This window comes from Paenibacillus agaridevorans, assembly GCF_003112455.1.
Classification (GTDB): domain Bacteria; phylum Bacillota; class Bacilli; order Paenibacillales; family Paenibacillaceae; genus Pristimantibacillus; species Pristimantibacillus agaridevorans.
On record NZ_BDQX01000007.1, the window covers coordinates 1 to 47,467 of the forward strand.

Genomic DNA, 47,467 nt, shown 5'->3' on the forward strand with positions numbered 1-47,467 from the left:
CGCCGAATGATTGCAGCAAGGCTTGGACTTGTTTGGGCTCGTACGGATGCCCAAGCAATTGGATTAGCTGTTCGGATGCTTCTTTCATGCTTCAGGTCATTTCATGTTCCTCCTCATGTTCTGTAATTGGGATGAGTCAAGATATCCTGCCTTCACGTGGAACGTGACGGCTTCGTGGGGAGGCAATGTTTTCATCTGTCCATTCATTTGGCAGTAGTGCAGCCCTTTGTGTTCCGCTGTTGCAGGCAGCGCCATGCCTAGGGCGTCTTCGCTGCCGGTGCGCGCAATCCAACGGATGCCGTAAGGTGTATCGTCCGGACGGAACGCCACATAATGCCCGTCGCCTTCCGGTGCAAGCTGCATGCAATGCGCCCAGCCTCGCTCGTCCTGGTCATAACGCATCGTAAACACAATTTCCGGTTCATAGATTTGGGTCTCGGCATCGATGCGATACATCCGTCGCGGATTTCGCGCCAGTTCTTCGATATACGCTAGTAAAGCAGCCGCCTTGTCCGGCGGTAACGTACCCGGAACATCCCGGTGCACCACGATGCTATTGCTTGTATCGTAAATTTCAGCGCCTTCAACGGGACGGAAGTTAACATGACACAAGTAAGCGTAAGACAACGGCTCGTTCCGCTTGTTTGTCACCGTCATGCGGATGTCGAACAACGTTTGATCTTCATAAAGACGAATTTGAGGATTGGCGATATAACCAATCTCAAACGCCCTGCGGTAGTAAGCCTCGCCTCCGACTTCGATATAGCGTCCGTTTTCATCCTCACCGACAGCCACATAGGCCGTATCATAAAACAAAGCCGGTAATTCCCCATGCTGGGGATGAGTGTCCACGGCAGAGGGATTGCCCATAGCGGTCATACCGCAGTGGAGCATGAAACACCCATAGGACGCGCCGAAATCCTCCGTTTCAGGCGGCTCGTCGAACATCGACTTCATGGTCAGTTCATGGCCGTCAAAGGTCGCTCGCCATATTTGCTGCCCCTTAAAGGGCAAAATGATCAGTTCTCCCCGGGTATTTTGTATGCGCAGAGCGTGAACGCCGCTTGGGTAAAGGAATCCTGATGCGGATAATTCACCGGATTCCATAAAGATGTGCTCTTTGGCGACAAAAAAGTGTTTTTGCAGTTTTAGAGAAGCTCCTTTTACGATGGTCACCTTGTTTTCCAGTCTCATACGTTCTCCTTTCTGGCACCAATTCCTCGGATTTATAGATGCCGCGTGCCGCATGCCAACCTGCCATATTACTATTTGATCCCAAAATCAGAGAGCATCGGCCCACGGCGGCCGTGCTCTCTGTTCGATTTGCGCTATTTAAAGCATCTGATACAAAAGATAGACGACCTTGGCAACCTCTGCACGAGTGGCTTGAGCGGTCGGGTTAAAGCGTTGATCGCCAGTCCCGTTCATCAGCCCTGCGCCCGCCAACTGTTCGACCGCATTAACGGCGTACCCGGCAATCAAATCCTGATCCTTATAGGCTGCAGAAGCTTGCCCCGAAGGTTTAATTCCCGCGTACGCAAGCGCCCGCGCCAGCATAACCGCAAGATCCTGACGAGAAATCTCTGCCGTAGGGTTGAACTTGCCGTTGGAGCCTTGGACAATGCCCGCGTCAGCCAGAGCCAGTACTGCTTCGCCATACCAGCTTGTTGCCGATACGTCCGCGAACGGATGCTGCCCGGACGATTTCAGATCGAGGATGCGCGCAAGCAGTACGGCCATTTGACCGCGCGTGATATTGCTTGCAGGACTGAAGCGCTCGTCGCCCATACCCAGGATAATCCCCTTGGCAGCCATGGACGAGATGTACTTCGCTGCCCAATAGTTCTGCCCAACGTCCCGAAACTCTACTTTATTGCTAACCACCATGTATGAACCGATGGTTTGCGCAGTAAAGCTGATTTGGCCGCTATTGTAACGTCCGCCGAGGTTAACCGTCGTGCCGTCTTCCAGCAGTTGGAACACCGTGACATAGATCTCTTCAAAATCCGCTTCGTTAATCGGCAGCGTTATACGCACGGACGAATCGATGGAAGAGATCGGTTTACCGTCTGCTTCGAGTTGAATATGAATGATTTGACCGTTTATCATTTGTTGGCGTTGCGCTTCGGTCAAGCTTGAACCGTCGGCCGCGGACACTATAAGGGTCACCTCTTGCGCCTGATCCCCGATTGCCGAGCGCAATGCAGATAGCGGAAGATGCAAACCAGCCATCGCAGTCTCAAATTGAACACCGTTTACTCCCTGAGCGGACGCAAGCGCCAGCAGGTCGGAAGGGAACGTTAATGTCGCCTGAGAAGCTCCGCTGCCGCCAATCTCCATCGTAAGATTGGATTGGCCGTCCGTATTCGTCACATGCTTGCCCAAGTAGTCAGCCGCATTCGTGATTGTCAGCTTGGCAGGATCCGGTGTCACTACGGGCGTCACGGGTCCGTTGCTGCCCGTAGTGCCCGGGTCCGGAGTGTCCGGCAGTTTAATGTTGCTGTACGGATACAGGGTAATCTCTTGCGTCATCCCGTAGACACTGAAGAACCCGTCCTCCATAATCGGATTATCGTTATCGATCACATCGAATACTTTAACCCCATCCACATAGAGGAATATCCTCACGCCTTGATCCACATTAATGGCGCCGGTTCGAATGCTATGGCGTTGATTTGGTTTGTACTGCACATTTTCTACGTTTCCAAACCTCGGCGTATAACCGGGTATTGTGCCGATGAGCATTTCTCTAACGCCATTCGTCCACTTCTGTAATTCCCAGGTATCGTGATTGACCAGGATTGCATAGCTTTTGGTGGAAGCGTCCAGAAACATCGTATACGGATCCTGATCCCGCAGCGTAAATCCAAGCCAGTCAGGCCCATCCATCGTCAAGTTCGATTCCATGTCGAATGTAAGCACAACATCGCCATACTTTGCCCCGGTGTACCCGCTGTTCTCCGAAACGGTAATGCCGGTTTCAGGCGGAGTCAGCGCTGTCACAGGTTTGCTCCAATACGATGTAGCCCGAATCGCATCATCCAACGAAACTTCCGGAGCTGTAATCGGCCCCGTCGCACTGTTCATACGCTTCACTGTTATTGTCCATAAGTAAGACTTGCTGCCATTTGAAATGGTGAAAGTAATCGGACCTTGAGAAAAATCTAGCGAATCGCCGTTGTAACCGGTGACGGAGTAGCCTTCCTTAAGCGTAAATACAGGCGTAAGCGCCGTCAGATCCACATCTTCCGATACAAAGACTTTTGCGGTTTGATCGAGCGGCTGAATCGATATGGTGCTCTCTTCGTTCAAGATCGATAAATTCAGCAGCGCAGAATCTTTTTTCAAATAAAGTGCCGGCGAGTCCGTATACATTTCCAATTGTATTTGGTGTATGGCCACTGTTCTTTGCGGAACGTCATCGGCAATATTCGCATAGTTCGACTGCAACCCCGCATTGGATATAATCGCTTCCGCTCCCGGAACGGACGCAAAGTCTCCCCCTGGAACGTACGTATTATCAACTACCGAGTTGTTGAAGCCATAATCTCTGCTCCGATTGACGCTGTAATAATTATTATGGATATGGTTATCGTGAATGTTAGAGGCCCATATGGAATTCCACCAATAGACGGGACCGCCGACCACATTATTTTTCACATCAATGTAGGCGGATCCTGAGTCCAGGTAAATGCCGACGTCATGGGTATTGGGATCGTCATGATAACCGTAGACATAGTTTCCGGAGATCACTGTGCCTGGCTGAGCGCCAAGATTATAGATTAATCCTCCGTCGTGCAGTATTTTGCCTACATCATAGATTAAATTATTCTCGATCCGATTATTCTTGGCGCTTGTCGGAGTCGTGTATCCTTCCTCTCCCCCTGGATCCTGACGACCCCATCCCCAGCCGATAGAAATCCCAGAGTAGGGGACGGCATGAATCTCGTTTTGAGCAACAACCGTGTTCTCCGTAAAGCCTACTAAGATTGCCACGGAATCCAAATAATCTACGCCTGTTCTCGTAATGTAGTTATTGCTGACAGTATTGTTTTTCACAATATCTCTTGCATCGTCAACATAGGCATGATGATCATCGTTGCTGCCGACGAAGATTCCGCCCGAGGAAATATCGTGAAATGCGTTGCCGACGACCTGGTTGTCCTGGCTTGCCTGCCATAAACGCAATCCGCCGGCACCCAGATTTCTAAAGGTGTTGTTCTCCACAATGATATGATGGCTATAACTGATTTCTACCGCAGAAGGCACGAAAACAACCGCATGCGTTTCGACATAAGTGCCGCCTTGCGCATCTGCATAACTATGGGTATTCGGTCCGCTCCAACCCGCATATTCGAACGTCAGACCGCTGAATGTTAAATTTTGTACGGGCGAATCCAGCGTTCCTTGCACAACCAGCAACTTCTCTGCAGCCGGCAAAACCGCAGACAGGCTCGAGATATTCTGTCCTGCTTTGGGCTTGTAATACAAAGTGGCAACGCCGCTTTGATCAACTGTCCCTTGGCGATCTAAATACCATTCCCCTGCTTGATTCAGAAGTTCATAGGCATTCTCAATCCAGGTTGGCCGATCGTTCGCTACTGGCGAGCGCGACCAATAAACCGGATCCAATACGAGATTGGTACCATCTGCGCTCACACGTTCGCCCCTGATAATGTTATGGTGCCACTCACGTAAAATATGCACCTCAAGGTTATCCACATTGTGCCAATTATGAAGATTATAACTTGCCGGCACTATGAACCCGGACCTGTCCGCCTTGTTAAAGAGGATATTATCCGTCAGTTTGTTCGGCCCGTTGCTTGTATTTCCGGTCGAAGAAGACGAGGTGACGGCTTGATTGAAGGAATAGGTTGCACCTGTTAATTGAGCCCCTGCTGCAGAAACGATGCCTGCTGGAGCCGGTAAAGTTGTTGATGTTGCCGCCGGCAACACTTCCGCCTCCACAAGCTGGAAACCGTAGTATATATTCCCTTCGTACAATTCTCCATTTCTCGTTTTCTGTGGAATGATCCGAATGTAGCGGCCTTCAACCGGTTGCTCAAAGATAAACTCCTGCGCAGCGCCATGACTATCCGGAATTTGACTTAATCTCAACGCATCCTGATAATCGACGCCGTTCAGCGAGGTTTGGATAATCATTTCTTCCGGATAGTGAAGATTTTTTAATTCCGGGGTATAAACGGGATATAGTCTTACTCCTCCTACTTCTTGCGGAGTGCCAAGGTCAATTGTAACTTTGGCGTCAGCTCTATTCGGTGTAACGTCTAAATGGGAAGTAAACTGTCCTTGCGAGCCATTTAGGATGCCATCGGTAATTTTATCTTTCGAAAATTTCAAATCCGGATATTCCCATGAGCCTGGTGCATCAACGGGAGCATTTCTGGCAAGATTGGCAGTGCGATATACGGCAAAGTCAGCCAATTGAAGCATGTAAATGGTTACACCTTCATACTCTTCTCCTTTGCCTAGTTTACTAGTTCTTAGACGAATATACTTAGCCTCAGTTGGCGCAAAGTTTACCGTTAGCGATGGTTCCGTCCACTGGGCGTCGGTAACTTGCGTTATTAATGTCCAGTTAGCGTTATCGTTGCTTTTTTCGATAACGAAATCTACCGGCACATTCAGCGCCACGCCACCTTCCATTCGCGCCCATAGTCGGATCGCAGAGATTGGCTCGGCCCGCTCGCTGCTCAACTCAATCGACGCGATTCTTTCTATGGCAGGATCGGGGTTGCTTACCGTCGTGATGTTGGTAGTCGGATCTCCGTCTGTCATGTAGCTTGCCGGCCAGATGTCCGGAATCAACTGCCCCTGAACAGTGGCGAGCTTGTTTAATGCCACATTCGTGCTGAAATCTGTCCGTTCAACCAAATTCAGGTCGGAGGTATATTCATTTCCCTTGCTGCCGACAATCACCTCGGACAGGATGAGACGATGCTTGCCCGGTTCCAGCCGGTTGGATTCTCCCAGCTTCGTTACGTTAATCTTCACATAACGAGCTGCCTGATTGTCGAAGTCATACACATGCTCGGTTTGCAGATCCGGCGTCGCTTCTCCGACAACCGACTTGGCAACCGTGAAGTTAACGCCGTCCTGCGACACTTCAATCGTGAAGTCGACAGGAAATCCCGCAGCTTTCTCAGCGACCGTCTTTAGGGAAGACGGATACAGCCTGACCCTGGACACGTCATTCCTGACTTCGCCCAGGTCGATCGTAACCCACTCGTTCGCATCCGCAGTCGCATGCACCTCGCTCAGGAATCCGTCCGATCCCGACCATTGCCAATCGGTAGGGCTTTCTTCGCTCTTCGCGCGCGTTGCCCGCTCGCCGTTGACATAGAACTGCCTTGCGCCTTCGGCTCCCGCAGGTACAGTCGCTTTATAGATACCGAGGCTCGGATCGAACAGCGTCCACCCCTCTACCTTCTTGCCTCCGGACAGGACAGGCTTGGCGCCTGGCGCTGCTGTGTATATGACACGATAATTGCCCTTGCCCGAATCTTCCGGTCCGAATTGCAATGTGTCGTCTATCGCATATGTCCCATTTTTCAGATAGACTACAATGTCCCCCGTCATCCCGCTGATCTGGTCTCTTACCACGTCTCTTGCCCATTTGATCGTCTTGAACGGGTTTGACTCGCTGCCCGTATTCTGGTCGTCCCCGTCCGGGGACACCCAGTACTCCAGATAGGGCTGATCCGTGCTGGCCGCCGCCATGCTCGGGAACGAACTCAGCATCATCATGATCGCAATCGCGATTATTTGTAAACGCTTACTCATTCCTTTCATCTTCGCACCTCCAGTTATATTTACAACCTCTCAGAATCTGGACACTTCACAATGACGGTCGCTCCGTCCATTAGACCGTAATCCTCCAGTTGATAATAGATAACCTGGTTCCACTCTCCCTCGAAAGCCTCCGGACCGCACCATACCGGATTAAAAAACGCGTGATGCAGCGGGCCGAACGTGTTTCGCAGCGAACTGACGACTTCGATCTCGATCGTATTGTCGCCCGTGATGCAGAACGGTGTAATATCGATTTCCCAGGGGCGCGAGATCAGCAACTGCTCTGACCCCTGGTTCACTTTTACCTTAAACAAGGTGCCTTTCGGATCGTTCAGCCGCAAGATCGCCCTGCGGTCTTTAAGCTCGGGCAGCAAGACCGTGTTTCGATAGACGATGTTGCCTGAGTAAAAGGGATACCCCTGACCGACCCAGCTTCCGTTCGTCAGCCCGCAGGGCTCATCGGACAACGCGTACGAGCGGCCGCCCGTGGGTACGACGCCGAAATCGCCGACTATATAGATGTCCTCAATTTCGATGCCATACCGATAATCGCACGCCAGCAGAATGTCGTTCGTCCCCTGTCTGATGTAAGCGGAGATGTCGATCAAGCCAAACTGCTTGTCCCAGTAATACTCATCCGTAACGGTGTCGACCGTGTGACCGTTAATCGCAAGACGCCAGTTATGCGCCTGCTCGATCACGATGTGCACCGCCTGTCCCTCCGATTTGCAGCGGAATTGAAAGCTCAGCTGCAAAGCGCGCGGCTCGCCTTGTTGAACGCCGTTGCGCTCGACGACCCATGGCTGTACGCCGTCATATTCGCCGAATCCGGATTCCTGCCGCATTTTACGCCTGATCTTCCATACCGGTACTTCTTCGCTCCATGCCTCGCGATCGACGGAATAACGGCAATAGTCCAGCGTTAATACGTTTTTGTGCGTTCGCTTGAACGTCCAATTCGGGCTTAAGTCAATGCTATATTCCGCGATCCAGTTCACCGGCTCCGCCGGAACAAAACTCGCGGACGCGTCGACGTAATAGACGATACTTCCGCAAGTCGCGAGAAACGTATCGATTTCCAGCCCGTACGGGCACGCAGCGGCGCAGACGTCCGTCATGTCCCCCGTGAACAAATCAAGCCGCTTCAGCTTGCCTGCCGTCGGCAGCAAAATGCGGATTTGAGCCGCCGTCTCCTTGCTCGTATTGGCCACAAAATAGTAATATTCATGCCGATCCCGTCTGCCATGCACATAAACGTCTTTCGTTTCGCTGCCGTCCAGCCCTTCCACTTTGACTTCCCGATGGAGGAGACCGGATAATATCCGTTTCAGTTCGCCGCTGCAACCGGCATCCACCGAATAAACATTCTGCAACCGTTCGAGGTTCTTCCACCTGCCAGCGTTCTCTCTGCCGTCGATATGCGTCGGTTTATCACCGACAAAAACAACTTTCCCGCCTTTATCTGCAAAACGTTCCAGCAGGTTGACCGTGTTCTCTGACCAGGTCAACGACGGGGGGACGACTACCACCTTATATTTCCCGGCACTGGCGACCGCCATCATCGCCGTTCCATCCACCTCTTCCTTAATAGCAGCATTATGTTCCATAATAATCTCGTCGCCGAAATCGAATGCCACTTGGCAGGACAGCAGATGCACCGTCAGCTCGATCAGTAGGCGATCGTAATGCCCGATGTGAAAACGATGCTTCTTCTCGAATGTCGCCCACAGCGACCCGATCGGATGCAGCACCAACGTATCTGCCATATATTCACCCTGAGCGCATACCCACGACGCCCGGGCAAAATAATCGTTCATGATCCGATAGCTGTCCCAGTAAGGCTGATGGTAGCTGATCGTCGGCGGATAATCCCTCTTGCGATCGCCTGTCATGGCGTACAGAACGAGATGCTGGCACAAAAAAGTGATGCCGAGGACAAAGTTGTAATCCGCCAGCCACTTCTGGTCTTCGAAGGTCATACTGTGCCCGCTGACGCCGAAAATTTCGCTCAGCACCCGTTTGCGGCCATACTGATGCGCCACGCTGGACACCTGTTTCATCGTGAGCGGCGTTGGCGTCTGGACGGAAGTTCGATCATCGGCATTGTCCGTCGGAATCGTAAGCTGGCGGCACAGGTGATCAATGCCGGGGATATGCATGTACGCATAATGGGGCATCGCCGCGCCTATGCTCGTGGCCTGCCTGTACATCGAGTCTTCCTCGAAATAATGGCCTGTGTACTGGAGTCCGTTCCGTTCGCAAAATTCGAAGACGGGCTGCGAAAACGCCGCGATAAATCGCTTCGTCAACGCTTTAAAGTACGCGTATTTAATCGCATGATGGTCGCCGCAAGGATAGAACAGACTCGGCAGCACATCGGCAAGCTCGTAACCTTCCAACTCGCAGAAATAATGGTCGAACCCGGTTGTCCACGGCATAGCGTTCGGTTCCGAGCCGATAAACTGCGGTTCGTCTGTAAAAATACCCGGCAGATGCGCACCGAACTCGGCGCCGAAGCGGCTTTCGTATCGTTCGTGCGTGATCGCCAGAAATTGCCGCACGGCTTCCGGATTAAGCAAGTCGGCATACGTCGCATGGTTGTACCAGGCGCTAGGCGCCTGGCTCATCATCTTGAAGGCGACCAAGCGCGCATCGCACACACCCCGCACATCCGCCGCTTCGGCTCCCGCAACGCGCTCGTAACGTTCCGGCTTCCCGTCTTGCATGAACATTTTGAATACGCCGACGACATCCCGATCCGCCAAGTATCGCCCGACCTCTTCAACTTTAATATCGATTTTCAACAAATATTTCGCCCTGAACGCCTCGTTCTCGGCCGTTACAAGACCGCCCGCCGCGCCGCTCGGCCATTTATCCTCGTCATACAGCCAAGTCTCCATGCCCAGCTTCTTGCCTTCTTCGAGCGTCGCCGCTACCCGATCCATCCATTCCTCGGAAAGGTATGGCGTTAGCAAGCCGACCCTGGAATGCATGAAGTATCCACCGAAGCCTTGCTTCTTCATCTCGCGAACTTGCCGTCTCAACTCCTCGTCGGCAAGCATGTCGTTCCACGCCCAGAATGGAGACGGCCTGAACGAATTTTGGGGTTCTCTGAACGCATCTGTATCCATGACTATTTGGATGCCTTCCAGTCGTCGATCTGTTTCTGCATTTCTTCGATTACCTTGTCGGAGCCGGCCTTCTTCAGCTTTTCTACGAATACCGGATAGTCCTTATCCACCTTTAATACGCCATACGTCAAGCCTTCCACATATTCCTTGATCACCGCGGACGTATTGGCCACCTCCGTCTTGACCGGGGTCGGATCAAACGTAAATCCGATCGCAGGCGACGTCTGGGCTTCTGCGTTGATTTGCTTGTGCTGGGCCCATACATCCTCAGGCTGTCCTTCAATGAGATAACTGTTGAAGATAGTAGCCATCTCCCAGTTGGGGATACCGATATATTGGGAATCTTTATTCTGCTCGATGAATTTACCCGTTTTCTTCGTGTAGTCTTTTCCTTCAATACCGAAGGTCAGCAGATTAAACAGCTGTTCGTCCGAATTCAGCAACTCCAGCACCATCATAGCCCGCTCCGGATTTTTGGATGTCCGGCTAATGGCGGTCAGCGTCGCTAGAATTCCGCTATTGTTCAACACTGGATTGGAAACCGCCGTATTCTGCATCGGTACGCCGTAAGTTTGCGACGCCAAAGCTTCGCCGCCAGGCTGCCAAGCGCCGGCAAACCATGCGCCCATCACTTCCCCGGGCTTTAGATTTTGATCCTTCTTGGACAACAGCTCGATCGATTTGAAATAGCCCTTCTCTACCCACTTGTTGACTAGCGCAAGATGCGCTTGGAATTCTTCCGACTCGAACTGATTAAATACTTTCAACGAATCGTCATTCATGTAGACAGCGCCGGGCACATCATCTCCGCTGATCAGTTCCATGCCGTAGTAACCCGAAAGCTCTTTCCACCTGATTTCGATCGGGTATTTGTCAGGCTCTCCGTTCTTGAACTTTTCCAAATACGGCTCCAGATCCTCCAGCTTAAAAGTATTTCTGTCGATTCCGTATACATCGAGGCCGTATTTATCCGCAGAAGCCTGTGGAACGTTTAAAGTGGTGCTTCTTGCCGAGAATTGCTGATTGGGCACCGCGTATACTTTGCCGTTTAATTTCACCGCATTCCAGAATCCGTCCGGTATTGAGCTTTGGAGCTTGGGCCCATTTTTGCCAAGCAATTCATCCAGCGGAAGCAAGTTTCCTTTCGACGCGGCAATCTGGAAGTTGTTGAACCAGTTCGAGTAGAAGGCCAGGTCGAACTCTTCCGACGCCGCCATCATCACCTTCATTTTCTCTTCGTACTCGCCCGTATTGATCATTTTGAAATCAACTGTCGTATTGATCTTTTCCTTCAGAATTTTATTGACTTCGTCGAACACGGCGGTTTCTTCTCCCTTGGCATCTCCGTTAAAGGAAGGAAAATACCAGGTCAGCTTCACTTCAGGAAGCGCCGACGATGTTGCCGAATCTTCGTTAGCCGCCGGCGAGCTATTTGAAGCTTGCTGCTCTTCGTTTTTTGTTGCGCATCCGACTAGCGTGAAACTGAAGACCAGGCAAAGTACGATGGCCATCCCTAACGTCTTTTTTACTTTTGACACGTTGAACCCTCCATATGTTTTATATTGTTATTTTAAACCGGAATGGTGTCCGGAAATAACCCGTCATCCTTTTACTGATCCTACCGTTAATCCCTTGACGAAATACTTCTGAAAGAAGGGGAACACAAACAGCATTGGAAGCGAAGTCAATATGCTCAGCGCCAGTCTGGAAGACAGCTTCGGGAGTGAATCCTGGCTGATTCCCGGTGGCAAATAGCTCGCATTGTTAATGTAGAAATCAAGATTAGCCATAATTTTATAAAACAAATATTGCAGACTAATCAGTTTGTCGTCCGTGATGAACAATAAGCCGAGCCAGTAATCGTTCCAATATTGGAAGATAATCAGCAGGCCGACCGTTGCCAGCACAGGCTTGGACAAGGGCAGTATCATTCTGAAAAATATCCCGAATTCGTTTGAGCCGTCGATCTTCGCCGATTCAATAATTTCCACGGGAACCGTCTGAAAAAAAGTCCGGAGCAGCAGAATATACCATGCCGCGACCAAATACGGAACGACCAGCACCCAAAATGTATTTTGCAGCTTCATGCTCGTGATCATCATATACCAGGGAACGAGGCCTCCCGTAAACATCATCGTGAAAAAGACATAGAATGATATTTTCTCTCTCCACTTGAAGTCCTTGCGTGCGAGCGGGTAAGCGATCATGGCGTTGACTAGCAAGCCGACGACGGTGCCTACGGCGGTAACGGAAAAAGATACCCAATAGGCATGCAGCAATTTTTGAGCATTGAGAAATATATACTCGTAAGCGACAAACGTAATCTCCCTCGGGAACAGCCGATAACCGTGATTAATAACATCCTTTTCCGGGGAAAGCGACGTGCTTATCACAATAATGATCGGTAGGATGCATAATATACTGAACAAAATAAGTATTCCATGCGAGAAAACAAGCAGTAGCCGATTATCCGATTTTTCCTTTGTATCCATGCTATTCTCCCCTAGAAAACCGCATTGTCTTCGTTCGTTCTTTTGATCAAGTAATTGGAAACGAGCACCAAAACAAATCCTACAACAGATTGATAGAATCCCGCCGCGATCGCCATCCCCGTATCTCCCATCACCCTAAGCGACCGGTATACGTAAGTGTCGATAACGTCCGTTGTGCTGTACAATATGCCGTTATCCTTCGGCAAATTGTAGAACATATCGAAGTTGCCGCTGAAAATTCTGCCAATGCTGATCAAGGTGAGCAGTGAAATAAGCGGCATCAGGAACGGCAGAGTGATTTTTAACATCATCGTCAGCTTGGAGGCGCCGTCGATCGAGGCCGCCTCATAATATTCCCGGTCGATTCCGAGAAGAGCGGCAAAATAGATCAGCGAAGTGTATCCAAGGGATTTCCAGATTGCCATAACAACGATAATGTAGGGCCAATATTCCGGCGCGAAATACCAGTTCGGCGGCTGAATGCCCAGACCGACCAATATTCTGTTCAGGAAACCGAGACTCGGCTCCAGAAACGCGAACAGCATGCTCGATACGATGACCCAGGACAAGAAATAAGGGATAAACATCAGCGTTTGATAAATTTTGGCGAAAAGTTTTCTAGTAATTTCATTCAACAGGATCGCAAACCCGACGGCAAGCGTTGTACTTAACACGATGATAACGGCGTTGTAGCCGACCGTATTTCGCGTAATTCGCCAGGCCGTGTCCGATTGAAAAAAAAACTCAAAGTTCTTCAGTCCGATCCATTCGCTGCCGAGCAGCCCTTTATCTACTCTGTAATCTTGAAAAGCGACGATCAGCCCTCCCATCGGAATGTAGTTAAAGAGCAGCAGCAAAATGAGAGCCGGCGTACAGAGCAGGAACAACTGCGCGGTACTGTTGATCTTAAAGAAACGAAGGCCTCCGGTGCGATTGTTCATGAATAAGTCCTTTCTCCACTGATCGTATTTTTGTTTCGTCCACACCCTGAGATTAGCAGGCTGCCGGCGCCGAAAACACTCCAAATCGCATACAAAGCTTAGAATTATAGATTATTCCGCCTTATGAATGCATACATTTATCCGTTTTGCCTCCGTCTGCCTCCGTTCGGCACGCCTACACATAAAAAAACTCCCGTGGCATCAGCCTACGGGAGGTAAAGACTTGCGGTATTGATTCGGCGTTAAGCCCGTCGCTTTCTTAAAGAGCGTGTAGAAATATCCGCTGCTTAGGAAGCCGACCCGCTCTGAGATTTCGTTGATCGGATATTCAGTGTTCGCCAGCAACTCCTTCGCTTGCTCCAGACGAACTTCGGTTATATATTCCGCTACGGATTTGCCGTTTATTTTTTTAAACAGCCGGCCCAGGTACATCGAGGACATCTTAAATTGATAGGCGATTGTATCGATGGATAAATTCATGTCCGAGTGCCGATGATGGATCATTTCCACTACGTCCTGGATTAACTCGTCATGCTTGGCGCTCGTTTTTTCCTTCAGCTTCGCGGTAATGCTGCCGAACAAGGCGAAGAAATGCTCGTTGATTTCCTCCAGTGTCTCCAACTTGTCCAATTCCGAGATAAAGGCGTTCAAATTGTACGGCATCGGCTTTCCAGAATTCCTCTGGATCGTATCAAGCACCATGTTCATATCGACGGCCAGACGCAGCAGGCCGGATCTGACAATATTGTAGGAATAACTGACGGTATGATTCACGATATGAATATAAATATTTTGCGCATCGGCTACTTTCCCGAGCAGCAACGCGTCGATCAGCATCTTTTCTTTATCCGATGGATACGTATACGGCTTGTCGGACAGCGCTTTAATATGGTCGGGGGTGATGATACAGCCGTGTCCATAGGTCAATCGGTAGTTGGAAGCGTCGACTGTCTCGTCATAGAGGTCTCCCGCCTCGCTTAACGTGTTCGCGATCGGACTTATGGCTACAGACAGCGAGACCTTGTACGCGGTCTGAACATAATTTTGAATGTTCTTAATGAGACTTTCCAAGGCTGCGTAGACTTCATGGGCGCTGCCGCTGTCGACATTGCTCAAGACGACAATGTGATCGGTGTCGACATCGACCGCTTCGCATTCGTACAGCGCCGATAAGATTTCGCTTGCGATGTTCATGATCGAGAATTTAATCAAGCTTCTACCGTTCGCACTGTTATTTTGCACGAATGATTTGAACCCATCTATTTTAAACAGCATCAGCACCAGCGGGGAACCGGGATTCAACTTTGTGTGAAACGTATGGAATTTCTTCAAAATGACTTCGTCCGCTAGCCGGGTATCATTTCGCAATATGTTTCTTAGAAAGATATACTTCTCCTCATTGCCTTTTTCCTTCTGCATAATCGACAAGCTGGACGCGATATTGTGGATCGGGCGGTACAGCTTGCGTGAGAGGACCAAGGACAACAGCAGGCCGCTAACCAAAATCAATATCCCGAATAGGAACGTCTTGGATTTCATTTCATTGATCTTATGCATAATCGAGCTGTAGGGCGTGACCCGGATAAATTTCCAAGCATGAGCATCGGAAGAAACGTACGAAACAAGCGACTTAATGTCGTTTACTACGTCGACAAAATAACCCGAGCCTCTATTGGAAGCCAATATCTTGTGAATGTAAGGCAAGCCGGAGAGGTCCGTGAGGATGCCGTTCTCCTGATCGCTGATCACCATTTTACCGTCGTTATCGATGATGAACGTATTGCTCTGGGGTTCGGTATTCAACAGATCGATCATATTTCGCAGCCAGTTCTCGGAAATGTTGAGAATGATAATATGATCGTCAAGCGGAATCTTCTCCGCATAGGAATCGTAAAACAGAAACGTGTACACGTTTTTGCTCGGAGTGCTAACGATGCCGGGATAGGCATTATCGATATTGCGGGGAATCGGCGTGATCCGCTTGTAATCTTTCATATTTTTTAAAATTTGCAGAATGCCCTGATCGAAGAAGGTTCCCTTTTGATCCGGCTCGATTTTTTCAATATTGACAAGACTCGTATACAAAGTATCCCGTTTCGAATTGTATACGTAGATCGAATCGACGAACGGCGAAGTAGCCCGGTACGAACGCAGTTGATCGAGCGCCAAATACTCCTCCCGCACGTCAGGCAGCGAGGCGTAGGAGAGCTTGGAGATAGTGTCGTTAAAATAAACCTGAAGAGACAAGCTTTTCGCGAGGTCGTTCATTAAAGTCGCGCTGTAGCTGATTTGCGAGAGGCCGTCTTTATTGGAATTATGGGCGATGTTCAGCCCGATCCGCTCGAATGTGAAATACAAAATGGATGAGACCACGAATATCGTGATCGTAATTGACAAAGTCAAGGAAAGTAATATTTTCGTATAAAATTTAGGCAAACTGGCTTCCCCCTTTGTTTTCTACTTCAATTTATAAAACAATGGGGGGAGCCAGTCAACACTCTTATTGACGATCTATCAATCTCTGATAAATGTATGAATTTCGCACTCGGGCAAAAGGAGGTTGACCGCTGTTGTCGTTTTGCCGACGCTTCTTTTCTGATTGGCTAGGGCAACTACTTTGCTCTTCGAACATTTCTCCTTTCACTTTCACGCAAAAAAGCCGACTGTGCTGAACAATAAAGAAAAAGGATCACGCCACCCGACGTCCAAATCCAAGTCCAAGACGACCGAAACCTCGATTTTGTCCTTGAGCAGCTTATTTTGAAGTCGTCGCCGTCCGCCATGAACGTCATAAATCGCGTAAAGTGTTGAAAACAATGGATTTCTACGTATCTATTCGTTGTATTCCTACCATGCACTACACATGCACGGTATGCGGAAACAGACTGGCATGGAATTAGTTCTGTTACAATCCAATATTTTTCTAAAAATCGATCACCTTAAATGTAAAAAATAAACATCCAGATTGGACCGAGCTAAAACTCATTTACGTACGCTTTGGGACAAGTTTGACTTTCGTTGCTTTTGTCAAAATCAGAGTTGTCTAAAAAAACGAGTGAAGATGAAGACTACACCACGGCGAAATAGTTCGTGGCTCTTCCACACTCGTTGTCAGGTTCGCAGCAGAAGCCACGGGGGGGCTTATAATCTACGTTTGATATTCTATTAACAACATATGAGAAAGCGAAATTGTTGTATGAAATGAAGGAACTTGATGGGATTCTGAACTTTACGGTGGAACTGATCATTTTGGCTGCTTGTTCCGTCAAAAAAACGAAAAGCCATCCCAAGCAGCTAACAAACAGCTGCTTTTGAGAGACGACTTTAAGCTTAAACCCAACTATTTTTTCCCGCTTTTGTTGCCTTTTTTGTCCGACGTTCGAGTTGTTGTATTTTGGACACCATGCCCTTGCTGTTTAGACAATTCAGTTCCCCCCTTTGCAGGTGATTGGTCATAGTATACACACTTTACACCTCAATAATGTTCGGTAGGAGCAGGTAACGCTGACTTATATGGTGAAAGTAGTTACACCGCCCCGTACGAACAATGATTTAGAGCAATTCTTTCGCTGGAAGGGGCCACCTGTTACGATCATTACTATGTTCCGCTCACGAATAAACATCTACCATGAGAAATAGCCAAGCCCCCAGCTCAATTGCCGGGGGCCTGGCTTTACTGATCGACTTCAGCTTTATTCACTTGCGAACTCTAGCGCTCTAAGCAGAACGACCACCGACTCGGCTCTTGTTGCCGTTTGATTCGGAGCGAACTTGTTGCCGCCGACGCCTTGAACGAGCCCGTTCTCAACAGCCGTTGCAACTACCGCTCTAGCCCATGCCGGGATCTCGGCGTCATCCGCAAATCCAGTTGTCGCCTTGGAGTTGTCGGCGAAACCAAGCGCATTTACGATCATCGTCACCATCTCGACGCGGCTGATCTTCGCGTTCGGTCTGAAGCTGCCATCGGAGTAGCCTTTCACGATTCCAGCTTGCACAGCTTGAGCGATGCCTTGTTTCGCCCACGAGCCGATGGCTGCCATATCGTTAAACTCCAGCTCGGCTCCGTTTCCTTGCAAGTTCAGCATGCGAGCCAGCATGACTGCAAACTCGGCACGGGTAACCTCGCTCTTCGGCTTGAATGTGCCGTCAGCATAGCCGCTGATAATGCCCTTTGCTGCTGCAAGTTTAATACTTGCTTCCGCCCAGTGGCCTAGAATGTCGCTAAATTTGACTTCAAAGTTCTCTTCAGGCTTAGGTTCCTCTTCTTCCGTTACCGGAGCATTTACATTTACAACGCAAGTTGCGGTCATATTTCCATCTGTGGTTGTTACTGTGATGATTGCCGTGCCGCTGCCTTTAGCTACAACTCTACCTGCACGATCAACAATCGCAACATTTTCGTTGCTGGATTTCCAGGTCACAAGCTTAAGGTCGGCATTACTTGGCCTAATAGTTGCTGTCAGCTGAGATTCATCGCCAATATTCAGTTCCAATGTCTGTTTATCCAGACTTACACCTGTAACATGTATCGGAACGTATATCACTTCATGTACTGGTATTTTTGCGGCAATAAATCTTGCTACAGCGCTTTTTAAGTTTACAGTTGCGCTATCGATGTCTTCCTGGGTCTTTGCATCCGCTTTGGCCGTTAATGCAGCTGTTATTGCAGCTTCCAAGGCATCTTTTGCACTTTGCGGATACTGCCCAGGATTTGTACCGATTCCTGCCGTGTCTCTTAAATCTGCAGCTATTTTTATTTGATTATCCAATTCGGTTGTATCGATTGTCTCTGATGGCATGCTTACAGTTACAACAGAGGTTGCGGTTTTATTTCCATCCTCGGTTGTCACTGTGATAACCGCTATCCCCTCTGCTATTGCTGTAACCTTGCCGGTGTTATCAACTGCTGCAATTCCATCATCGCTTGATGTCCATGTTACATTCTTATTAGCTGCTCCCGATGGAGTGATAGTCGCCTTTAATTGATAAACACCGCCAACGTTTAATTGAAGCGTTTCTTTATCAAGGCTCACTTCCTCGACTTTAATATTCGGATCAACTATTTGTGCAGCCTTAAAGCTTTCTACTGCGGCTTTCAAGCCTTCCGCTGCACGATCAATCTCTTCCTGGGTCTTTGCATTAACCTTTATAGCCGATGCAATGGTTACTGCAGCAGTTAAGGCATCTATTGCCTCTTGCGGATACTGCCCGGCTTCTGTACCAACCTCAGCATTGTCCACTAGTTCCACAGCTGCTACTATTTCGCTGTCCAATGCGGATGTGTCGATCATTGGTAATTGAGTGCTTTCATTTGACGGAATGCTTTCATCGCTAAGCCTGTTTAATGCAGTCACAACATAATTACTAGTTGGTTGACCTGTCTGATCCGTATAGCTTTGCGGACCTGTCTCACTCTTACGAACTTTAGCAATCAGTTTAACAGGATTGTTAATGTCTACAGCCTCATTATCTTCAAAACGATAAACGGCATAGTATGCTGTATTTTCATCATTATCCTGCCAGCTAATTGTATGGCTCCCGTCTTCAAATGTTCCACTTACTAATACCGGAGCTTCAGGTGCAACTCCACCCTTCCACGGCATTGCCGGCATAAGGGCTTTGGTAGCCCATAAGTCGTTCTTAATAAGTGATGCAGCGGAAGCAGCGTTAGGAGAATTTACTTTAAACGAGTTATACGTAAAAATCATAGTACCGTCTATATGGGGGTTTGCAGCATTAAACTTAAGCTGGCGTGCAATTTCCTGATCCCCAACACCCGGGGTATTCCAATACTTATCAGTAGTTCCTTCAACAGGATTTAGCCAGTACAAACCTACACCCATATATAGCTGTGTGTGTACATCAGGGTTGTTTTCAAGCAAATCAGACCACCATGATGAAACAACTCCATACCCTGCAGCCGAATTTGCAAATGTCCAGTACACCTGCGGGGTTATATAGTCGATTATTTCTTCTAATACCCACTTCTTAGTATCTGCATAAGCACGGTCATAGTTTGGTATTCCGGCCGAAGTTTCAGAACCATCCGGATGTCCGTCTTTCTTGTTGCCCCATACGCCTGCCGGGCTAATCCCGAATTTAACCCACGGCTTTGCTGCGTTTATTCTATTATGCAGATTTTTAACCAGTGTATATGTGTTATTTCTGCGCCAATCCTCAATCTTCGGAAACTCGGTTTTGTCGGCATAGGTATCATATGTGCTCTGATCACTATACCCGGCATCAAAACCGCCATTGCTGCCAACATAGAAATAATCGTCAAAGTGTATGCCGTCTATATCGTAATTCTCGACTATTTCCATAACGGAGTCTTCAACATATTTCGCAGCTTCCGGAATGCCTGGGTCAAGGACAAAGCGGCTTGTGCCGACCTTTATCCATTCCGGATGCTTGGCATAGATACTATCAGGCACCTGGCTCAACATATTTCCTACTGCATTTAAGTCCGATAAAGGCTTTCCTGATTCGTCCTTATACATGGCCGCCGGCATGGAAACGCGGTATGGGTTAGCCCACGCATGCAGTTCGAGATTTCTTTTATGCGCTTCTTCAATTGCGAACTGCAGCGGGTCGAATCCCGGATCAACATCCTGTTTTCCTGTCAGCCAGTATGACCATGGTGCAAGCTCTGATTTATAAAATGCATCTGATGTCGGCCTTACTTGGAACATCACTGCATTGGCGCCTGTTTCCGCAAGATCATCAAGAATTTTTATAAGGTCTGCTTTTTGCACCGCCGCACGAGCTTGCGTGTCTTCAATCTTCCATGAATCTGTTGATGGCCAGTCAATATTAACAACAGTGCTTATCCAGGCGGCACGCATCTCACGTTTGTTTACCGGTGTTTCCTCTGGAACATTATACTTATCCCATGGAGCTGCTATTCGTGCTGCAAGATATTTTGCTACCTCTGTATTTAATGCGGCTACAGCCGCATCAATAGCATCCTGGTCAGCATGAATATCGCCTACAACTACTTGTGCTGCTGCAATTGCGGTTGTAACAGCAGTATTTGCATGTTGCGGATACTGTCCGCCAAGTGTCCCTACTACGGTTGAATTAACCTTAGCCTGTGCATCAGCAATAGCCTCAATCAGTTCAGTTTTATCAACATCTAATGGAACCATTGCATCCTCAAAAGCCTTAATTGCAGCATTTAGATCGTTAAATATACGATCAATATCTGTCTGGGTTTGTGCATCAGCTTTAGCAGTTGTTGCAGCCGTTATTGCCGATAACAAATCATCCATTGATTGTTGCGGATATTGTCCGGGTTCAGTTCCTGCAACTGCTCCATCATGCAGAGCTATAGCCTTTGCTATCGCAGCATCTAAATCAATTGTCACTAAAGGCGAAACCACCATTCCGTCAAAATCAGCAACAGCTTGTGCTAATGCCGTTTTTGCCGCCTCAACATCTCCTTGTGTCGCGCCTGCATGGTTATATACTGTGTTTGCTGCATCTATCGCAGCTTGCAGTGCTACCTTGGCTCCGCTTTGATATTGTCCTGGCAGTGCTCCTTCAACTGCGAGATCATGTTTTGCCTTTGCGGCATCTATCGCAGCTTTTAAACCCTGAATATCAATTAGCGGAATTTGTGAAGTTTTAAAGGTGTTAACTGCAGCATTTAATGTTTCTGCTGCACGATCAATATCCGACTGTACGGTGCTGCTTACCAAAGATTGTGCAGCAATGAGAGCATCATTCAAAATGGCTGTGGAGCCTATAGGGTATTGACCTCCCTGTGTCCCTTCCACTGCGCCAAGAAGCAGGGATTTTGCAGTTGCAATAGCTCCTATCAGTCCTGTTTTATTTAATGTAGCAGCCGGAGTTACATTATATATTGCAGTAAGGTCGTCCATGTAGATCGTACTGTTTACTCTGCCAGCAGATGAGGTTTCAACTAATCCAGGCATAATGTTTAGCAAAAGGCCCGTCGATGCATTAAAAGTTGCTTGCGGTACATCATAGGTTACAAAATTCCAGCCTGATTTCATCACGGAATTGGCTGGCAAGAAATTGGCGGTTGTGGCTGAAGTACCGTCTGCCTTTCTTATTTCTGCACGTAAGCTGAAAATCGTCTCATCATTGCCATAAAGCCAAAAACCAATTTTGTTCGGTGTATTCTCTCCGGTAAATTTCAATTTTTGGTTAGGGTAGGATGCACCTTTTACATAAGCACTTGCTGTTCCGCTTGTTCCCGCAAAATAATAATCAATCTTAAATGATCGATTTCCGTTTTTCACGTAATGGGGATCATTGTTATATGAAATAGCGGGCTTAGTGCTTCCTCCATCATTAATCCAGTCAACAATGCTCTTGCCGCTGCCATGGTCTTCATAGTCCTCTATGATCTGATGCCGCTCGCTTACAATCTGTGCAGCCATATAGGCCTCAACTGCTGAGTTAAGCAAATCGGTAGCACTATAAAGATCTGCCATAACGGCTGCAGGATTGTTCATAACGCTAGCTGCAGCATCAATAGCGGCATTAAGCCCCATGCGCTCTGATAAAGGATACTGCCCGTGGCCTGTACCGGCAGTCGTGATGTCATAAAGGCTTTGCGCAGCTGCAATTGCCCCGCTTATTTCTGTCGTATCCTTTGTTTCGCTTCCATAAACAGCCACAAGATCATCGATATAAATGGTGCTGTCCACCTTATCATTGGATGATGTGGCAACGATACCAGGCATAAGTGTTATAGTGAGACCCGTAGATTGATAGGACGGAGCCACCGTGTACTCCAGATACTTCCATCCAGTAAAATTCAGCGTATTAGAAATGTTTTGATTTGTATTAGTGGAACCAGTCGTAATTCCTGCACGGAACTCTGCCCTCAGAGCAAAAGTTGTAACATTATTTCCGTATACCCAGAAACCTATCTTTTGCGGGACTTCCCCGGGTTTAAACACAATGCCCGTACCTTGGTTCGGACGAACATAGGCGCTTGCAGTACCTGCAACTTTGGATAACTTATAGTCAACCTTCAAGGAACTATTTCCACTATGCTTTATAGCGGTATCATAGGACAAAGTTGGCGGTGTGCTGCTGGCGCTGTCGCCTGTCCACTTCATCAAGCTTTGGGCAGCTCCACCGTTAACAACCCCATTTTCAAAGTCGTCCAGCACTATTACTGCAGCAACTTCAACCGTAGCTGTAACATTAGTGGATGTACCGTTTATTGTCCCTGTAACCGTAAATCTGTGTGTTGTTAAGCAGTCAACAGCCGGATCCACACTTGGCCAGGTTACTAAAACAGTGTCCATCGTGCCATCATCATAGGTGACCTTAACCGTATTTGGAAGCTTCGGTGCTACGCCGATACCTGTCTTCACATATACCGGATCAATGCTTGCTATGTTTACAGCGCTTTCAACAGTTACCGCAGCTTCTACCTTCATTGCGGCACCTTCAACTGTTCCCTTTACGGTAAAGTCATTAATTCTAGCGTAGTTTTCTGCCGGAATATCATCCCAGACTACTGCTACACTTGAGCTTGTGCCGTCAGAGTATGTGGCATTAACGCTCGGGGGAAGTATTGGAGGTATTCCCACCCGAGTTGTAACAGCTATGGGCGCATATAAGTTAACTGCCGGATATACGATATAGTTGCCTTCTGCTTTTAGATTTGTTCCATCAACTATTCCCTGTATGCCTTTCACACTTGGATTTCTGTATTCATCGAAAGGTGCGGCGTTTTTATAATCTTCAGGATCCGGAGTTTCCCATATAACGGGAAGTGACGAAACTGTATGGTCTGTATAAATTACATCTACGGTAGCTGGAAATACCGGAGCCGTATTTTGTTCTGTTCTTACAATTACAGGATTAATATATTTGATAGCCGGTGCAACAACTGAAACATGTGCTTTAACAGTCATTCCTGTTAGTGTTCCGTTCGTATGAATAACTGTCCCGGTTACATCAAAGCTAGTTCCGGCAGCGGAATAAAGATTAGGGTCCGTTATCTTCTCCCACTTTACCATCATATTAGCCGGAGAACCTGATGTCATATTAACCCTTACGGATACAGGAAGAACCGGGGCTGTACCGACTGCAGTAGTAAGGTCTGCATCGATTGCACGAACCGGTGTCGGCGCATTTGGCGAGCTCTCGTTTTGGAGGCGGTCAAGTGCAGTGACAACATACTGTACCTTGCTTGGATCTGATACAGCTGTATCGGTATAACTTGTTATATCTTTACCGCCACTATCAACAGTCTTGCCAACAACTGCAATTATTTTTGTTGAATCTGATGTATCAAGATTTTCATTCTCTGCAAATCTATAAATCGCATAATATGCGGTGCTGCCTGTTTCATCATTAGATATCCATGTAACTTCTGTAACGCCACCTACAGCCTCGGCAGTAACATTTGTGGGCATCGCTGGAGCAACGCTGCTCTTCCAGGTTGCTTTTGGAGCTATAGCCTTATTCGCCCAGGCGGTTCTTACTCCATTTTCTACAGCTTCCTTTTTATAAATTCCTGCACCTGGAACAATATTGCTGCTCTGGTATAGGAATGAACCATCGATCCCGCGGCCTGTCATTTCACTTCTATAATTTGTATTGAGTTGTATTTCCCTGATAATCTCATCTTTGGCGTAAGGATCCAAAAATCCCGTTTCCGTTGGATTGGTTGTAGCATTTACCCTATACAATCCCATACCCATATAAAGCTTTGTATTGGGATTTGTAAGGTGATCCGCCCACCATGTTGCTATTACACCGTAGGGAGCCACATCGCGGCCAAAGGGCCAGTAAACCTGTGGAGTCAGGTAGTCAATCAGCCCCTCGTTCCCCCATCTTAATGTATCTGCAAAGCTCCTATCATAGTTTGGTCCACCTCCGGCAGTTGGAGAACCGTTAACATGCCCGTCTTTCATATTGGCCCACATACCGGCAGGGCTGATTCCAAACTGTACCCAAGGTTTTGCTGAACGAATTTTTTGGGAAAGATCGCTGATAAGCTTGTATGTATTATTTCTTCGCCAATCGCCTATGTCTGTAAAACCGCCCTTATACTTTTCAAATGTGGCTTTGTCATCATAATCAAAGGCTTTACCCTCATGGTAGAAATAGTCATCGAAATGAACGCCGTCAATATCATACTTATCAACAACTTCCATAACGCTATCCGCTATCCATGCTTGTGCTTCAGGTATACCTGGATCTACTACATACACGCCATCATAGGCTTTTTTAATCCAATCAAAATGAGTGTTGAAAATACTCTTTGGCAGTGCCTTGAGTTGAGCAACCATGGCATCATTGATCGCAGTTGCGGCACGATATGGATTAAACCATGCGTGCAGCTCTAATCCACGCTTGTGCGCTTCGTCTATTGCATATTCAAGCGGGTCAAAGCCTGGATCGCCGCCTGGTGTCCCTGTCATAACGATAGACCAGGGAACGAGATCAGATTTATAGAGCGCATCGGAAGAGGAGCGAACCTGAAACATAACCGCATTCAGATTGCTGGCAACTGCCGCATCCAAGATATGGCTTAGTTCTTGCTTTTGCTTTTCCACCCTCGCTGCAGGATCAGAAATAGCTAACGATGCCGAGGATGGCCAATCTGAATTGTATACGGTTACAATCCAAGTCGCACGCATATCTTCCTTCTTGGAAACATCCGAGTTTAAGTACTGTTGATAGGGTGTCCATGCATCTGAATCTGGAGGAGTAACCCCCGCCGCTGAAACGTGAATAGCAGGTAACATGGATGTTAGCATGACTACTATAAGCATCCAGCTGCATATTGCTTTGCAACGCGCAAATAAACGATTCATTTTCACTGCTCCTTTTATAAATTTTGATATTTCGCTTCAAGCCACTGAACAGATTCGCCTTATTTCTTTTCCCCATCCCTCCTATAAAGTAACTTCGACAGCTTAAAATCGCTTTGCGGATCCTATCTGAATATTATACAAATTCGAATGTTTCGTCAATAAATTTCACAAACATATTTTATTATGAAATTTTATTTCGACTTATAAAATTATAAGACGACTCGCTCTACTCTGTAGAACGCGGCATCTGTTGCATAAGAAAAGCCCAAGCGCTAACACGCTTGGGCTCAAATATAATGCGGCTCAGTTATATAACTCTGCACGGGTGATGACGCGATCCGGTTGGACGCTGCCATCCGAGTAACCCTGAACAATTGCTTGGAAACTCACTTCGATGCGGACAACTTGGAACGCCCATATCGGCGTACGCGCAGAAGCGCCTGCTCCCTATGCCCCATGAATCGTTCGATCTCGCACAATCTGGCGGCATACTCGCCGACCAGTGCGCTTGCTTCCGATGTGCACGACTGATAGGTACACGTTTTGAGGAACTTGCCTACCCATAGCCCTCCGGTATACCTTGCCGCTCCTCTGGTCGGCAGCGTATGATTGGTGCCGATCACTTTGTCCCCGTAGGCCACATTCGTTTCCGGCCCCAAGAACAATGCGCCGTAGTTCGTCAGGCGCTCCAGGAAATATCGAGGATTCTCGGTCAGCACCTCCACATGCTCGTAGGCCAGCTTATCTGCTTCAATTACAGCCTCTTCCAAGCTGTCTACCACTATGATAATCCCATTATTGTTCCAGGCCACGCTTGCAATGTCCGCAGTCGGCAAAGTCATAAGTTGTCTATCGATCTCGAGCAACGTTTCATGCGCAAGTTGCTCCGAAGTCGTAATTAGTACCCCGGGCGAAGTCGGCCCGTGCTCGGATTGACCGAGAATGTCGCAGGCTACCATTTCCGCGTCCGCCGTATGATCGGCAATGATCATTACCTCCGTCGGGCCCGCGAACAGGTCAATGCCAACTTGGCCGTATAGCTGCCGCTTGGCCTCGGCCACGTAGGCGTTCCCCGGACCGACAACCATATCCACCGGCTCGATCGTTTCCGTGCCCAGCGCCATAGCCGCCATCGCTTGCACTCCGCCGACAATATAAATCTCATCCGCTCCCGCAAAATCCATAGCGCAAACCGTGGCTTCTGGAATTTCGCCATTTATCGGCGGCGTGCAGCAAATGACCCGTTTCACACCGGCTACCTTGGCGGTAAGGATGCTCATATGGGCGGACGCCAGCATCGGATATCGTCCGCCCGGAATGTAACAACCCACGCTATTGACAGGGATATTGCGATGCCCCAGAACGACTCCGGGCAACGTCTCTACCTCCAGATCGCGGATTGTAGCTCGTTGTTTTTCTGCAAAATTGCGTACTTGATCCTGAGCAAAACGAATGTCCGTCTTGGTTTGCTCGGGTACTTTGGCGATGATTTCGTCAATTTGCCGTCGGCTCAGTCTGAACTGCTCTGGAGACCAATTGTCGTAATGCCGGGAGAACCCGCGCACCGCTTGATCTCCGTTCTTTTTCACCTGTTTAAGAATGTCGCGCACCGTTTCGTAAACCCTCTGATCTTGCTCTTCCGCTTCCGCTGGGCTTTTTCCCGTCTTCAGATACTTTGCCATTTGCAATGATCCTCCTTCATTCTGACCTGTATCAACGCTCGCTTACCGAAGAAGCTCGAGAGCCAGTTCGAAGCTTAAAATCCACAAACTTCACGGGAATGCTGCCGTTAGCTGCGGATTGAACGGATAGTGGAAATACCGAGCTCCAGGTAACCGCGTCGTAGACATCGATAGCCGGCTTTCTTTGTTCCTGAATGGATGACACAAACTCCTGCATGACGAAGAAATCTCCGCCCCCATGTCCCGTTCGCAGCGCTTCCGCCGACCATTTCACCCAGTCAGGATGCTCCCATCGTTTCTCGTGCTGCCATAGGGACTGCCACTGGGGATCATGAGCGTTCTCATGTCATAACGCTATAAATTCAGCGAGAGGTTAAGCTGTGCGGTCCCTTCACCCAGTCGTTCCGATCGGGCGTAAGAAAGTAACGATCAAGAAATTCGTCCAAATCTTCCTCCAGCATCCCCAGAACGGTTTGAATCGGTTCTGCCGAACGTTGGTTTTGTTGATCCTCTTTCAACAACGCCGTCAGTTCGGCAAGAAGCCGCTCCGGCACCTCCCGATGGTCTTCGCGATAAGAGCGAATGATGCGAACCAGATTCGTTTCCCGTAAATGATACGCATAGGACATAGCCCGTCTTTGGAAACCGTCTAACTCGTCCAAGTTTTTCTTTAATACGTCTCGAAGCGACGCGGAAACCCTTTCAAGAGCATTCCGTCCTGTTTGAATGGCCGCTTCCGCCCGCTCAGCGCTCAATTTGCATCGAAGCTGAATATCCTCGATCATCCAAGGGTCCGGCTCAAGATCGTCGGTTTTCATGAAGATCGACCTACGCGTGGATTCCCATGAGGGGGTATGGCATTGCTGCCCCCGGATAAACGCGGCAGTCATGGAATGCGACACGTCGCAAAGACCGATTTTGCGGACAAACCAGGAGACATCCCACGGAAACAGCTCGAACGATTCCGAGCTCAGACGCCAGAAAGCCTTCATTTCTTCGGCTGCCATCCCGTAGGGTTCGGCAAGCTTCTCCAGCGCTTCGTCGTCCCCGATGCAGGGATTCCGAAAGAACAGCTCCGTAACCCGTAAATTCGGATCGGGCTTGATCATATCTATGCCGAAGTATTCCTTAATCCCCACTGCGCCGGGAGTACCGGCTATCGCCCTGAGCTGGCGCAAGGTGACAAGCGGGTAAGCGATATGTTCGTAAGGCTCGACTTCCTCCGTTGCGGAAGTAAAGAACCCTTCCACGACAAACGGGATATTCCGTTTGACCGCAAGATTGGCGGCATTTTTCAAAAAACGGTCTACCGGAAGCGTAACGGTAACTTCGGCAATATTCGAATGCAGCGCCAGACTGACGCAATCCGCGTCTAGCTTCTCGATCGACTTAAGCACCTGTCCCGCCGACAATTCCCATGGCTCCCACCAAAGACGTCCTCCGGTCAGCCGCTTCCATGTTCGGGCGAGCAGATTAACGAAAGGGACGACGCGCTCATCCAGAGGAATTCCCCTGCACGACTCGCAGTTTCCGAACTCGTTGCACAGCCAAGCGTCCTGATCGTAGGTGTAGAGCAACAGATCGTCAACCCCGGGAAACTCCTCGTTAAACCGTTCTAGCAGTGCTACATACCTGTCGGGCGTTACGCCGTCCAGCAAGCAATTTTCGAGGGGCAGATCTCGATAACCATCCTGTCCGTTGTAAGGGGCGCCAAAATGGAAAATGGAGCGCATTCCCGCCTGCTTGCATAACTGTATACGCTCTCTGAGATCGTTTCTTCGCCGCTCCCATGCGCCCGAAGAGGAATCGCCGCCTATCGGTATCTTCTGCTCGTATTTAAGCGATGCTTCGCCGGATAACGCTACGACGTCCTCCAAATTTAACGGTTCGTCGTGCGGACGCCCTCCCCAGGCGATATTCAGCTGCAGAGCGTTAAATCCGATTTGTTTCATGGACATTACCGTCTCCTCCGTCCATGAGACAAACTTGACGGGACTTCCGATCAATCCGATTTTGAACTTCAAATTTGCCATTGAGTAGCGTTCTCCTCTCTTCTCTGCAGCGGGTTCAAGATTTAAGCGCTCCCGACGTAATTCCTTGCACGAAATATTTCATACCGAACATAATGACCAGTATCATCGGCAAGCTGCCGATGATATAGGCGGCGAAGGATAATCCGAGATCCGGCCTGCCATTGGTCGTCATATTAACCGCTTGGATCGTAAAAGTAAGATGAGGCTCTTTCAATATAATCAGCGGCCATAGGTAATCGCTGTAAACGCTAATAAAGGTAATGATCCCCAGGGTCGCAATAACCGGCATACTCAAGGGAAGCGCGATGCGCAAGTACAAATAAGCTTCTCCGGCGCCGTCCATACGCGCAGCTTCGAACAGCTCTTCCGGAATTCCTTGAAAGAATGTCCGGCAAAGAATGATTCCGACCAATTGCGTTCCCGATATATAGGGTAAAATCAAGCCCCAGAAAGAGTCCGTCAAATTTAACTGTGAAATAATCGCGTATAGCGGAACGATATTCAACATGGACGGAATCAGCATCACGCTGATAATAAGCATAAAGAGGATTTCTTTGCCCGGGAAACGGTTGCGGGCGAAAGAGTAACCGGCCATCGAACTAATGAGGACTGCCCCGGCTACCGTAACGCAGCAAATGAACAGAGAGTTGCCGATGCTCCCGGACACGGCGCTCCAGGCCGTAGAATAGTTCTCCCATTTGATCTCTCCCGGAATTCCCCAGAAGTCGATCACAATATCGAGATGATCTTTGAACGAAAGGAACAATAGCATGGCAAACGGAACAAGGGTAAGTAGCAGTAGAACCGAAAGGCTGAGAACGACGCCGACTTCCGCAACTCTGTAATTTCTCATAGCCCGGATTCACTCTCTTTCAGACTTGAAAATTTTTGATACCAACAGCGTTAGGAGGAGAATGCTCACGAACAGGAAAATGCCGACCGCGCTGCCGTATCCATAATTGGAGTTTTTGAAGGCCGAGTTGTACATGATGAGCGACGGCACCGTGGTCGATACTCCCGGTCCTCCTCCGGTCAGTACGATAATTCGCACAAAGTCCTGCAAGCTGCCGATGATCGTCAGCAGAAGCACGACTTTGAACTGCGGCGCGAGCAACGGCAGATGCATTTTAAGAAAAATATTCCGAAACTTGGCGCCGTCCATTCTGGCCGATTCGATAATTTCCTTGTTGAAGCCCCCGATCGCTGCGAGAAAGATAAGAAACGGCAAACCTGTGATATAAGGAAATCCCATGAGAATAACGGCCCATATCGCGGTGTCGCTCTCCCCGAGCCACGGCCTTGCCAGAGAATTCAGACCTGCGAACGACAAGAAATGATTCAGCAATCCGTTGGAAGGGTTGTAAACGGAAAGCCAGATCAGAACGAAAACAATTCCGGGGATAAGCATCGGAATCACGAAACCCGTACGATACAGATATTGAAGCTTCGTTTCGCGCAAGGACAAAATCAACTCCGCCGCCAATAAGGGGAATACGATGCTTTTGACAATATCCGTGACGGTAAAAAGAAGTTGATTGGATAGCGCGATTCGAAACGTATTGTCGTTAAACATGCGAATATAGTTGTCCAAACCGATCCATTCCGCTTGAGCTAAATTCCAGTCCGTAAAGGAATGATAGATGGAAGTCAGCATCGGATAATAGAGAAAGATCAAGACGAACAGGAGCGAAGGAACGATAAAAAAATAAGCTTTTAACCAATATCGGATTCTGTCGGGACGAAAGGGCTTGTCGATCATAATCTCACTCCATGTAAGCAAGCCGTCGAGGGAGAACACCTCGTTCTCCCTCGGCCTGTATGATGAATTCCGTTTGCAGCTTATGGATTGGTCTTCGGATCCAGATCGTATTGTTGAGCCTTGATATAGATATCCATATCCCGGTTCAAAATTTTGTCCTGCTCGGCCAAAAATTCTTCCAGCGATAGTTTGCCTTCATAGTATTTCAATTGAGCGGATTGCTTGGCTTGATTCGTGTCCGAGGAAGGAACGGCATTGGCGATCGCGTAGCCCATGCTGCCATCGACTTTGAAGCCCGTAAGATATGCGTTGACTTCGTCCGGCAGCTTCACCCCAAGCACCAGGCTAGGACCTTGAACGAACTGTCCTGCCTCAAGCGTCGTCTCGAACACTCTCTGAGCGACTTCCGGCGAATAAAGATACATCATGAAATCCTTCGTCCGGCTCTCTTGCTCCGGGTCCTTCTTATCCGCGATTCCGAGCAGATGACCCGGCACCAGAATGCCTCGCGGTTTTCCCGGAAACAGCGGGTCGGCCTCGGCGAACTCGGGGAATTTAAACGTTCCCCATCCGAAGGATTTGTCGCCCAGCTTCTTCATATCGTCGAGCAGCGTTCCCACTTGCCAACTGCCGTTCCAATAAATCGCCGCTTTCTGCGCAATGAACAGTTGGTAGACGTCCGGATCCTGCATCGTTGCGTAGCCGGGCTGGTAATACGCGGACAATTCCTTCATGACCGTCCAGATTTTGCGTTGGGCAGCCCCTTGCATATCGTATTGCTTGTTTTTGAGAGCAAGCAATTGCTTTTCCGGATCGTAACTCGCGCCGAAATCGAAGTTTCCATTGTCGGCAGAGTAGGCAATGCTCGTATTCAGTTTATGGATTTTCTCGTCGTAGCGAGCATCTCCCGGCTGAATTAACAACTCCGGGTAAAGACTTTTGGCGCTCCAGTCGAGAAACGCCTGCGTGATCGTCGACTCGAAGCCGAAAGGCATCGTAATCGGAATATAGCCGGCATCTTGCAATTGCTTGCACGCAGCGAGCAATTCCTCCCACGTTTCCGGTTCGGAAATTCCCAGCTTTGCGAAAATATCCTTGTTGTAGTAGAATCCTGTGCCTACCAGATCGAATGGGAGATAGGCAACGTCCCCGTCCCGGCTATACGTGTTCTGATGGTATTCGGGATCGATTCCCTCGAATACGGTTTTGTCGCCGCTGTAGGGATTCGGTTGGTTCACGTAATCGTTCAGCTTCAGCAGCCAGCCTTTATCGATCGCATCGGCCGAGCTCGTTTCCCCGATCAAATTAATGTGAACGATATCGGGAGCATCCTTCCCTCCCGCCGCCATCTTGGCTTTGAAGTTCGCTTGATACGTATCGTTATCCTTAATGACATCGATGACGACTTCGGTTTCCGGATTCAGCTTCGTGTACTCTTGGGCTGCCTCCTTCAATCCATCCGTGTAATAACCGGCGATCGTGGCGAATGTGACCGTACGCTTTTCTTTGCTTGCAGCGGAGCTTTGCGGTTCATTCGATTGCGACGCATTCGTGCCGGAATTCGAACCTGAACAGCCTGCCGCCATCACCAGGACGAGCGAGAGTAGAATGAACCCGATCAGCTTCTTCCTCATTTCTGTGTTGCCCCCTATATTCGTATTGAGTTAACCTACTTCAATCTTAATTTTGAATCGCTTTCATTTATATACAGAAAATCATCGTTTTCTTTAACAGAATCACTTTCCTTATACTTCGGTATGTTTGAACTCGCCCGGCGTAAGACCTTCTATTTTTTTGAACACCCTGCTGAAATACGACACGCTTTCGAATCCGGCCATATCGGAAATTTCGGAGACGGTTTTAATGCCCTCCCGAATTAATTTTTTCGCATATTGAATACGAACTCTGGCGACATATTCTCCGGGCGTAAAGCCCGTGCATTTCTTGAAATTCGAGATAAAATAGTTCAAGCTCAGGTTGGCTTTCAAGGCAAGTCCCTCTACTGTCAGCTTGGAGGCAAACGAGCTATGAATATGTTCAATAATGACCGCGATATGGGGATCGGCAATTCCGGTACCTGTCCGTTCTTCCTCTACCGTCACTTCTCTGTACAGGTGCGTGATCATCGATTGAAAATAAGACCGCGAAGCCAGCAGCCAGCCGGTTTTCTCGGCCCACACTTCCTCCAAGATCGACTTCATCAGACTTTTGATCGTGTAGTAATTGCGGGGCTTCATCAGAATCGGCAGCTCGGGAAGCGCCTCTTTGAACGATACCGCGCCTTTGAAAACGGAGATTTCGTCTCCGGGCGACAGAGGCATGATCGGGATCGACTGCTCCGGCACCAGCAGCTGATAATGAATCCAAATATATCTAAGCGGCACGCCGGTCGCGGAGATATGATGGGGCGTATGCGCAGGAATATGGATCACCCTGTTTTCTTCCGCGAGATAAGATTCGTCGCCGATATGATACGTTACGCTGCCTTTGAGAACCATCACGATAAGATGAAAGGGAAGCGAACGCACGTAGTGAGTGCGGGAAAAGTCGTATTGCACGTTAAGTACCTTCCCTTGGTGTACGGCCTCCGGGTACTCCCACTCCTCCTCCCGATCCTCGTAACCGACGTGATAGATGATAGGCAACATTAAACTATGATGTTGAACATGCAGCTTCTCCAACTTCATTCATCTCCCGGCCTAACAAAAGCGGCGGTGCAGACGATCATCTGCACCTCCGTTTTGTTTTCGTTCTTCACGGATTACCGCCGACTTTCGGTTTACGGCCGAATCACGACGGGGAACCGGAAATCTTTTTGTCGTCCGCCCAAAGCTCACTCAGTTGAAACACGTAATTGTTATTGTCGTCTTGACCGAGCTGTGTTGCGTAAATACGCACATGCTTAGCCGTCACGGGCGAGCTGAACGCGAACGTCTCCAAGCTGCTGCCCGGGTTCGAATAACCGGTATAGGCTTGACCCGGAACGTCCGTCCAGTTTGCGCCGTCCATGCTCGTTTGAATTTTGAAATCCACCGGAAATCCGCTGCCGCCCGGCCGCGGCTTCAACCGCACTCGCTCGATCGTATGGGCTTTGCCCAGATCAAGCTGAATCCACTCGGTCGCATTCACGGTATGCGCAGTACTGGACCATACCGTTGCTATATCGTCGTCGATCGCTTGACTAGCTTCCCACCCGCTGCTGTAAGCGGAAGACGCCGAGATTCCGACGCGATCGGCCACGTCGAAGTCGCCGTCCAGCGACTTCAGTTCGATCCAATCGATGCTGGTCGTCCCCGTCGCGTTCGTCGCCGGGTCGAACCGCAAAGCCGTAATCGTGCCGCGCCATTCGGGATGGCCGGTCAGATCGACCTCGTACGTCGTATAATTCGGGTCATTGGCAACGATCGTAAAATCGACGCGCTTGCTCTCATCCATGCCGGATAGTACGGTCGCCCAATACAGTTGCGCGGTCGTGCTGGCCGTACCGTTCTTCATGCGCACGACGAACCGCTTCTTTTTGGCCGCATCGACGTTAATCGATTGGGTCATGCTCGGATCGTTGCCGCTAATCTCCGCGTTAAACGTACCTCCGACCACCTTCCGGTCAAGGAGGTGCGTGAATCCCCCCCATTCCTGTTCGTCGCCGTCATAGTTAAAGCTCCAGTATTCATCCCAGTTGAACGTCTTGCGAAGCAGCAGCCATGGCGCTTGTCCGGTGCTATCCCATATCCAGTGGGCATCAGATCCGCCCGGGAAGTTGACGACGGGTCCGCGAGTTGACGAACTATACGCCCCTTGGCTGGTCGCTTGCGTCCAATTGCCGTCCGCCAAGGCCAGGCCGTCGTAACGATCCTCTCGTTCACTCCTGATTTTCCAGCTAGCGTCGGATACAATCTTGCGTCCGTCCGGCAACGTGAAGTCGGCAAGGAATCCGCCGGTCGAGCCGGGAGCGTTCACTGCTTTGACGGTAATGACGTTCTTGCCCTTCAGAAGAGGCCATTTATACCGGACGGAATCGTCGTCACCGTTATGCCCCCCGATACCGCGTCCATTAATGCTGACCGGGTAATAGTCTCCCGAAGCCCAGCCCACCATCGTATCATACTCGATAGTTTCGAGATTAACGCCCAATCCCGCTTCCCGAGTCAATGTCACGTTCTGCCCGGGACTGAGGCTAACGGTGATGTCGAACAGCCCGCTCACCGCCGTTCCGTTGACTTCCCAGTCCGTATACGGGCTTTCGTTCTCCAGCACCTGAAGGCGCACAGACGAATTGGAAACCGTGAGCTTCAGGTTCATATCCCAATAACGGAAATTCGTTACGCCGGCTTGCGTTAATCCGGTCGACGGCATATTGGGCTTAATCTGCAAGCCGTCTTTGTCCATCTTGATGCCCATGAATCCGCGAAGCAGCGCGACGGGGACAAGGGCGCTTTCCGGGAATTCTCCCCAAGTGCCGACGCTGCCGGCATAAGTGTGCTGCACCGTTTCGCCGTTATACAGCGTTTTGCCACCGCTGAGATGGTCCAGCGCATAACGGTCGATGATATCGGAGAAACGGCCGTAGGCATTGTTGGCGCCCAAGTATTGCGCGCGGCTGGCGATTTCGTAGAACGTGGTGTACAGCGCCGCGCCGCCGTCCTGAATTTGGTCTCCGTAAGCTCCGTAATTATCCCACGCCGATACCCACCACCCGCCTTGCGCTTTGCTCGGGTTGGACGTAACGGTCGCGCGGGGAGCGAATACGAACTTGCTGAACACGTCCGCCTCTCCGGAGGAGGTCGTCACCGTCTCCGCCCAATTGAAGAAGGTCGTCGCTTTGGCACTGTCTCCCAATCCGTAATAGAACGCGGCAACGTTCAGATAGATTGGGCCGTAGTCATGCTCTACTCCGTTCACGTCGATCGTCTGAATGTAGTGGTTCGTCCGCCAGAAGGTCGTGTCGTACGCCGCCTTCAAGTCGTTCGCATAGCCGTTCAGCTCTGCGGCCCTGGCGGTATTTCCGACCAGTTGTTCCAGTTCGGCCATGGCCGTTAAGGCCGCATAGCCGTGCATGTTGCTGTATGCGTCGATATGCCCGTGCGGCAGGATGTCCCAATAATCGCTCCCGTTCTCCGTTACGCTAATGCCTTCATGATCGGACTGGGTAATTATGAAAAGCTTTTTCGTAGGATTGTAATAGTCCAGCATATAAGCCAGGGCCGCGCGCATCCGATCGATCTGAGTGGATAGCAGTTCCCGATCTCCTGTCGCGACATAGTAACGGTAACCGCCTAGAATAAAGTTGGCGGGCGTATCGATATGATGCAGCGTGTCGCTGCCGTCACCGGGGAACGGCCAACCCTTTGAGTTGTCCCAAGTCCAGGGATAACCGTCCGGGTCTTGCCGCTGGACGAGCATCGAGTACTTCTCGCCCGTTCGCCATGCTTCGTCTTGCAACCAGTCACGAATCGTACCCATCCACTCCCGCCAGGTCGGGCCGCTGCCGATATGCCGCTCGTAATTGCGCTCGTAAAACATCTCGGTGAGCGCGCTCGTCATCGCGGCGTCAGTGCCTTCGAACACAGGAAAACCAGCGGGAAGCCAATCGTTGTTCGGCTCGACCGTGAAGTTCAACTCGCGAACCAATGTTTCGCCCGTATTCAGCACGTACGGTTTGAAATAAGGAGAGCCTGTCCCTTCCGCCGCAAAAAACGGGAAGGTCATCGAATCGATCCCGACGGCCACTTCCACGGTCGGCTGATTGTATTCGATACGCAAATCGTAATCATGGCCATTCGCTCCGTGAATATAAAGCGGACTTTGCCGCAACTCGAACGCGGGGCTGTACGTTCTTTCCGCGCCGCGCTTGTAGACATAGCTGGAATGGTACTGGTTATCTCCCCCGATCATGTAGTCGAACGGCACGCGGTTGCGCACCGTCACGTCAAAGCCGGGATCGTACCATTGCATCGGCATAATATATCCGATATTGTGAAGGGGAATGTTGTTCGCATTGGACGTAATCGTGAACGTGTTGCTCCACTTGTTGCCGTCCAATTCGATCACCCAGTTGCCGGTCACGTTCAACGTGCCGTACGCCCCGAACGTAATATTGCTCAGCGTCAGCGTGTTTCCGGAAAACGTGGAGGTAACCGCGGTACCCAACCCCGGCAGGGTGTTCGTTCCGCTGCTCGCCGTCAAATATAAGTTGCCCGCAAGCAGGTTCTCACCGTAGCTCCCCGTACCGGTCGGATCGAACTGAACGAGATCGATTACTCCGTAAATTCCGGAAAGCTTTACATAACCGTTGGCCAGATTGTAGCGGTCCGCCGTTGTATTAAGAATGCGCATATAATCGATTTCGAACGTGCCGCTGCTTCCCTGACTCGGATCGAAGCGGAGTTCGGTAACCGTTCCCGTCCACGACGCGGGAAGCTGCACGCGAAGCTCATGCCACTCGTTGTCCGTCTGAACGGTGATCGGCAGGCTATAGGCTTCCGAGTAACCGTGTCCGGTCGTTTTCCAATACAGCTGCGCCGTTCCGTTTCCCGTGCCGTTTCGGTATTGCAGCACAAGTAACTTGTTATCGGTCGCGTTTATGGACACCGCAGGACTTGTTAACTGCGAATCCGCGCCGCCGAGCGTTACTTGCAGCATACCGTCGGTGACGGAAGAACTCGCGATATCGTTGCCGGGCGTCCACCCTTCGTAATTGCCGTTCGTCTGCCAGTTCCACTCCGCAGTCGCTTGCGCCGAGCCATACTCGGGACGGACGAGAGCAGCGAACGTAAAAATTAGGGCCGACAGAATGAATGTTCGAATCGCCTGTTTCATTAAACCCCTCCTAATGATGAGTTGCATGGATAGATAAAACGCTTTCATCTCTCATTATAGGAGGTTAATATCGTCCAATCTTCTCCTATTCTCGTTATTGTTTGCACAATACTACGATATTCGGCCGGGTATCGACAAACCGATTTCATCACTCCGAATGATGGACATCGGTCCGCAATTTGTACGACTTATACTCGCTTGGGGGTATGCCCTCCAGTTTCCGAAACATTCGGCTGAAGTAGGAAAGGCTTTCGAAGCCGACGCACGCGGCGATTTCTGTCAGCCTCATGTCCGTGTCGCGCAGCAGCATCTTCGCATGCCGGATACGGAAGCGGAGGATATATTCGTTCGGACTGATTCCGACGATTTTGCCGAATCGCGAAATGAAGTAATTCTGGCTTAAGTTTACGAGGGCCGCGAGGCTCGATATGGTCATTTTGGTATCATAATGCTGATGGATGTGGTCCAGAGCTCTTTGGATCGCAGGGTCGGACACGATCGCAGGACTGCTCCGGTCTGTCGCTTCGCGGAACAACGCGGTCAGCAGGCATTGGAAGTTGGCTTTGGAGGACAACATAAATCCAGGAGGCTCGAGCATGAATTCCTCGACTGTCGTCGTAAACAGCTTGCGAACCAAATTCGGATTTCTGGGTACAATTATTGAAGGAAGATCGACTACGGCTTCCTGGAAAACCGTTTCTCTGCCGTACCGCGCTACTTGCTCATCGGGATACAACGGCAGCAACGGCTCCTCCTGCGAGGGGAGCAGCATTTTGTAATGAATCCAGATGTAGTTGGCGGGCTGATCGGCGCTGATATGATGCGGTTGATGGGGCTGGAAGTGCACGACCGCATTCTCTCCGATCGTCGTTCGAAAATCGCTGCAGGTGACGACGACTTCGCCCTGAAGGACCATCATCAGCCAATGATAAGGAATTGTTCGGACGTAACATGCGAGCTCAGAGACGTAACGGGCCTGAAATAATCCGCTACTCATTTCACGTTGCGGATAACTCCAATGCCCGTCCCGGATCTCCCAACCTGCGTGATAGAGCATCGGAAGAAGTAAGTTGGCGGTAAGAAAGCGTTCTTGCGTGAAAATTAACTGATTATTGGCGTTCATATCCGGAATGCTCCCCGTGTTAGGATGATGTATTCGATGCAAATTTACGATGGACAACAAACTGGGGGTTCCATATTAATTTAACATGCCGCCTGTAAATTCAAATAAACCTGAATTTTGAAAGTACGACACTTTGAAAATATGAAAAGGGGCCCCCAATCTTTGGTAGAATGGTGTTTGTCCAGAACAACATCTTTTCTATTCGACATGGTTTTTGCAATATCCTTTAAAATTCAAAATGCCGTATCAGAGGGCGCGGAATGTGAGTTACGCTCCCCAAAAATAAAATAACGACTGTAGTGACATTTCGGTCAATCTACAGCCGTATTAAAACGAGCCAATAACCCGCGATAAACGCCAGGTCCAATAATAATCGCCGCTGTACTTCAAATACTCCAAATGCTGAAACACCAATGACTTATCAAAAAGCCGTCTTCTCTCACAATCGAGTCCAAAGAACGAAAGAATTCCTCCAAAGCCAAATTTAAGCTACGCTGTCGAACTCGCTCCCCGAGCAGCTTAACATCAACCACCTCTAAAGAAAGCTTAACCGAGGTGCAAAGAAAATGACGCTGGGTTGATAGTTACCCAACGTCTTTTAACGTTGACTGTCTCGCCTGCTTCATTCGCTTCACTATCCACAGGCACCGAGCCGCCTGTGCTTCCCCTCGTCCCCTTACTTTTTATTCGAATCAGGGCGCCGCGGATTGACCGTGCCAAAGATATGATACGGTGTTATCCCATTTGCAAATAGGCTATCTATCAACTTGACCAATTCTTCCGACGATAGATCTTTGCCGTTGCGTATCCAAAGGCGAAACATAGATATTAATGTTGATATGTAAAATTCAATTATGTATGGTGCTAAGACATTATTTGTTGGAAAGTCCACAATCAATCTCTCAAAGGGAATTTCTCTTTTCAGGCGTTCAACAAAATGAACAGAACCATAGTCGCCCAAGAGGGCTTTAAGGACTGAAATCTCCTCTGCATTTTCCAAGCATTGAAGTGCATCTTGGAAAGTATGTGTAGAAAACTCTCTGCTTGCCATTTCCTCGTTAATGGATTTCATGACACGCTTTTCAACGTAGTCCAACAACTCATAGATATCCGTAAAGTATTGATAAAATGTACTGCGATTATATCCTGATTGGTTAGCAATCTCTTGAATCGATATTTTTTCAATTGGTTTTTGGCTATATAAATCACAAAATACATTTATAAATGTTTGCCTTGTTTTGTCCGTAATTTCAGGTTGCTTATTCATTATTGGCCTCCATTTTCCTGTTCAATCGATTATACGACAGATATTAAAAATCTGATGGTTGATGACCCTAGAGTGTATCTATACAATAACATCATACAACACGTTGTTTGATTATCAACAATGATTAACCTATATTTTTAGGAGGCCAATATGAGAATTTTATTCTTCGGTAGAGGTGTAATATCGACCCAATATGCTTGGGCTTTTGAAAAGGCAGGGCATACAGTTGAGTTTTACGTTAGAAAAGGGAGAAAAGAAACCTTCGGAAGCAACATAGAGCTTGAAATGTGGGACGCACGAAGAGGGAAACAGCTAATAAAAGAAATCTGGAACGTCAAACTGCATGAGGAGCTGAGCCCGAATTATGATCTCATTATTGTGAGTGTCAACACGGAACAACTTCCAGAAGCAGCACAATTACTATCAACTGTTGCCGGAACCACCCCTGTCCTACTATTCAATAACGTTTGGCAAGATTTGAAATCATCGATCTCACCATTGTCTATGAACAATGTTGTCTTTGGGTTTCCTGGAGCAGGAGGCGGCATCGCGGACAATAGGCTTAGAGGTGGCTTTTTGAAAATGCTATTTCTGGAAAAACCACGGGCAGGCACTGAACATATTAACAACAAGGTCAAAGAACTATTTGAAAGCGCCCATTTTAAAATTAGTTGGGTAAAGGATATGCAAAACTGGCTATGGAATCACTTTGCCATGAATGCGGCTATGGAAACCGAGGTGTTGAGACGGGGAAGTTTTCCAGCACTCATGAATCATAGCGACTCATTCGCAAATGTTGGCAAGAATATGAGGGAAATTGTCCCTGTACTTAAAGCAAGAGGCGCAAAGATGGATATGATCTCTCTACTGTTGACTAAGATTCCACCAGCACTTCTCGGCGCGCTTTTTAACAAGGTCATTTTTGCAAAGGGCGGCTTACCACGGCTTTTCATCGAATACAACAATAGTAAAGCAGGTTTTGCGGTACTTGAAGTTGTGAGAGAAGCAAAAAAGTCAGGCATACCTTTACCACGTCTTACTGCGGCATTTAAAAACATTGAACTACACAAAGCTATTGAAAAATCCATATCATAGAAATCTGCCGCCCGTATTAGCCCAATTGCCCAGAGCAGCAATCAAACTTCGGCGGTAGCTCCTTTCAACAGCTTCAATGACGTTCTCTGCGTCTCCACTGATTTACTTCTAAAACAAAAAAAGAGAGCTTCTAAAGCTCTCTAAAGGCTGGATGGATTGACCCTTATTATTTCTTCGTTACTTGCTTGCCGGAATTCAGTTGCTCGCGTTCAGCATCCGTATAGTCGGCAATTTTATTTTTAGCTTTTACGCTGCTCACATTAATTTTGTACTCTTTTTTCAAGTAAGCATGCATTTTCTTCATATCCTCTTCATTAAGCTCCACCAATTGCTTCTCACCGTCGATTTGGGCAAGAATAATGCCGATTACTTCTCCAGCAAGTGAAGTATTCGCTTGAATACGAGCACTTCCGTAAGCTGCTGCTGTAGCACCTACGTTTTTACCAGCAACAATAACGTTCGCATAATCTTTCAAAATAAATGAACGCAGCGGCATACCGTATTTATCCGGATTTCCTAACCCTACGCCCCAAGGGCTGCTCTTTATCCCTTGATTATCGAGCGGATAACTCGCAATGCTAACGTTATCCCAGAACATTTCGCCGCCCATTACATCCGTAGCTTGCAGAATATAATCGGTTTCATAACGGTCAAAATCACGAATATACAAATAATCAGGGTAGCCGTTTACTTCGGCGTTTTCCCAGCCTGGAAGCATGTCACGCAAATGGTCAACAATTAGATCAGTCTCTTCCTGACCTAGTTTAACGGCTTCTGCAATACGCTCATTGTCAGATGGAACAACATCATAGATAAGCAAGGCATTGATCAGTACCTCACCATTCAGTTGGTTCAATGCATTCAGACCACGCAAGAAAATATCGTCTCGTGTAGACTCATACTCTTGGCCCACATTGCCAAATCCCCAAGTAAATGTATCGGTTACAGTCGTTTCCCCTCCATATTTCTCAAAGCGTTCTTCTTTTCCTAGTGCCATAACTTCACTCTTGAACTTATTCCAGTCTACGCCTTTAAATTTCATCATGATAGAGCTTGCCATATAATCAACATCCGGAGCATTAAAAATCGTTTCAACTCCTGGAAGACGTTTGCCGCCTAGTAAATGAGTCAAAGCAGTAAAGTCAGTGTTTTCCACAAAATAATCCGCCGTTACTGTCTTCTCTTCACCAGCTGCTGTTTTGTAAGTCAGACCGCTCACCTTCGTGCGACCGTTCTTATCATCTGTTTCTTTCTTCACATCCACAATCGTAATGCCCGGTTCCAACGGAATACCATCCATCACTTCATTAAAATAGGTAGTAAAATGCTCAATATTGCGAATTTCTCCCTTTTTAAAACGATCAAATAATTTTTTAATGCGTCCTTGCGTCATTGTTTTCTGTGCATCATCCGTAGGCTCATCCAGAAACAGCATTTCTCCCTGTATCAATTGACCGCCCGGCTTTTCACGCGGATCAAGCACAAGGACAGACAGTCCTTCATCTTTAGCCGCTCTCGCCAAATACATGCCTTCAATCTCCGTACCGATAACAACAACATGTGCGTTTTTGCCTTCCGGTAAAGGTTTTGGATCTTTCTCTTTAATTGTCGCATTATCCGAAGCAGCAGGCTTCTCTGTTCCTTGGCCGCCCTGCGAATTCGTTCCGTTCCCTGTACTGCATCCCCAAATAAAAACCAACACAAGTAATAACAATATTAGCTTCTTCACTTCCACACCTCATGTATTATCATTTAAATAGACTCAGAGTCTTTATCGTCGTCTTCTACATAAAGATTGCAAAGTCAACTTCATATAAAAGAACTAAAGAAATAACTTCAACGCGCCTCCTTTCATGGGCTTGTTCCCATTCACTATACCATATTCGTTTTCAGCTAGTTCATAATAAACTCTTATTATTCTTTTAAAAATTGTCTTAAGAATATTACCTTTTCCTTTAGATACATGAAAGAATCCCTCGAAAATCAATTGATTATGCCCGTCGGTTTCTTTCTGCCCTTCGGCGGAAAGCTGGACGAAAAAAATTACCCTATGTGATAAGATAGCTACTGCTCTAGATTGACTTTAAGCTCGACGATCCTATAGTCATAATATTAATCCAACTAAAATGATCTTGATATATACTCTGAAAGCCTTTTCCCTGTTAATGATGTTTGATTAGTGCAAACTACCCCCTAGAGTCCTATGGTATCTAGCACCCGCTCCTGTATTTACACAAAAAAAATACCCTCTCATTAAAGAGGGCAATCCTACATTAGCTTCTCATTCGTTCGTTCCGTTCCAAATTAGTAGTGAACAGCACTCCACATGTGACGAGTAGACAGTGAGAACAAACATGTACGTGTCCGGAGGAATGTGTTTGCTAATATAAAATCACTCTGCCCATATTCGATGAATGTTAAGTTTTTTCTCTCCTGAGAAGGTTAGATGAAATACATCAAGATTGGTTAAAGATTCCCACTCCTTAAACCCAATGCGGTCATCAAAATACTAGGACTTCCATTACTACACTAATGGCACGGCTCATAGCCGTGTTACTGGGCCAATGGAGCTATGGTGCGGTAAGCCCTTTCAAAAGGGCTTGAAATGATAAAATCAATATCTTTATCTAAGAGAAATTCAGTAAGATTCACAGCTTGTTGAATACCTAGTTCAGTTAGCTTAGCATCAGGCTCTTGACCATCTGCTTGCAATGTCGCATAACATAAACATTTTTCATCATTATTGTTATCTCCTTGCTAGTGCTACTCTTCTTATACTCTCTTTTGTCCAAAGAGGAGCTTTGGGATGATTCATTATTTCATCGTAGGTCATCCAATGAACGGCTTCAACCTCATCGGGGCTCTTGCTATGTGCTGTACCTTTGTCATATTCACATAGGAAGACCATATTTATAACGTTGCATCCATCATTTGTAACAAAGGAGGAGCTGTATACAAAAGTAACAGCATCTTTTATCTCGATGCCAACTTCTTCATAAAGTTCTCGCTTTACAGTTCGTTCTAGGATTTCGAGTGCGTTACCTTCAACGTCTACTTTTCCTCCCACAAGAGACAAAGTCCCCCCTGCATGTTCCTCTTTGGTACTTCGTGTAATAACTAGCCATTTATCATCCCTACAGATTGCACCTTCTACGTTTACTATGAACACGCTGTCTTGCTCCCCTCTAAGAGATTCTGCTATAACAACTTTAACATTATTCCCCTTATGTTGGAACCATTTGTGCATACAAGGTTTTCCATGATAATTTTCATAGGTGCAACGAGCATAAACTTCAAATTACCGACAACGGTGTGCTCCCAGTTGAGCTAAAGACCCGGAAAAAAAACGATATTCTTTTGGCTGTGTTAATACTACATGGTGTGCTACCGCATGAGTCGGTTTCACTACCAACAACATGGATAAACCCGCCTGAATAGATTTCAGCTACTCAAACGGGTTTTGAACTTTTATATCCTTTATTTGCAAATTGTTGTTCGTTGCCTGTATCGAGTTAATAAAACGAATTCACGATCCACCCGCTTGCCTGTGTCGGCATAGCCATTTGCATCGATGACTGGTACATCGCGAATTGATGCACCTGGCGAGCCTTCGAGTTCAGCAAGCTGCTTGCCGGGACTTCATTGTATCTTTCCGCTGCTGATGATAAACGGTAAGCTAGGCCATAGTTGCCGCTAATCGCTTTCGTTGTTTGTTCGAAATTTGAGCTTAAGCTCTTCTTAAGCTGCTCTTCATCCAGCTTGAGAGTATCATCGCCCTTACGGTGAATACCGATTCGCTCATAGGAAGATGAGCTGACTAACGACTCAATGCGTTTACGGACAGATGAATTCATAACTCCACCGGCTTCATTCAAGCGATCATGCATCGTATTGTATCTCAACACCAGATCTTTAACTTGCGCAATGACTTTGTCTTCGTCCGGTTTGATTTGTATTTTCACAGATTCCATCGATAGGGCCATTAGTGTCGCCGCAGCTTTGCCCTTCTCCAGATCAATCGTGTTCGACTGCGAAGTTTGAGTTGCGCCTCCGTTCACGCTGTAGGACGCATTGGACGCTAGTTGCGTTGCATTCTTAACGCCGGTTGCCGACATCGCGTTGCCGGTAACATCTTTAACCTCGAAAGCCTGATCCGCTCCTGTCTTGTCGCTGCTTAACTCAAGCTTCTTATTGCCTGTTATATCATCCGTTACAATACTGGCGGTTACGCCCATCTTCGCTGAATTGACCGCATCTTTCAGCTTGGTCAGCGCTTGATCGTTCGTATCGTTATCGGAGATAACAGCCGATATCTTCGTAGTCTTGCCGCCTATCGTAATGTTGAACTGATTGATGCCTTTGCTTACAACGGACGTGTCTACTTTAGACAAAAATGTTCCACTGATCGTTTGAGAAGTCGCGATCGCATTCACTTTAACTTCATAAGTTTTGCTCGCAGCTCCGGCCGATGCAGTTGCAGTAACCTTGTTGCCGTCCGATGATTCCGCCGTCCTTGCTTGGATAGATGAATTATCCTTCTGCATTAATTTTTGCGTCGATGCTTGCATATCCTGCGCAGATTTCAAAAAATTCATAATCCCGGTTGCTGCTGTCTTGATATATTGCTCATAAGGCTTGCTCTTCACAACGTACTTTGAAAAGAAAGACTGGTTCGCAATCTGACTACTAGAATACTGGAAACTCAAAGGCGCCGTTCTGTTAATCGGATACATCGAGTTATACGAGTTAATCGATAACGTCATCTGTCTCCCCCTCCATACTGTCGCACAATATATAATATTAATTTCTGCTTCAACATAAATTTGCTATGGTTTCATCATCGTAATTTATGGGGTGCGTATCCATCTGACCTCAGATTACAAATATCGTCACATACAACAATGCCTTGGTCCAAGTATCTGGTTGCATATACCATCTCCCATGACAGCTAGCTTTTCTTCGTCAAAAACCTAAAAATATTATTTCTAATTTATCATAGTAAATTGCTCTTTATATGAAACTTAAAGAAAACTTTAAGTTCGCGCTTGCAACACACTTCTGGCAACCAGCATATACCCGGCCCCCCGTATCGTAATAATTCTCTCAGGATTGGCAGGGTCAGCCTCGATTTTTTTACGTACATTACTGATGTGTACAGCAACCGTTCTCGTATCCTCCAGACTCTCCATTCCCCAAATGAGCTGAAACAACGCATCGACAGTAACGACACGATTAACGTTTTGTGCCATATTGGACAGTAGACCGAACTCTTTTTTCGATCCTGTTCGATACAACCATCCAGCTCCTAAATAATACAAGGGTTACCCTCAAGCAGTTGGCCCAACCGCTTCAGGGTAACCCTCTTTTGTTGCTTTACTAGCCCTTTTTTGCGAGCATATTCATTATAACCGTAACGGCTTCCGCTCGTGTCGCTTTACCGCTCGGCTCGAATGTATTCGCGTCTTTGCCACCTATAATGCCAAGATTCTTCAGCGCAGCGACAGCGCCTTTCGCCCATGTCGGAATGCTCTGATCGTCCGCGAAGCCGGTTGCGGCATTCTGTTGGGTTGACAGTTTCAGCGCACTGGCGATCATCACCGCCATCTCTGCGCGGGTAATCTCGGCAACCGGACGGAAAGTGTCGTCCTGATAGCCATTAATAATGCCAGCTTGCACCGCTTGCGCGACTGCACCCTTCGCCCAAGCCGGAATCTTCGCCACGTCCGTGAATTTCAATTCCGTTCCCTCGACTTGCTGCTTTAGCGCATTCATGAGCATGACTGCGAATTCCCCGCGCGTAACCGTATGATTCGGCTTAAACGTTCCGTCTGGATAGCCTTTAACGAAACCACGTTTGACGGCTTCATGGATGGCATTAGCTGCCCAATGCCCTGGTACATCACTGAACTCAGGCGATTGGACTGGAGAAGAACACAGCACATGCCGCCCATTCACAATTTCCACGCACATAACAGCGAATAGGCCAAATTGATCGACCTCTACCGAAATCCAGTTGTCAACGACTTTTCCTCCTGCAATCTCCATCCATTGGTGTTTGGCTTCATCGTAATAAAAGACTGCCGGCTTCTGTCCCTCGGACAATTTCGCTGGATCAAAAGAAAATGTGATCGTCACCAGCTTCTTGAATTTGTCCGCGATGCTTTTCCAAATGTTAAATACTCCGCTGACCGGATGATTATCCTGCAAATTAAGCTGTTCGTTCCGCGTTTCGGCTCCAATCGTTATATCGATCGGTTTGTCAGTTGCTCCGGCTGGAATGTAGATTTCCACGACATGCCCGAAGCTCACTTCGCCTATCGCTCCTGCCGGCAGAGTGAGTTTTCCGTTCGAGGAAGTGTGTTTGCCAGGAGCAACCGGACCTCCGCCTGTACTTCCCGAAGGGCGCCACTGTGCGTAAAGCGTGACGTTTGTTGTGCCCATGGTGAGTGTCGCACCCGCTGCGTAATCGGTACCGCCACCGTCAGACGCTGTGTTCCAGCCC

The 47,467-nt window shown here is 48.3% G+C and carries 25 protein-coding genes and 1 pseudogene; 1 reads left to right on the forward strand and 25 read right to left on the reverse strand.

Annotated features, from left to right (window positions below):
• Nucleotides 1-96: 96 nt before the first annotated feature.
• From PAT3040_RS00195 to PAT3040_RS00285, 19 genes and pseudogenes are all read right to left on the reverse strand, one after another.
• Nucleotides 97-1,194, reverse strand: a complete 1,098-nt coding sequence (locus tag PAT3040_RS00195) for a DUF4432 family protein (RefSeq protein ID WP_181376352.1) — start codon at nucleotides 1,192-1,194, stop codon at nucleotides 97-99.
• 138 nt (nucleotides 1,195-1,332) lie between these two features.
• On the reverse strand, nucleotides 1,333-6,813 hold the full coding sequence (locus tag PAT3040_RS00200; protein ID WP_108991036.1) for an S-layer homology domain-containing protein: 5,481 nt from the start codon (nucleotides 6,811-6,813) through the stop codon (nucleotides 1,333-1,335).
• A 20-nt stretch (nucleotides 6,814-6,833) separates the two neighbouring features.
• Nucleotides 6,834-9,944, reverse strand: coding sequence for a glycosyl hydrolase (locus PAT3040_RS39440; protein ID WP_108991037.1), 3,111 nt, complete (start codon nucleotides 9,942-9,944; stop codon nucleotides 6,834-6,836).
• A 2-nt stretch (nucleotides 9,945-9,946) separates the two neighbouring features.
• Complete coding sequence (locus tag PAT3040_RS00210; RefSeq protein WP_108991038.1) at nucleotides 9,947-11,482, reverse strand: ABC transporter substrate-binding protein; 1,536 nt, start codon at nucleotides 11,480-11,482, stop codon at nucleotides 9,947-9,949.
• A 63-nt stretch (nucleotides 11,483-11,545) separates the two neighbouring features.
• Nucleotides 11,546-12,436, reverse strand: coding sequence for a carbohydrate ABC transporter permease (locus PAT3040_RS00215; RefSeq protein ID WP_108991039.1), 891 nt, complete (start codon nucleotides 12,434-12,436; stop codon nucleotides 11,546-11,548).
• An 11-nt stretch (nucleotides 12,437-12,447) separates the two neighbouring features.
• Nucleotides 12,448-13,377 carry an ABC transporter permease gene (locus tag PAT3040_RS00220; RefSeq protein WP_108991040.1) on the reverse strand — a complete coding sequence of 310 codons (930 nt, stop codon included), beginning with the start codon at nucleotides 13,375-13,377 and terminating at the stop codon, nucleotides 12,448-12,450.
• 201 nt (nucleotides 13,378-13,578) lie between these two features.
• Nucleotides 13,579-15,813 carry a helix-turn-helix domain-containing protein gene (locus tag PAT3040_RS00225; protein WP_108991041.1) on the reverse strand — a complete coding sequence of 745 codons (2,235 nt, stop codon included), beginning with the start codon at nucleotides 15,811-15,813 and terminating at the stop codon, nucleotides 13,579-13,581.
• A gap of 1,256 nt (nucleotides 15,814-17,069) precedes the next feature.
• A complete protein-coding gene (locus tag PAT3040_RS00230) occupies nucleotides 17,070-25,190 on the reverse strand; it encodes a family 10 glycosylhydrolase (RefSeq protein WP_108991042.1) in 8,121 nt (2,706 codons plus the stop codon).
• Nucleotides 25,191-25,493: 303 nt separating this feature from the next.
• A complete protein-coding gene (locus tag PAT3040_RS39805; RefSeq protein ID WP_373271279.1) occupies nucleotides 25,494-25,580 on the reverse strand; it encodes an S-layer homology domain-containing protein in 87 nt (28 codons plus the stop codon).
• Nucleotides 25,577-26,872, reverse strand: a complete 1,296-nt coding sequence (hisD, locus tag PAT3040_RS00240) for a histidinol dehydrogenase (RefSeq protein ID WP_108991043.1) — start codon at nucleotides 26,870-26,872, stop codon at nucleotides 25,577-25,579. The genes PAT3040_RS39805 and hisD overlap by 4 nt, the downstream gene beginning before the upstream one ends.
• 31 nt (nucleotides 26,873-26,903) lie before the next feature.
• A pseudogene (locus PAT3040_RS00245) lies at nucleotides 26,904-27,194 on the reverse strand (hypothetical protein); the annotation flags it as partial.
• 40 nt (nucleotides 27,195-27,234) lie between these two features.
• Nucleotides 27,235-28,905: a hypothetical protein gene (locus PAT3040_RS00250; RefSeq protein ID WP_108991045.1), complete on the reverse strand. Its 1,671-nt coding sequence runs from the start codon at nucleotides 28,903-28,905 to the stop codon at nucleotides 27,235-27,237.
• A 34-nt stretch (nucleotides 28,906-28,939) separates the two neighbouring features.
• Nucleotides 28,940-29,758, reverse strand: coding sequence for a carbohydrate ABC transporter permease (locus tag PAT3040_RS00255; protein WP_108991046.1), 819 nt, complete (start codon nucleotides 29,756-29,758; stop codon nucleotides 28,940-28,942).
• 9 nt (nucleotides 29,759-29,767) lie between these two features.
• A complete protein-coding gene (locus PAT3040_RS00260) occupies nucleotides 29,768-30,664 on the reverse strand; it encodes a carbohydrate ABC transporter permease (RefSeq protein ID WP_087568923.1) in 897 nt (298 codons plus the stop codon).
• 80 nt (nucleotides 30,665-30,744) lie between these two features.
• Nucleotides 30,745-32,298 carry an ABC transporter substrate-binding protein gene (locus PAT3040_RS00265; RefSeq protein ID WP_087568924.1) on the reverse strand — a complete coding sequence of 518 codons (1,554 nt, stop codon included), beginning with the start codon at nucleotides 32,296-32,298 and terminating at the stop codon, nucleotides 30,745-30,747.
• A 111-nt stretch (nucleotides 32,299-32,409) separates the two neighbouring features.
• Nucleotides 32,410-33,345: a helix-turn-helix transcriptional regulator gene (locus PAT3040_RS00270; protein WP_179215612.1), complete on the reverse strand. Its 936-nt coding sequence runs from the start codon at nucleotides 33,343-33,345 to the stop codon at nucleotides 32,410-32,412.
• Nucleotides 33,346-33,454: 109 nt separating this feature from the next.
• Nucleotides 33,455-37,480: a discoidin domain-containing protein gene (locus PAT3040_RS00275; protein ID WP_181376353.1), complete on the reverse strand. Its 4,026-nt coding sequence runs from the start codon at nucleotides 37,478-37,480 to the stop codon at nucleotides 33,455-33,457.
• 148 nt (nucleotides 37,481-37,628) lie between these two features.
• Nucleotides 37,629-38,603, reverse strand: a complete 975-nt coding sequence (locus PAT3040_RS00280) for an AraC family transcriptional regulator (RefSeq protein ID WP_108991049.1) — start codon at nucleotides 38,601-38,603, stop codon at nucleotides 37,629-37,631.
• Nucleotides 38,604-39,279: 676 nt separating this feature from the next.
• Nucleotides 39,280-39,870, reverse strand: coding sequence for a TetR/AcrR family transcriptional regulator (locus PAT3040_RS00285; RefSeq protein WP_108991050.1), 591 nt, complete (start codon nucleotides 39,868-39,870; stop codon nucleotides 39,280-39,282).
• Between the two features lie 150 nt (nucleotides 39,871-40,020).
• Between PAT3040_RS00285 and PAT3040_RS00290 the strand changes: the two genes are divergently transcribed.
• On the forward strand, nucleotides 40,021-40,965 hold the full coding sequence (locus tag PAT3040_RS00290) for a ketopantoate reductase family protein (protein ID WP_108991051.1): 945 nt from the start codon (nucleotides 40,021-40,023) through the stop codon (nucleotides 40,963-40,965).
• A gap of 166 nt (nucleotides 40,966-41,131) precedes the next feature.
• Here the strand turns inward: PAT3040_RS00290 and PAT3040_RS00295 are convergent, their stop codons facing one another.
• From PAT3040_RS00295 to PAT3040_RS00320, 6 genes are all read right to left on the reverse strand, one after another.
• Complete coding sequence (locus PAT3040_RS00295; RefSeq protein WP_258234762.1) at nucleotides 41,132-42,694, reverse strand: FAD-dependent oxidoreductase; 1,563 nt, start codon at nucleotides 42,692-42,694, stop codon at nucleotides 41,132-41,134.
• Between the two features lie 824 nt (nucleotides 42,695-43,518).
• Nucleotides 43,519-43,617 carry a hypothetical protein gene (locus PAT3040_RS39645; protein WP_307719148.1) on the reverse strand — a complete coding sequence of 33 codons (99 nt, stop codon included), beginning with the start codon at nucleotides 43,615-43,617 and terminating at the stop codon, nucleotides 43,519-43,521.
• Between the two features lie 94 nt (nucleotides 43,618-43,711).
• The gene (locus PAT3040_RS00305) at nucleotides 43,712-44,134 is read right to left on the reverse strand and encodes an NUDIX hydrolase (RefSeq protein WP_108991055.1); all 423 of its coding nucleotides are present in this window, start codon (nucleotides 44,132-44,134) and stop codon (nucleotides 43,712-43,714) included.
• 343 nt (nucleotides 44,135-44,477) lie between these two features.
• The gene (locus PAT3040_RS00310) at nucleotides 44,478-45,728 is read right to left on the reverse strand and encodes a flagellar cap protein FliD N-terminal domain-containing protein (RefSeq protein WP_108991052.1); all 1,251 of its coding nucleotides are present in this window, start codon (nucleotides 45,726-45,728) and stop codon (nucleotides 44,478-44,480) included.
• A gap of 270 nt (nucleotides 45,729-45,998) precedes the next feature.
• On the reverse strand, nucleotides 45,999-46,259 hold the full coding sequence (locus PAT3040_RS00315; protein ID WP_258234763.1) for a winged helix-turn-helix domain-containing protein: 261 nt from the start codon (nucleotides 46,257-46,259) through the stop codon (nucleotides 45,999-46,001).
• A gap of 82 nt (nucleotides 46,260-46,341) precedes the next feature.
• The coding region (locus PAT3040_RS00320) for an S-layer homology domain-containing protein (RefSeq protein WP_219930217.1) at nucleotides 46,342-47,467 on the reverse strand (1,126 nt) is incomplete at its 5' end.

What these genes read in the sequence shown, in the direction of transcription:
- PAT3040_RS00195 (WP_181376352.1), bottom strand. Translation starts at nt 1,194, where the DNA reads ATGAGACTGGAAAACAAGGTGACCATCGTAAAAGGAGCTTCTCTAAAA.
- PAT3040_RS00200 (WP_108991036.1), bottom strand. Translation starts at nt 6,813, where the DNA reads ATGAAAGGAATGAGTAAGCGTTTACAAATAATCGCGATTGCGATCATG.
- PAT3040_RS39440 (WP_108991037.1), bottom strand. Translation starts at nt 9,944, where the DNA reads ATGGATACAGATGCGTTCAGAGAACCCCAAAATTCGTTCAGGCCGTCT.
- PAT3040_RS00215 (WP_108991039.1), bottom strand. Translation starts at nt 12,436, where the DNA reads ATGGATACAAAGGAAAAATCGGATAATCGGCTACTGCTTGTTTTCTCG.
- PAT3040_RS00220 (WP_108991040.1), bottom strand. Translation starts at nt 13,377, where the DNA reads ATGAACAATCGCACCGGAGGCCTTCGTTTCTTTAAGATCAACAGTACC.
- PAT3040_RS00230 (WP_108991042.1), bottom strand. Translation starts at nt 25,190, where the DNA reads ATGAATCGTTTATTTGCGCGTTGCAAAGCAATATGCAGCTGGATGCTT.
- hisD (WP_108991043.1), bottom strand. Translation starts at nt 26,872, where the DNA reads ATGGCAAAGTATCTGAAGACGGGAAAAAGCCCAGCGGAAGCGGAAGAG.
- PAT3040_RS00250 (WP_108991045.1), bottom strand. Translation starts at nt 28,905, where the DNA reads ATGGCAAATTTGAAGTTCAAAATCGGATTGATCGGAAGTCCCGTCAAG.
- PAT3040_RS00255 (WP_108991046.1), bottom strand. Translation starts at nt 29,758, where the DNA reads ATGAGAAATTACAGAGTTGCGGAAGTCGGCGTCGTTCTCAGCCTTTCG.
- PAT3040_RS00260 (WP_087568923.1), bottom strand. Translation starts at nt 30,664, where the DNA reads ATGATCGACAAGCCCTTTCGTCCCGACAGAATCCGATATTGGTTAAAA.
- PAT3040_RS00265 (WP_087568924.1), bottom strand. Translation starts at nt 32,298, where the DNA reads ATGAGGAAGAAGCTGATCGGGTTCATTCTACTCTCGCTCGTCCTGGTG.
- PAT3040_RS00275 (WP_181376353.1), bottom strand. Translation starts at nt 37,480, where the DNA reads ATGAAACAGGCGATTCGAACATTCATTCTGTCGGCCCTAATTTTTACG.
- PAT3040_RS00280 (WP_108991049.1), bottom strand. Translation starts at nt 38,603, where the DNA reads ATGAACGCCAATAATCAGTTAATTTTCACGCAAGAACGCTTTCTTACC.
- PAT3040_RS00285 (WP_108991050.1), bottom strand. Translation starts at nt 39,870, where the DNA reads ATGAATAAGCAACCTGAAATTACGGACAAAACAAGGCAAACATTTATA.
- PAT3040_RS00290 (WP_108991051.1), top strand. Translation starts at nt 40,021, where the DNA reads ATGAGAATTTTATTCTTCGGTAGAGGTGTAATATCGACCCAATATGCT.
- PAT3040_RS00310 (WP_108991052.1), bottom strand. Translation starts at nt 45,728, where the DNA reads ATGACGTTATCGATTAACTCGTATAACTCGATGTATCCGATTAACAGA.